The following is a 57,671-nucleotide window of genomic DNA, read 5'->3' as shown; positions in this document are numbered from 1 at the left end:
TTCATGTCCAGGCGCCGGTTTCCGATCCGGAACCAGAGCAGGCCCCGGTGGCCGCCCCCAAGGCTCCGGCCGACCCGCCGCCCGCCATGCGGCGCCTGGCCGCGCTGTGCGGGCTGCGCGAAGTGCGCGCTGTCCTGCTCAGACGCACCAATGAGCTGGTCTCCTCGGTGCAGCGGGGTGAGACGCCCGCCCCTGCGGCGAACGTCGTACTCGCCGGGGAGCAGGGCAGCGGCCGCAGGGCGGTGGCCACGCTGTACGCGAAGTGCCTCGCCGAGACGCGGGTGTTGCGCAACGGCGCCGTGCACCGGGTGGCGTTGTCGCAGGTGCACGGCGGGCGCCCGGAGGAGGCCAGGGCCTTCACTGCCTGGCTGTTCGGCGAGGCGGACGGCGGTGTGCTGGACCTCGAACTCGACGCGGCCTTCGCCGCGCGGTCAGAGGCGGAGCGCGGTGTGGTGTGGGAGGCCCTGGTGGGGTCTGCGGTCCGCAACCCGCAGACCGTGCTGGTACTGCGCGGCAGTCACGCCAGGCTCGGCGAGGCGTTGCGCGGGCGGCCGGATGTGGCACGGTGTTTCTCCGAGTACCTGCGCTTCCCCGACTACACGGCGGATGAACTGGCCGGTCTGATGTGCCGGCGGCTCGCCGCCCGCGGCCACGCGGTCGACGAGGCGACGCACACCGCGCTGAGCGGGCGTATCGCAGGCCAGATGCCCAGCGACGGGGCGCGCGGCGCCCACCGGCTCGCGGATCGCGTCGCGGAAAGGACGCGGACCACGACACGTTCGGTTCCTGAACCGGCCGCGGCTTCGCACAACTAGACAACAGTGCCTGTATCGGAAGGCAACAACCGTCGCCCGCTGTTCCTCGCGGGCGGGGGCCGGGGACAGAATCGACAACGTCACGGTGCCACGGCTGACGGCACGACGGGATCATCCGAGCGAAGGGACAGCCCATGGCTGGCAACGGGCAGCAGAATGTTGATATCGCGGGAATGCGGGCGGCGCAGCCGCACTTCGAGAACGCTGTGAGCGAGACCACGCAGGCCTACAACAACATGCATGACCAGTCCATCACTCTGGAGAGTGGCTGGAAGGGTGACGCGGCGGTTTCGTTCTCCAATGCCCTGAACCAGTGGCTGGAGAACTGCAACATCGTCAGGCAGCAGCTTCAGAACGTCACTGACAAGCTCGCCGCCAACACGGGCAGCTACCAGAACGTGCACAGCAGCACCCACGACGAGGCCACCTCGCTGAACAGCGCGATCGGCGCCGGGCTGCCCGGCTTCTGAGCCACGTACGCGCGGGCACCTCGCTCCGCACACTTCCGTCGATGGTCCGGGCGATGGGCGCCGGGAACCTGCCAAGAGAGGGCGACATGACGACTTACCAGGTAAGCCTCCAGCAGATGGAGTTCGTTGGTGGCGAGATGGCCGCCATCTCCAAGCAGATTCAGCAGACGCTGACCGAGCTGGACGACGGCGCGAAGCAGAACCTCTCCCAGTGGTCCAGTGACGCCCGCGCGGCGTACGACATCGCGAAGGCCAAGTGGGACGCGGCCGCCGCGGCCATGCAGCAGCAGTCGGTGCGTGCCACTCAGTCGCTCGGCAACATCGGCGAGTCCTACACCAGTGGTGAGAAGTACGGCGTCAACCTCTGGGAATAGGCAGCGATGACCGTGAGTAACTCGGCTTACATGATGGGGAGGTGACGCGCGGTGGTCAGTGCCGGTGACACGAACTACGGTATGAACAACGACTCGTCGTCAAGCTCGTCCGATTCGTCCGACTCGTCCTCCGACGGCGACCCGGAGCACTACTCCGGCGGCGAATACACGAACTCCAGCACGGGCACGATTGACACCGGCCAGAAGATGCCGGACATGCCGACGCCCCCGAAGGGCTCCTCAGAGTCGGGCGGCGACGTCTCCGTCGACACCACGGCGCTCAAGAAGTTCGCCGACAACCTGGATACCATTGCGGCGGCGGTCTCAGGGGCCCGGAAGCGTGTGGACGGCCTGCTGCCGATCGCGCCCGGTACCTTCACCGAAGCGGTCGCGCTGAAGGCGAAGATCAGCGGCGGTACCGGCGGTGGGGGGCTGCAGGAAGGCCTGACCGTGTCGATGCACGACCTGAACCAGGCCCTGAGCGACACCGCCGACAAGATCCGGACGATGGCCAACAAGTACGCGACGCTGGAAGAGGTCAACGACAAGGCGGGCACCGAGCTGAGTCAGCTCATGCAGTCGGCGCGGTCCGAACTCCAGAGCTTCCAGCAGCACAGTGCGGCGGTGGGTCAGAGTACCGGGACCGACTCGTCGCCGGCGCCGTCCGGCACCACCGCGTAGGCGACGCGACGTCCGTCATGACGGTCGGCCCGCTTCGGGCACCACCGCCGGAGCGGACGAAAACGCCAAGGCCGCGATGGTCCGGTAACGCCCCGGGCCACGCGGCTTTGGGGTTGGTCGTGGTACCTCACCGGGAACCGGAAGAACGAACGCCCCGAGACGCAACGGGGGCTTGGTAGGAAGAGGAAGGCGCACCGTCCACGGTGGACGGTGCGCCTTGTGGGCATGGGGCGAAGGGTCTACCAGCAATGACCGAGAGCAGCACCTCGTACAACACCGGTGGCGACGGCGGGTACACCTACGAGGCCGTCCCTGGGGGCTACGGGACCGCGGACGGATACCCCCCGCCCGGCACCGAGACCGTTCCGGATAGCTACACCAACGGCTACGACACCGGCTCGTACGGTCTGGACTCCAGCGCCTATGGCGCCACTCCCGGCTCGGACACCTATGGGGTGGATGGCGGTTACGGGTCGACGGTCCCGACCGGTTATGACACGGGTTACGGGTCGACGGTCCCGACCGGTTATGACACGGGTTACGGGACGACGAATCCGACTGGTTATGACACGGGTTACGGGTCGGGTGGTTACGGGACGACGAATCCGACCGGTTATGACACGGGTTACGGGTCGACGGTCCCGACCACTACAACCACCCCGGCCACGACGACCACAACCACTGATCCTGGCTCCGAGACGGACTCCGGATCGACCACTGGCTCGGACTCCGAGACGGACTCCGGATCGACCACTGGGTCGGATTCCGAGACGGACTCCGACTCGACCTCCGGCGCGGACTCGACCACTGGGTCGGACTCCGACTCCAACTTTGACAGCACGGGTGACTACACAGATTGGACCTGGAAACAGGTCATGGCGCACGTCACCGGGTACAACCCCGACGACACCAGCGTGAACGGCAGCCTGACCTCCAGCCCCCAGTCGATGCAGGACGCCGCCGACGTACTTTGGTACACGGGGCAGGTACTGAAGGAGGCCGGAGAGAACCTCGACGCCCAGGTTGAGTCCCTGGCCGGTGAGAACGGTTCGTGGCAGGGGGCTGCGGCCCAGAGCTTCTACAGCCTGATGAAGAACCTGTCCCAGCAGGTCTCGAACCTGACCGGCGTGTTGACCGGCGGCATCACCGGTGACAACAACGTCCCCCAGCAGCTGGCGGACAACGCCCAGCACCTGCGGGACGCGATCAACAAGCTGATAGACATCGACAACTGGTACGGCAAGCAGGCCGTCGCCTACTACAACGATCATCTTGACGAGTTCGACGAAGACATCATCATGGACAACGGCCAGATCGCGGTAAGCCAGGTCAAGGCCATTCCGCCGATGATGGACAGCGACATGCGCGCGGTGCTCGTCACCCTCGCGGGGCACTACAGAGTCACGATCGACCAGGTCCCCAAGGCCACCTTCTCCAATCCGATGACCGGCAGCGGTAACGGCCTTTCCGGGCAGCCGACTACGGGGCAAACCGGTCTGGGCACACCGCTTCAGCCGGTGGAGACGTCGGCCATATCGCCGTACGGCGCGTTGACTCCTGGGGTCACTGGTGGGGCGACGTCGGGGCTCACGTCCTATGCGTCGAATGGCTATCCCCTCGGTTCGACGGTGCCGGTCGACCCTGCGACGGGCCGGCAGTCGCAGATGAGGACGTTGACGCGGGAGGCGCCGGCGGAGGCGACGGGCCGGGAGTCGCAGATGAGGACGTTGACGCGGGAGGCGCCGGCGGAGGAGTCGTTGCCGGAGGGGGTGGAGTCCGCCCAGTACATGCCTGTGGAGCAGGGGACGCCGTCGGTACCTGCGACTCCTACGGAGACTCCGCGGTATCAGATGCGGTCGGAGCAGGTGCCGCAGGTGCCGGCTGTGGGGGATGCCGTGCAGGGGCAGGGGCAGGCGCTGACGAGTTCTGGTGAGGCTTTGCCCGCGGGGGAGACTCCGCAGTATCAGATGCGGTCGGAGCAGGTGCCGCAGGTGCCGGCTGTGGGGGATGCCGTGCAGGGGCAGGGGCAGGCGCTGACGAGTTCTGGTGAGGCTTTGCCCGCGGGGGAGACTCCGCAGTATCAGATGCGGTCGGAGCAGGTGCCGCAGGTGCCGGCTGTGGGGGATGCCGTGCAGGGGCAGGGGCAGGCGCTGACGAGTTCTGGTGAGGCTTTGCCCGCGGGGGAGACTCCGCAGTATCAGATGCGGTCGGAGCAGGTGCCGCAGGTGCCGGCTGTGGGGGATGCCGTGCAGGGGCAGGGGCAGGCGCTGACGAGTTCTGGTGAGGCTTTGCCCGCGGGGGAGACTCCGCAGTATCAGATGCGGTCGGAGCAGGTGCCGCAGGTGCCGGCTGTGGGGGATGCCGTGCAGGGGCAGGGGCAGGCGCTGACGAGTTCTGGTGAGGCTTTGCCCGCGGGGGAGACCCCGCGGTATCAGATGCGGTCGGAGCAGGTGCCGCAGGTGGCGAAGGTGCCGGCGCAGAGCGACGAGCCGGCTTCCGGGCTGCCCGGATTCTGACCCACCGCGGGTGCGGGGTCCCGTTCCGTGTCTTCCCGGCAGAGGCCCGATGAGAGAACCGGGCATCTACGCCGGGGAGGGTCGATATGACAGTTCGGTGGACATGTCGTGAACAGAAGATGATCAGTGTTCAGAACACCCGCCGATGATGGTTGTAAGGGGAACGAGTTTGTCTCAAGGCCGTGACAGTTGCTGGTCACGACGTCATCAGCGCCTAGTCTGGGTGGTCCGGTTCTCCGGGGGAGAATAAGACTGCGGAGGCTGCCTGTTCACCAGGCAGCACCGACTGGGGCCGGGCGCCGCGCAGCCGTGCGCGGACCACGCCCGGCGACACGGAACCGCGTCATCGGCGTTCGGGGGAGGGGAGCAGAGTGGAGGCGGCATGTCCGACGACTGGGATAAGCAGGGGGCCTACTCCGAGTGGGGTTGGAAAGCGGTCGTAAAGGCCGTCACCGGCCAGGACCCGGATCACCCCGAGAACAATGTGAACGCCAAGTCCCTGGTCGACCCACAGACCGTCCAGGACGCGGCCGACACCTTCTGGTACGCGGAGCAGGTGATCCAGCAGAGCGCCCAGGCCATCAAGGAGCAGTCGGACGCGCTGGCCGGCGAGAACGGACCGTGGAAGGGCGCTGCGGCGACGGCGCTCCACGGAGTGATGAGCACTCTGTCGCAGCAGGTGCAGAAACTGAGTGAGACGCTCTCGGGCGGCATCACCGGGGACTACGACATCCCGCAGCAGCTGGCGAACAACGCGGCACATCTGCGTGAGGCCGGCAACAAGATCATGGACATCGACTACTACTACGCCCAGCAGGCGTTGGCGCAGGACCCGAGCCTGATGATGGACAACGGCTCGGTGCACATCGCCGCCAAACCCAAGCTCGTCGCCATGATGTCGTCGGACATGGCGCAGGTCATGACGGTCCTGGGCTCGCACTACAAGATCACCGAGGACAACGTCGCCCAGCCGAAATCGCCCACCAGCCCGGGGGCGGGCGGGCCGGGCGGCAACACGTACGCCAACAACCGCTCGGGCATACCCAACCCGTACAACCCCTACGGTGGGTACTCGCCGAACCTGCCCGGCTACGGGAAGGGGGGGCCGTCGTACAACTCTTACAACCCCACGCCCTACCAACCCACCAACTATTCCGGCACGGGCGACCACACGCCGGACCCGTACAGCAGCGGCAAGCCGGAGGCGATGCCGGATCTGGGCACCGGCGGTGGCTCGGGCGCCGGCAGCGTCCCTGACTACACCGGGTCCCCGAACCTCAGCACCAACGCACCGAATGTCGGCAGTCCCACCGCTTACCCGGACACCGGCCTGGGCGGCATCGACTCCCCCAACGGGTCCGCGAACCCCGCCTCCTACGGGGCCACCTCGCTCGGGGGCGGCGACGGGCAGACCAGTCCCTACACGGCCAAGAGCCTGCTCTCCCCCAACAGTGGCGGCCTCAGCCCCGCCTCCTACCCGGACACCGGCCTGAACAGTCCGGGCAGCACCATGCCCCACTCCGGTGTCGCCGACCCGGCCATGGACGCGGCCCTGAACCCGCCCACGATGATGCCGAATCTGAGCTCCCGACCGGACCTCGGCTTGGGTGGCGCGTCCACGAGGAACTCCGCCCCGAGTTCCAAGACGAACTACACGCCGAAGCCGTACGCGGGCGACCTCGGTCTGAACGACAGCGGGAACCTCGGTGGCGGCACGGGGACGGGCCTCAGCCCGAAGCCGTACGCGGGCGACCTCGGTCTGAACGACAGCGGGAACCTCGGTGGCGGCACGGGGACGGACCTCGGCACCGGCAGCGCCACCCCGCACTCATCGGGGAGCCTGCCCAACCTGAGCACCTCAGGGATCGACGCACCTGGCTCAAGCGGGCTCTCCAGCTACCCGGACACCGGCCTGTCCTCCGGCTCCCCCGACGGGGTTGGCTCCTCTTCCTCTCCGGGCAGCGGCCTGAGTTCCGCCTACCCCGGTGGGGCCTCGATGTCGCCGGAGGCCGGCGGGGCGAACAGCGCGGCCCGAGCAGGCGGTTCCGGTATGCCGATGATGCCGATGGGTGGCATGGGCGGTGCGGGCGCCGGCGGAGGCGGGTCGGAGGGTGCGCCCTCCGATGCCTCCGGTCTCCTGCACGGCGACGCGGCACCGTGGCGCGGTTCGACGGAGCTGGACGACAACGGGCAGTTGGGCGGCGGCGCCGCGCCCGGCGGCGAGGGACTGGACTTCTCGCCGCGCGGGCTGTCCTCCGCCGGCCTGCCCTCCGGCGGTCTGTCCTCCGGGGGTCTGCCGTCCGACGGCCTGTCGTTGGACAGCAATGGAAGTCCCTCTGGCTCCTCCGGCGACGGACTGTCCTCCAGTGCCCCGGGCGGGTCGGAAACGGCGCAGCAGGCCGGCGGTGCCGGTATGCCGATGATGCCGATGGGTGGCATGGGCGGTGCGGGCGCCGGCGGAGGCGGGTCGGAGGGTGCGCCGTCCGATGCCTCCGGTCTGCTGGAGGGCGACTCGGCGCCCTGGCGCAGCACGGGGCTGGACTCCGCTCCGGAGGCGACGGGCGGGGCCGTCTCGGGTGGCGAAGGGCTGAACTTCGCACAGCCCGGACCGTCCGCCGACGGGGCACCCACGGGCACCGCCGGTGAGGCGGCGCAGACGAGCACCTCCGGTGGGACGGCGCAGTCGGGGAGCGGTATGCCGATGATGCCGATGGTGGGTATGGGCGCCGGTGCCGCGGGCAGCGGCACGAGCGGTGAGCCCTCGGAGGCCTCCGGGCTGCTGCACGGTTCCACCGAGGGCTGGTCGGACCCCGCCGCGCAGAGCGAAGCCCCCGTGGGCTCGCCGTCCGGCGTGCCGCAGGGGGGTGGCGGCCTCAGCCTGGGCGGTACCGACCTCTTCGGGCAGCAGGCCACCGGCGCGGCCGACGCCGGCGTGCTGGGCGGCGAGCCGTTCCTGGCGTCGGCGTGGGGCGCCGCCGCGGTCGGAGGCATCGCTGCGGCGGGAGGCGTCGCGGCAGCCGCCGGCTCCTGGGGCGCTGCGCGGCAGTCGGCCCCGCCGGCGGCGCAGACCGGCGTCACGAACGGCACCCACGCCGCCACCGGCCCAGCCGCGACGATGTCCGCGGTACCTCAGGCGGCACAGAGCGGCCCCCCGGGACCGCAGGCCGCGCCCAGCGTTCCTGTGACGGCGGCGACCCCCGCCCCGCAGGCGGCGCCGAGTGTTCCTGCGGCGGCGGTGAACCCCGCCCCGCAGGCCGCGCCGAACCACACCGCGTCGGCGACGCAGAGCCCGGCGGCGCAGGCGATGACGAGTCGCGAGGCACCGGCAGTCGTTCACCAGCCGGTGACGGCTCCGACCGCCCCGCCTGCCCAGGCGGTGTCCGCTCCGACCGTCGCGCCTGCCCAGGCGGTGTCCGCTCCGACCGTCGCGCCTGCCCAGCAGGTGCCGGTCGCCGCGTCCGCTCAGCAAGTGCCGGTGACTCCGGCCCAGGTGCCGGCCGCGTCCCCTGCCGTTCAGCAGGCGGTCCAGTCGGCGTCCGTCCCCTCGCGTGCCCCGGTGGCCGCCACCGCTCCGGCGAAGGCCTCCGCCCCGTCGGCCCCGGCCTCGGCCTCGACGCCTTCGTTCGCGCCAGTGTCGGCACCGGCGTCCACCTCCGCGCCGGCGCCCGTATCGGCACCGGTGTCTGCTTCCGACCCGGCGTCAGCTTCCGCCCCGGCCACGGCGTCCGCCTCTGCCCCGGCCACGGCTTCCGCGTCCGCCAGGGCGGGGCACGCCTCGACGGCCTCGGCGCCGACGAGGGCGCGCCCGGCAGCGCCCACGGCGGAGTCCGGGAGTACGCCCGCCGCCGCGTCCCGGGCAGCGGGTGAGGCCGACGACGCCGACGCGTGGGACGCCTCTCTCCTTCCGCTGTTCGGAAGGAAGGAGAGCCAGCCGGACAGGGCCTCCGGGGCGGACGCCGGGCTCTCCCGCGAGGAGGCGGTGGGTGCTGCTGGTGTGGTCGGCGCCAGTGCGTACATGATCGCCCGTGGCGCCGGCGCGGACCAGGCGTTCGCCGAGCCTGCCCGGCCCGCCTGGCGTCCCAAGCCCGCTGCCGAAGGGGCCCTCCCGCACAGGGATTTCTCCTGCTCGGGGGTCGAGCCGGAGAAGCGCTCCGCCGCCCCCTCGGACACCGACGCGGAGAAGGACGGCGCGGCTCAGGGCAAGGGCAGGTCCAAGAAGCGCGACGAGGACGGCGGGAGCAGCGTCGCCGACCTGCTGCGGCAGAGCGACGACATCTGGGGCGGCGGCTCCAAGTGAGGCAGGCAGGCGCGGGAAAGGGTTTGACCAAGTAGGCAGAACCACCTGTCCGTGCGGTCAAGATCACCTGCGCTTCGGTTGGTTCTTCGCGGCACCCACGGTTGACTGGCGGGACCGGCTGTCTTGGCGCAGTGCACAGCGTTGAAGGGAATGGAATGTCGACTCCGTACGACCAGCAGATCGAAGATCTGCTGGCCGAATACCGCGACGCGCGTGAGCAGGCAGTCGACACGCGCCAGCAGATCAACGAGATCGAGGCCACGGTCACCGCACCCCGGCAGGTGGTGAAGGCGACGGTGGGCGCGCAGGGCCAGGTGATCGCGCTGGACTTTCCCACCGGCGCGTACCGCAACATGGCGCCGAAGGACCTGGCCAGGGTCATTCACACCACCCTCGACCAGGCCAGGGCCAAGGCGCTGTCGCAGGTGATGGAGGTGGCCGTCGCGCGGCTGCCCGAGGGCATGACGCCGGTCGACATGGTGCAGGGCAACTTCGACCCGCGGGACCTGATGCCGAAAGAGGTCCAGCTCCCGGACGCGGTGAAGGAGTACGTCGAGCACGGCTTCGGCCCGAAGCGGGCAGGAGGCCAGTCATGAGCGGATCGAACGAGCCGATGCGGGTCGACACGGAGAAGCTGCGGGCGGCTGAGCGCAAGTTGCAGGAGCTGACCGGCCACGTGCAGTCGGCCGCTGAGAGGTTCCACGCGGACTGCGACGCGTACGGCGACGTGATCGGTGACGACAAGAACGGCAAGAAATTCCACGAACAGTACGACAGCGCGCACAAGGACGCCGCGAGTGCCGGGTTCGACGGGGCCAAGCTCGCGGAACGGACCACCGGCGAGGTGGCGCAGCTGATACACGCGCTGGAGAACGTCGAGCAGGAGTCGGCCGAGACCGGTCAGCGGCTGACCTCCGAGACCGGTCAGCGGCCGACTGAGCAGAAGTACAACGGGTAGGCGATGAGCAGCGCATCCGAGGAGGCGGCGGTCGCACGAACCGCCGCCCCTACGGCCATCCCCATGGTGCCGGTCACGGCGGAGGACAGGGCATCCGCCGCGGGTCCAGGGCGGCGTGCGTCCAGGGACGCGCGCGGCGCGTCCGCCGGTGCGGTGGACGAGGCGCGCGCCGATGACGGGATGCCTCCAGTTCCGGACCACGTGCGGGAGGCCGCCAGGTCGGCCCCGGACCACTGGTTCGGCATGATCGACCCGACCTGGTCGGGCGAGGGCGCCCCGCCGGTGTGGGCGCTGGCCGGCCAGTGGCGTTCGGACGCTCGCGGCGAGGTCGTCGAGTGGCGTGACAACGAGGAGTACCGCCCTTCGCCCGTCGCGCTCGGCTGGACCTCCCCCAAGGACCCGGTGGACGCCGCGCTGCAACTAGCGGCGACCGGTTACGGCCCGGGGGGCGCGGTGACGCGGGAGCTGGCGTCCGCGGAGGTGGCGGTGTTCGTCGCGCCCGGCGGCGGTCTGCTTTCCGCGGTGTCGCCGGACGACGAGTCCGCCATCGTGCCCGTCTTCACCTCTCCCCACCACCTGCACACCGCGGGGCGGCTGTCCTTCCGGACCATGCGGGCCACCGAGCTGCTCGACCGGTTGCCGGAGAACCACGTGATCTACCTCAACGCCTCCGGTCCTGTGAGCATGACGGTGGAGCCGGGGACGCTGCGGGAGGCGGTCGCGGCCGCCGGCGTGGTGCACGACGAGGACGATTGGCTGGGGGCGCTGGACGACATCCTGCCGGTCGCGGAGCCGAAGACCTCGGCAGACGGCGGGACGCCGCAGGGTCCTGCGGAGGAGCTCTCCTAATCATGTTCGGTCCTGTCCTCTTCGGTCCTGTCCTGCTGCCCTCCGGGCCTGTGTCGTCGCATGCCTTGCCGATGGGGGGTGCGTCGGCGTGAGCATCATGATGCCGGATGCGCTGAAGTGGGTCGCCGATCTCGCGGGCGGTGAGTGGCCCGAGGCCGACGAGGACAAGTGCTGGGATCTTTCCCAACGCCACAAGGACTACGCCGCGGACATGCGCGCTGCCGCGGCGGCGACCAGGGAAGTGCTGGCGGACTTCAAGGCCGGTGTCACCGGTGGTACGTCGGAGCAGTTCGAGGCCTATCTCCAGAAGATGGCCGACAACTACGACAAGGTCGCGGACGCGTCGGAGGAACTCGGCAACAACCTGGACGAGTTCGCGCTGAACGTGCAGTACTCCAAGATCATGATCTTGGCGATGCTGGGGTGGATGGCGGCTGAGATCGCCTTCTTCGCCTGGTGGGCCCCGGAGGCCCTGCCGGAGATCTACGCCCAGGGCCGGCTGGCGATCGGCATGATCCTGCGGCGCCTGTTGATGGCGACCGGGGTCAACGCCGCGGTCGGTGCGGGATTGTCGCTGGGAATCCAGGGCATCCAGTTCGCCCTGCACCGGCGTCATTCGCTGGACTGGAAGGAAGTTGGCATCGCCGCCGGGGCCGGCGCGATCAATGGTGCGATCACGGGTGGTCTCTTCGCCGGGGCGGGCCTGAGCAAGATTGGCCAGAAGGTCATCGGCACGCTGCTGGGCAAGATGCTCGTGGGTGGTATCGGCGGCGCGGCCGGCATGGCGGCCACCGATGCGGCGTTCGACATGGAGGGTTCACCCCTGCTGGGTTTCCTGGCGGGTGCGGTGGGTGGTGCGATCGGCCACATCCCGACGGCGAAGGCCAACTTCAACGCCAAGTACGGCGGCGTCCGTTCGTACTTCGGCAACTTCAGGAACCCGCCGTCGCTCGAACTGCCCGATCTGGGGGCCGGGTCGGGCAAGGGTGGCTTCAAGGACATCGGGCTGGTCAACCGCGGTCCGAAGATCCGCAACGGTTACTGGGAGCTGGGCGGCGACGACGGTTCGGTGCGTGGCGGGCCGTCGAAGTCGGCCGGAGGGGACGGTCGTCGGTACAGCTCGTCGGGGTTCTCAGGCGACAGCCGGACGCCCCTGCTGGGCAGGGACGGCGGCGGGAGCGACGGCTTCTCCGTGGACGCGCCCACATCGTCGCGCGGTTCCGGATACAGCCCGTCGGCGTTCTCCGGCGACAGCCGGACGCCGCTGCTGCGGGACACCGGGGACGGCTTGTCCGCGGAAGGGCCCTCCTCGTCGCGCGGTACGGGCTCGGAGTCGTCCTCCGGTACGGCTGTGTCGGGCGGCTACTCGGCCACCAGGGACGGTCTCTCGACATCGAGCGGCTCATCCTCGGGCGGTTCCGGCGGCCAGCGAGGGGCCGGGACGCGCGAGGGCACAGCGAGCGAGTCGGGGGAGTCGAGCGTCCCTTCCCTGCCGGGCAGGAGCGGTGCCGACAACCTTTCCGAGGTATCGAGGCTCAGCAGCGACGAAGGGACGCCGAACGTCCGTGAGGTGCCCGGCATGTCCGGCACCGACGCGCCGTCGGGCAGCGGGCGGGTTTCCGGCGAAGCGTCGTTGACCCCGGACAACCTGGCCGGGGTCCCGGGTCCGCAGAGTGGCCGGCTGGACTCGTGGCTGGAGGGCGCCCAGCACGCCGACGCGCCGCAGGGCGAGCGCGGCCTGAACTTCGAGGAGTCGACACCGCAGTCCGGCCATGAGGGGCTGGCCGGGTTCGACAGGCCCTCGCAGCACCCGTCCGCGCCGGAGCAGAACGCCGTCACGAACGATGGCAGGGGCGCCGAGGCCCCGCAGCCCTCGCACGAGGTGGGCGAGCGGGTCCACGACGGGGCGGGCCAGGGTGTCACGTCCGGGGGCACTGACCGTGGTGGGTCGGACCCGAGCGCCGGGGAACCGGTGCGGCCCTCGCACCAGGACGTACCGGGCGAGGGTGGGGCGCAGGGGCCGGTACGGGATGTGCCGGCCGACGGCGGCTCGCAGAACGCGCGGCCGGTCGATGGGGCGGACCAGGGCGGTCCGCAGGGGGTGCGTGGCGGGTCCGGTGAGGGTGAGGGTGCGCGTCAGGTTCATGACGGGCCGGGCCAGAGTGTGGCGGACCAGTCCTCGCGGTCCGGGGGCCAGGGCACGCATCGGGAGGAAGGCGGCGAGTCCGGCGGGGGCATGGGCGCGCCCGTCGGTACCGGGGGCTCCTCACGTCCCGCCGAGACGGCGCCGAGGGGAACCGGGCCGACCGCCCGGGAGCGTCCCGCGGAGGATGTCACCGAAGCGACTGGTGGACACCAGGTCAAGCGCTACCCCGGCTTCGACGAGTCGGGCGGCCCGTGGCAGCCGGTCGCGTCGCCGGTGACGCGGGGCGGCGGCAGCCCGTCGACCGCCGTACCGGGCGGAATCCGGTCCACGGATGCGCCGGGTGGAGTTCGGTCCACGGATGCGCCGGGCGCGTCCGCGGGCGGCCCGTCCACGAACGGCGCGCGGGAGACCACGACCGGCGCCGGTGGCGTACGGCTCCCCGGGCAGGGCCTGGAGCGGGAGGCGCCCAGTGGCGCGTCCGGGCGTACCGGCATGTCTCGTCCGGTGACCGGGTCCGAAGCTCCCAGGCTGTCTTCGGACCGGCCGCCGGTGAGCGCCGAGGGCCCGGCACAGGGCTCCACGAGGTCCGGTGCGTCCGAGGCGAGCACGGTCGGCTCCACCGGTCAGCGGCCGGAGTCCGGTGGGAGCGAGCGGGCACGGCAGACCCGTTCGGCGACCGGCTCCGGGGTCCGCAGGCCGCAGGACGACGAGCTGTCGGTGAACTCCGAGAGCACCGAGAGCACGGCGCCGAGTTCCCTGGGATCCAGGGCGTCCGACGACGCGGAGTCCGCCGGACGGCGAGCGGACACGCCGGCCAGCTCGGTCGCGGGGGACGAACCGCTTGAGGGGCTCGCGGCCCCTGACGCACCGGCTCATGATCCCAACGCGAGCAATCCGGTGCGGGACGCTCCCGCCGTGCCTAGCACCCCACCGGCCAGGGTGGGGGAGGGGCTGGCTCAGCGGTCGGAGGCTCTGGCCGAGGTGGCCAGGGAGTCCGGGATGTCCCGCGACATGCGTCGCGAATTCACCGACGCCATCGACGAGGCGATCGCCAACAGACAGTGGACCTCGGTGGTCGAGCGCCTGTCCGCGTTCCGGCATACGACCGGCGCGCACGTGCTCAACCAGCGCCTGAAGGCCTTCGACAGCCACGTCGAGCGCGGTTTCGACCGTTTCGAAGAGCTTGGTGTGGACCGTGCGGAGTGGCAGGCGAAGGTCGACGCCGTCCAGGAGGCACGGCGTGGCGAAGACCGGGACCAGACGGACGTAAACCTGCGCGACTACACCAACTTCGTCGAGCAGCAGCTCCCTGCCGAGGTCTTGACCGGCAGGGACGCGGCGCAGCCGTACGACGCCACACTGGAGAACCTGCGGCGTGAGCTGGCGCAGACCTCGGACCCACGTAGGGCACGGGACATCGACTCCGAGCTGAACGAGCTCCTGGACGACGCCGCGATACAGGACAGGTTCGACGGGTTTCGCGGGGCCTCCACCGATGAGGTGGAGACGGCGCTGCTGCGCAGGGTCGAGAACGCCGCCACCCCGGAGCAGGCGGCGCGGGCGATGGAGCAGCTCGAACAGCACCGCACAGAACGGGAGTTGCAGGACCGCCTGGACAGCATCCTCGCTGACGAGGCGGAGGAGGCCGGTCCTGGAAGCGGGCATGCCCTGCCTTCCGAGGACGACCTGCGGGCTCGTCTCGACACGTTCAAGGGCGACCAGGACGATCACGCGAAGGGGCTGCAGAAACGGATAGACGGGGACGACGCGGCGGACGCGGCCCGCGCGCAGGAGGAACTGCACGAGTACCGGATGGACCAGGGCCTCCAGGGGCGGCTGGATCGCTTGCGGCCCGACGGAGAGCGCGAGGCGCCGCCGAGTGGAGAGGAACTGGCCGAGCGTCTGAACGCCCTCGGCGAGGGGACGGGCGACGCGCGCACGGCACAGCTGCATCAGGAGTTGCGTGACGCGCCGGACAGTGCGGAGGCGGTGCGCAGGAATGACGCGCTGGAGGACCACCTGGCCGGCCGCGAGAAGGCCCGCCTGGAGCGCGTCGGGCAACTGCGTGGAGAAATCGACGAGTTGCAGGCCAAGCGGAACGAAGCGCTACTGAAAGACATGATGCGGCCCGGGTCGCGTGACACGGGCGCGGACGCCGAGGGCGTCGGCGCCGGGCGCGACATCGATGCGCCGCCGGCGCGGCGGCCGGACCCCGAGTCCGGGACGGCCGCCGAGATGCGCAGCCGCATCGACGAGCTGCGGGAGCAGCTGGATGCCGCTCTCACCGAACGGGAGCACATCCAGGCGCTCAACGTGGAGTTGAGCCAGCGCGTCGACCGACCGGATGACGGCCGGCTGGACCGCATCGTCGACGAGGGCCTCGGGAACGAGGACCGCGGGGACGGCAGCCCCGATTCCCCCGGCAAAACTGATGTCTCGCAGTTGCTGAGTCTCGACGACCTTCTGAAGGACAAGGACCTCTCGGGCCCGCCCGGCGGACGTTCCGACGACGACGCCCCATCGGATATGCCAGGCGCCCCATCGGATATGCCGGGGGGCGCGGGACCCGCGGGCCCCGCAGGGGGCTCGCACCCGGCGGGCACCCCGACCGGATCAGGCGCCCGCGCGGGCGACGGCGTACCCGCCAGGGGCAGCCGCGAACCGGAGGGCCGGGGGGCGACGAGGGACGAGCCCGGTGACGCCCTTCTCGGCGACCAGCTCATGATGGCCGAGCGGACACCCGAGCCGCCGCCCAGGGAGCTTCCCCAGGAGCCGGTCGCCACCAACAACCGGGCGGCCTACGAGGCGCTCGGCAACGACGCGCGGCAGAAGGCGGAGGCGCTGTCGGGCACCGGCGATGAGGCCCACGCCACGGGCGAGGCGAACGCTACGGGTGAGGCGCACGCCAAGGGTGAGGTACCCGCCACGGGCGAGGCCCACGCCACGGAGGGGGCTTCCGCGTCGGGCGACCGGCAGGGTTACCGGTCGCCGACGGTGGAGGACGCTCCGGAGGGGCACGCGGACCAGGCGGAAGCGCCCACGTCCGCAGGACATGAGTCCGAAGGGGTGCGGGAGCACGCCACGGCCGGGCCGGGGACGAGCGAGCCGGAGGCCGTACCCACCGCCACCCGGACGCACGCCGACGAGACCGAGTCGGACTTCGGGGGAGAGCGGGAACTCGGCGGGGAGCGGGAACTCGGGGGAGAGCGGGAGCGGGAACAGGACCCCTCGCCCGTCCAGACCGAGACCGCGACCGCGCTGGACGACGTGCGTGCGTCCGCCGCCCAGCGGGACGAGGCGTATCGCAGGTTCGACGCGTTCCTGGGGACCCACCCCGACCTCTCCGGCCTGCCCGGTCCGGCGGACAAGGTCCGCGAGTGGTTCGCCGACGCCTCGATGGAGCAGGGGCAGGACACCGGCCTCGACGAGCTGACCGCGCGGATCGAGGACCAGCTCAAGGCAGCGCAGCAGGAACGGCTGGCCCAGGGCGTGGCCCAGCTGGCCTTCGAGGATCACGTCGAGTCTGTGACGTGGTCGAGGCCTTCCTTCCACGGGGGATGGTTCTCGGAGACCCCTCAAGCCAAGCAGCTTGAGGACGATTTCATGGCCGCCGCGGTGCCACGGGCCGCCGAGGCGGCAGGGGCGCGGCAGGCCGCGGAGAACGACGGTCGGCAGGCCACGGAGAACGGCCCGCTGGACGAGGTCGTCGCGGATTTCCGCACGCGCTACGAGCAGGCGTACCAGGACTGGAGTGCCGACCACGCCGCGAAGTCGGCGTTCGAGTCGGCCACCCGCCTGTACGGCAACGACGGCGCCTCGAACATCGCCCTGGGCACGATGCAGGGGGACCGCAAGGCCATCGACTGGTACCGGCACCAAGTGGGCCGGATGGAGCAGGACTTCATCGGGGACTGGAACGCGGCGGGCCAGGACACCGCCGACGCGCGGCAGCCCGCCATCGAGGAGACGGCCCACGACGACGCCCAGGCCCAGACCGAGGCCCCGGCCGAAACCCAGGGGCAGGCCCAGGCCCAGGCATCGGACCGGGCTCCCGAGGATGTCCAGGGACAGGAGCGGGACCAGGCCCCGAACGCCGCCGCGGAAGAGGCCCAGGAGGAGCGGTCCCAGGAGGAGCGGGTCCAAGAGGTGCGGGACCGCCTCGGCCAGGATCTTCGACGCAACGCACTGGACCTCATGGCGCAGGCCCGCACCGGCGGTGAATTCGACCGGAAGCTGAAGCAGATCGCGGACTTCACCTCTCCGGACGACTGGCACCCGGAGGTGATGCTTTGGTACAAGAAGGAGCGCCAAGCCCTCCTTGATGAGTTCACCGAGGGCTTGCGCCAGATGGGGCCGCGCGCCTGGGACGGACTGTCCGCGGACTTCGAGCGGCAGCTCGCCGCCCTGCGCAGGGCCGCACGCACCCGCGGCCTCGTCCACCAGGAATTCTCCGGTCTCACGGCCGATTCGGCGGCGACCGGGACGGTCCCTGAGCTGCCCGAGACGCATGACTGGATGGCGGACAGGAACCGCGAGCTGCGCGACGACTACGTGAAGGCCCGGCTGGCGGAGAAGACCGCGGAGCAGGCGGAGGCGTGGCGGAGCGAGGACACCACAGGACGGCGGCCCGCACTCGTACCGGCCCCCTCGCGTATCGACGCCGGTGACTGGCGGAACGCCGCGTGGCAGGACGAGCAGATCAGGATCTACGGCAAGTACGACGCCGAAATGGAGCAGGCGGCCAAGGGCTTCAGCGACGAGCAGGAGGCCGCCCGGCTGATTGCCACCGAGGACGGGGTGGTCGAGCAGACGGCGCCGCAGGAAGACCCGTTCGAACTCTCCGACGACCAGCAGCTCGCCTTCAACACCGCCTACCTGGCCTGGGCCGCGGGACTCGAAGGGCAGCGGCTGCCCGAGGGCCTCAGGGACCAGGTGCGCCGGAGCACTCTCGACGACCGTGCCAGGGAGGTGTTCACCGGGGCCGACGACACCCAGGACCTGCCGGGGAGGCTGACCGACGCGTTCACCCGTGAGGGGGTGCGGCAGACGGTCCTGGACCGCGCGCGCCAGACCTTCGACGCCATCCTGGGCGACGCGCAGGAGGCTCTCGACAAGACCAGTGGCCCCGATACGCGCGAGAACCTGGCCGACGCGTTCCTCCGCGCGGGCGTGCGGCAGAAGGCGCTGGACCGTGCGCGGGGCGCCGTCGACGCGCTGGCCGCGTCCGGTCACGGCGAGGAGCAGGACCCGGTCTTCGCGGCAGCGGCGGCCCATGTGTGGCCCCTGCTCGAAGAACGTCTCTCCAGCGCCGTGGCGCAGACGCTGCCCGCCGGCCCCGGGCTCCGCGACAACCTGCGGGACTCCCTGGACCTCGGCACGCGGAAGTGGCGCCAGGCACTCGGCTGGGCGAAGCACGCGCTGGCCGCGCGTGTCGCCTACGAACAGACGCGGGAGCGCGTAGACCAAAGCCTGAGGGACATCGCGCAGCGGCCGCAGGAGCACCTCAACGCCTACGCTCACGCCCAGTTCGCCGCGTTCGAGGCCGAGACGCACGAGCGGACGGCGGCCGGCCGCGACGCGGTGGGACCTTCGCGGTTCGACGCGAGCGGCCTGCACCTCGCCCCGGAGAGCTGGGACTTGCTGCGGGCCGAGGCGGGGGCCACGCTGGACGAGGCGTTCCGCGGCATGTACGACGACATCTTCGCCGACGACAGCGGCCGGACGCAGACCAGGCGCCTGGACGCCTGGCACGAGCAGGCCGACACGGTGCTCGGCGGGCTGCCGGAGCGCGTCGCCCACCAGGCGATCCGCGAACACCTCGTGCGCGACGCCAGGGAGCGGTCCGGCGAGGCACTGGACTCCTGGCAGCAGCAGCATGGCGAGAGCGACACATCCTCCTCGCGCCTCGGCGATCTCACCGGCGCTCCCTTGACCGCCGGCGTCCGCGACCGTGTACGGATGGGCCTGGCCCGTGACGCCCTCGACCTGTACGAGGACCACTTCGAGGACAACGAGTTCGGCCCCGCCGGCCGCGGCGGCCGGATGAAGGCCTTCCACGAGGCCCTGCGGGAGCTGACCGGGCAGGAGCAGCTCAGCGCGCGTATCCTCCGCGAGTCCACCTGGCAGGTGGCCAAGGAACAGGGCCAGCGCGTCTTCAACGACACCTTGGCCGACTGGCAGGAGGCTCAGCCGTTCAGCGTCCTCACCCCGGACGCGATCGCGCGGGCTCGCGAGGGGCACGAGGAGCGCGTGGAGACCGCCTTCGCCTCCGTCATCGGCCAGGGGCTCTTCCCGCTGCGCGAACTGTCGGCCAAGACCGGGCCGTGGAGCGCCGCACTGCACGACATGGCCTCTCTCCTTCCCGACCACCTCACCTTCGAGGTCGAGGAGGGCGCCGCGCTGCACGCGGCGGGACAGGGGTTCACGACGCTGCTGGGCGACCGTGCCATGGCGGCGGACCGTCTGAAGGACATCGCCGACAACTTCCCCGACGACTGGCTGGGCGCCCGCAAGCTGTGGGCGCCCCGCACCCTCTCCGACGCGTGGGCGCAGCGGGAGGCGGCCACCACTGACGCCTTCTCAGCCGGCCGGGCCGCCGCCCGGGCGGAAGGCCAGGACCAGGACGAGGCCGTCTCCGAGGCCCCGGCCGAGCAGACCTCGGACTCCATCGAGGACGCCATCGGCGATGTCTTCGACGACCCGTCCGCGCCTGGGGACCAGAGTCTGCCGTCGCCCGGTCGCGTGGTGGTGGAGCGACCGCCGGAAGACGTGATGCTGGACGCGATGAACGCCGAGTTGGCGCGGCTGCACCATGGGGCTGGGCAGGTGGATCTGCCGAGTCCGGAGGAGTTGCGGCAGTGGTATGACGTTCGCCCGTTCGGTACCGCGCACCTTTCGCCCCGTCAGTTGGGGGAAGGCATCGCGCAGGGCCTGGTCCAGCGCGAGATCGAGGCTCGGGGTGGCCGCGAGGCCCGGCCGTGGTTCTCCGGCCTGCTGCGTGGTGGGGCGCCCGGTGAGGTGTGGGGTGCTGGTCTGTTCGGTCCTTCGGATGCGGGTCCGTCAAATGCTGGTCCTTCGGGGCGTCCTGCTTTTTCTCGTTCTCCTTCGGTGGAGAGTGAGTGGTATCCGTCGGATGATGAGAATGAGTCGGGTGCGGAGTTTTTCCGGGAGGAGTATCAGCGGTTTGCTCGGGAGACTTCTTTTGTTCCGCAGCCTGTGGTTGGTTTTGGGGAGAGTGAGTATGGGCCGCGGCCTGAGGATCTTCCTGTTGCGCGGGTAGGGGAGCTTGCGGGTGATCCGGTTACGGGGGCCGGGGCGGTTCGGGTTGCTTATCGTACGGATTTGGAGCCGTTGTTCCGGTGGGATACCCGTGGGCCGGGGATAATTTTTGTTGAGGGTTTCCGGCCGCATAATGGTAAGCGGCCTGTGAGTATTCGGGCTTATCAGGCTGACCATATTCATACGGCGTTGGTGAGTACGACGCGTGATGGTGTGTTCGGTGAGGAGGGTCCTCGTCCTGCGTGGTCGGTGCAGGGTGGTGTCACGTATCGGTATCATATTGATGCGCCGGGTGGGTATGATTTTTTGGCGAGTCTTCCTTTGCATGCGTATCCGGCGCAGCAGGAGGTTGCTTTCTGGAAGGGTATTCGTCCGGAGTTTATTTCCAGGGTGACTCTTTTTGATGGTGATGGGAATGTGCTGGGGATTCAGTGGAATCCGGGTGCGTTTGCTGCGGCTGAGGTTGTGGGGTTGCGTCGGGGTCCTGGTCTTCAGTTGGGTTCTGGTGCGGGTTTTGGTGGTGTGCCGGCGGGTGGGTTGAGCCGGGAGGATCTCGGGTTTTTGCTGCCGGAGGTCCGGCGGGAGTTGGTCCGGTTGCTGCCGGGTGTTCGGTATCAGCCGTCGCCGGATGAGGTGGTGCGGTTGCATGCGGGGCTGGACGGCTGGATTCTCCGTCAGCCGATGCGTGTTCAGGGTGAGGCGATCGCGCAGACCATCGTGGACGGTCAGCCGACCCGTCGGCGTGGTGGGGCGCCCGGTGAGGTGTGGGGTGCTGGTCTGTTCGGTCCTTCGGATGCGGGTCAGTCAAATGCTGGTCCTTCGGGGCGTCCTGCTTTTTCTCGTTCTCCTTCGGTGGAGAGTGAGTGGTATCCGTCGGATGATGAGAATGAGTCGGGTGCGGAGTTTTTCCGGGAGGAGTATCAGCGGTTTGCTCGGGAGACTTCTTTTGTTCCGCAGCCTGTGGTTGGTTTTGGGGAGAGTGAGTATGGGCCGCGGCCTGAGGATCTTCCTGTTGCGCGGGTAGGGGAGCTTGCGGGTGATCCGGTTACGGGGGCCGGGGCGGTTCGGGTTGCTTATCGTACGGATTTGGAGCCGTTGTTCCGGTGGGATACCCGTGGGCCGGGGATAATTTTTGTTGAGGGTTTCCGGCCGCATAATGGTAAGCGGCCTGTGAGTATTCGGGCTTATCAGGCTGACCATATTCATACGGCGTTGGTGAGTACGACGCGTGATGGTGTGTTCGGTGAGGAGGGTCCTCGTCCTGCGTGGTCGGTGCAGGGTGGTGTCACGTATCGGTATCATATTGATGCGCCGGGTGGGTATGATTTTTTGGCGAGTCTTCCTTTGCATGCGTATCCGGCGCAGCAGGAGGTTGCTTTCTGGAAGGGTATTCGTCCGGAGTTTATTTCCAGGGTGACTCTTTTTGATGGTGATGGGAATGTGCTGGGGATTCAGTGGAATCCGGGTGCGTTTGCTGCGGCTGAGGTTGTGGGGTTGCGTCGGGGTCCTGGTCTTCAGTTGGGTTCTGGTGCGGGTTTTGGTGGTGTGCCGGCGGGTGGGTTGAGCCGGGAGGATCTCGGGTTTTTGCTGCCGGAGGTCCGGCGGGAGTTGGTCCGGTTGCTGCCGGGTGTTCGGTATCAGCCGTCGCCGGATGAGGTGGTGCGGTTGCATGCGGGGCTGGACGGCTGGATTCTCCGTCAGCCGATGCGTGCTCGGGGTGAGGCGATCGCGCAGACCATCGTGGACGGTCAGCCGACCCGTCGGCGTGGTGGGGCGCCCGGTGGAAGGCCGCATGGCGGGGTCGTCGAGTTGCCTGTGGGGCTGGTGCCCGAGGTGCGGCAGGGAGTGCCGGCTGGGCCGTTCGTGGTGGAACAGCCGGTGGAGCAGCCGCCGGAGGGGTCGGCGGGGCCGAGTACAGCTCAGCAGCCGGCGCCGGTGCGCTATGAGATAGGTACTGGCGGCGATATCACGCGCCCCGACGGGCGTGTGCTCGGCGCGCACGGATGGAACAGGCAGGGCCTGGACTTCGTGCACGACGGCGGAGCGCGGTTGCGCGCGGATACCGGTGAGATCGACTTCACCGAGGTTCCGATCACGGACGACGTACTGGTGTCGGCCCCCGGAGTTCCGTCGTACGTGCTGCGCCCGGTGCCCCCCAAGTCGGCGGTGGGCGACGAGCCCGCCGAGGCGGGTGGGTTGTTCCTGGTGCCGGTGAAGGCGGATCTGGTCACGCCGGAGCCGTCGGCGTCAGCGGTGTATCTGCCGTGGCCCGGCGTTCTGACGGAGTCCGTGGACAACCTCGGTGGCCTTTCGGACACCATCGACACCGTCTTCTCGGACTCCGACGCCGCCTCCGCCACCTCCCTGGAGGCGCCGCAGGAGGCCGGCACACCGACCGCGGACGCTCTCGCCGACCTCACCCGCACGCTGCCGCCGCTGCCCGGAACCAGAGGGGCGTTCGCCCCCTTGGCGGAACTCACCGGTACGGGTTCCGACCGCGTCGGCGGCGACCAGGACTCTTCCCCGGGCGCCCCCGAGCGGTCACTCGGTTCGATTTCACGGGCGCGGACGGACGTCCCCGAGGCCCTGCAGAATCTTGAGCAGATTCGACCGTACGACGTCGAGCGAGGCGGGCTCGCCCGTCCCTCGGCCGCCGACGTCGAGCGCCTGAGAAAGGTCTTCCCCACCAGGGGCGGTGTCCCCGAGCGATTCCCCGACCCGCGGAGCGGTACCTACGCGGTGGCCGGACCGATCCGGGCTCTGAACCGGGCACGCATCCGCAACACCTTCCTCTCCGACCTCGGTGTGGCGAGCTGGGTTCAGCGGATCAACGGCTCGAACTCCGACCCGGCCAGGCTCTACAACTGCCAGGAGGTCGCGCGTACCTTCCTCGCCAACTGGTACGGACTGCCGACCGTGGCCGCCCCCGTGCAGGCTCCCGGGCCGCAGGGCGGGCTTGCGGTGGAGACGGACGCGCCGCGCCGCACGGCGGAGTTGCTGAAAACCGGCTGGCGGACCGAGAGCGCGGCCACCGCTTGGGAGAACATCGGCGAGCGGCTCCGGAAGGGCGGGCACGGCTCCGTCGCCAACGTCGCCTTCCGGTTCGAACACGGCTCCGTGCACGCCATCAACGGGGTCAACTACCAGGAGACCGTCTACTGGATCGACGCGCAGCACCGGCGGGTCAGCGAGCGCCCCCTGTACGTCGGCAACCAGTTCATGTCCATCACCCTCGACCCCGAGGGGACGCCGATCGACCCGCCGGCCCAGCTCCTGGCCGCGCACCAGCCGAACCGGACACTCATCGCGCCCGCGGGCCTGCGGGCCCGTCTTCGGGACGGGGCACGACAGGGACTGTTCCACACCACCACGACGCCGCATCAGGTCGCCGTCCCCGGCCTTTCCCACGAGGCCTCGCCCCGGGCCGCCGCCACGCTGCCGGGCACCCGCAACACCGCCGCGCCATCCACCGCCGTCCCGCCCCCGGTCAAGACCGCCTCGGACGGCGGGTGGAAGCCGGAGGAGACCACGCGCGCCGCCGAGACGCCCAGCCGGACGGTTCGGCAATCGCGGTTCACGGAGCTGCTGGAGCCTGACGGCCACACGGCCACGACGGAGGTCCCGCAGAACGACGCGGTCAACCGGACCGCGCCGTTCATGGAGCTGTTCGCCCCTGACGAGGACGCGCGCACGAGCGGGGCCCCGCAGGCCGAGACCGTCGTCCCGCCCTCGCGGGAGGAGTCGAGCCTCGACGAGCTGTTCGACGTTGAGCGGGTGACTCAGGACGCACTCGCGGACGAGGCCCCGTCGGAGGAGCCGGGCGGCCTCGGCGACGAGTCCACGACCGCGACCACGACCACGGACGTGCCGCTCGGCAGGAAGGCCCCGCGCGCCTCCAGGTTCACGGAGGACCTCGGCGACGAGCCAACGACCGCGTCCACGCCCACCACAGCGCCTCCCGCGCTGGGTACCGTCGCCCGGATTCGCTCCAGGTGGGGATCGCGGCTGCGGAAACTGGTGCGCTCCACGCGGTCCGCCCGCCACACACCCGCCCTCGCCTACGACGCCACCCCCCAGCGGGTCACCGCCACGCTGCCGGGACCCCGCAACAGCACGGGGAACAGCACCGGGAACAGCACCGGTGTCACCGGCGGCCACGCGCCGGTGAAGACCGCCAGGGACACCGGCTGGAAGTCCGGCCATGTGACCGAGGGGGCCGGCGAGTACGCGGAACCGGCTCCCTTCACCACTGTCGACCTGGACGCCATGCCCGTGCGGCGCCAGTTGGACACGGTCCGTCTGGGGGCGGTGGACACCACATCAAGCGATCCGGAGCAGCGGTTCACCTGGTCCCGGCCGAGCCCCGGGGGAACGGAAGAGCAGTCGTACACCGTGCGCGGCAACGGTGACATCGAGCTGCCTTCCGGGCACGTGCTGTCCGGCTTCTGGCTGCGCCACGGCGACGACTTCTTCCACGGCTCCGGAAACTTCCTGCTGCGGGGCGACACCGGCCAGGTGGGACTGGTGCCCGAACTGGACCGCACGATCGGTGTGCTGGGACTGAGCCCGGCTGAGCTGTCGGCGTACTCACTGGTCACCCGGCCCACCGGCATGTACCTGGTCCCGGAGGACCGGAACACGGACGCGGTGCGCATCCCCTACTCGGCCTCGCAGAACGGCACGCCTGCCCGGCAGGGCTCACTGCTGGCTCCCGCCTCCAGCGCCGACGACTCCGGCTCCGCGACCACAGCGACCTCGAAGAAGACGGTGCGCTTCGCCGCCCTGCCCGGTGAGGAGGACTCGCAGGTGCGGGACACCTCAGGGGCGGTGTACGTGGAGGACAGCTACGACACCGACACCGTCCTGGACGCGGATGGCGACGGGCCGCTCCAGGAGCGGGACCCCGCCGTGGCCGCCCAGGAGCCGAGCACCGGCCTGTCCGAGGACACCGGCCTGTCCCAGGAGGCCGACCAGACCGAGGAGACCGGCCAGTCCCAGGAGACCGGCCAGGAACTGGACCAGAACGACCCTCTCGTGCGGGCCCTCTTCACCGCCATGGACCAGGCTCTGCGAGAGGACGCGGCCCAGGAGATCACCCTCGACGAGAACCAGCTCCGGGGCCTCACCGATGACGCGCCGGACTCGGGGAAGCGGGCCGGCGTCGGCGCGCTCTCGGCACGTGTGCAGGCCCTGGAGGACGCCCGCACACAGAAGCGGCGCGAGCTCGACCGACCGGATCCGGTGCTCCCGGGGACGCGGGCCCAGGGATACCCCGTACTCCCCAGGACCGGCGACCAGGCACCGGAGCAGACCCGGCAACAGACCTCCGACCAGACCGGACAGAAGGCACCCGAGCAGTCTGACCGGACCGGGCAGAAGGCCCCCGAGCAGACCGGACAGAAGGCCGGGGAGCAGGCTCCGAAACAGGCCGAGCCGCAGCCACTGACCGCGCGCGAGCAGCGGAAGTGGGCCTCGCACGTCGGGTGGCTGGCGCAGCAGGCCGCGCTGGAGGGTGCCACGCCCGAGCAGCTCCTGTCGGACAGGTCGACCTTGGACGACGGCCGCGTGCGCAACCAGGCGCTGGACTACCTGCGTGATCTGCACCGCGAGGTTCTGACCGCGCCCCGGGAGGAGGACGGCGCACCCCCGGAGAACGTCGACGGCGGCCAGGTGACGATGCCGATCGTGCGGCTGGCGTCGGACAGTGTCACGGATGTCTACCGCATCACGCCGGGTGGCGAGGAGGACCCCTCCTTCACCGAGGGCGACGTCCAGACCTTCCCCGACAAGAGCAGCCTGGCCAGGCACGCCGTCACGATCGGCGGTACGGAGCCGGCGTTCCAGCAGACCGAGCGGGTGGCCGGCGCCATCGTCGACGCCCTGGACGTGCACCCCGAGAAGGAGGCGGAGTTCCGTGCCACCCTGCTGAGGAAGCTCCAGGGCCTTCCCGCGGACTTCCTCTCCGCCATCCCGGAGCCGGACGCGCTGGAGGACAGCACCGAACCCGGCGCCACCGGCAATGGTGTGGCGCTGAACTACCTCGGCGCCGACGGTGTCTGGCACATGGCGGTCATCCGTGCCCGCAACGCCGGCGACTACTCCCGCTACCAGGACGCCTACGACATCAAGGTCGAGCGGCGGCAACGGTTCATCCTGAAGGAGTCCGGTTCCAACCAGCTCACTTCCAATCGCAAGTTCAGCCTGCCCATCAGCATGTGGCCGGCGAGCGGCTTCACCGGCACCGTCACGCTGCGGCTCTCCGGCAGTTGGAACCAGGTGAACTTCCGGATCTCCCGTACCCGCGGCGGGCTGCGGATCGAGCGGGTGAAGGGGCCCGTCGACAGTCACCTGTACGTCAACAACGCCATCTTCGACGTCAAGTCGTACGTGCAGAGCGAAGAGCACGGCCGGCTGGTCTCCGCGGGCGATTCGCCGCACGTGCTGCGGCTCGGGGTCCGTAACGGCTTCCACTGGCGGGTACCCACGAGCATGACGCGGGAGGTGCCGCCCGGCCCGCTGGGGGTGCCGCGCGATATCCGGTTCCCTGAGTCGGTACGGCCCCAGCAGGTGACGGTCGACGCCTTCGCGCCGCCCCCTGCCCTGATCGACTGGGCGCTGGGCGTGGCCCACAAGTACGCCGGGCTCACTCTGGACAAGGAGGGGACGCGGCAGATTGTTGAGGCGTTCCAGTCCGGCGCCCTGCGCAAGAGCACGACCAACGCGACGCTCAGCGAGATCAAGACGCCCGCGATCTACGTCGGCGGTGGAGTGGTCGGTTACTTCGGCTACGAAGTCCTCTACGACCACGAGGCGACCGCGACCCTCGACCGTCCGTTCTATGACGAGATCATCCGCATCGACAACGAGTTGAGCGACGAGGCGGCCCTGGAACAGGCCGTCAACAAGGGCGCGTCCGTCGCGGTGTCCGGTGGTTGGGTGGCCAACCTCACGGCTCTCCGTGCGAGCTTGGTCGCGGAAGTGGGCCTGCACACCGCCCGGAACGACAGCACGACCCAGTCCAGTTTCTCGACCCTCATCAACTCACGGATGGACACCGCCCCGGCGAACGGGTCCCGTCGGCTTCCGAGGCCGCACGGGTCCTACCGCGTCCCGGTGAAGCTGCGGGTCGTCTTCCACTCGCCGGACGACATCACCGGCTTCGAGCCCCCGCCCCACCTGAAGCGGCGTGGCATCGACAAGGCCGAGCAGCACGCCACGTTCGACGCCAACGCCATGATGCGCGTCACCAATGGTGACGCGCGGAAGTGGGGTGGCTGGGACACCGGCCGCAAGCAGCAGCGCGGCATGGGGGTCCCCGACCCGCTGCTTCCCTCGCTGGGAGGCCAGAACCCCTTCGCGGCCATGGAGAGCAGCCAGTTCCGCGGGTTCGAGCGGCTCAGCGGCCCGCTGCGGCTGCCCGAGCAGGGAAGCCGCTCCCGGCTCTTCGGAGTCCGCAAGAGTCCGCGTACGACCGGCCTCGGGCGCCTGCCGTCTCCGACGGTGCGCGAGACGGCGCGGGCGCAGCAGTCCCAGGCGTCGGGCCGGGTGTCGCCCTCCCGCCCCGCCCACAGCAGAAGCCGCTCCGCGGGGAGTACGAAGGGGTCCCCGCTGGACTGGCTTCGGCGTACCGCCTCCCGCGGGTCGGGGTCGCGGAGCGGTGGCGGCGGGTCCAACGAGCTGTCACGGGTGGGCGATTTCGCTTCGGGTGTCCTTACGCCCATGCCCGACGAGCGCCCGTTGGGTGCCGGGCTGGAGCCCGAGGTGAGCAGCGCGCTGCGGCGTAACCCGATGACGCGCACGTTCGTCCAGGCCAACCCGTCGAAGCCGCGGAAGATCGCCAACCGGGCCCACCACGCGGTCGCGCCCCCCGCACGACGGGCGCGGGTCGCGGTGCGCAACACCCGAAGGTCCGCCTGGGCCAGGCTGCGCGGCCGCCCCCTGCCGGCGCGTGAGAAGCCGCAGTTGCTCTGGAATTCCATGTGGTCCGGGTCCGGCAGCTCGATGCGCAACAACTACCGGCTGCCGGGCGGAGTCAGCCCGGTGGTCCTCAACCCGCGGATACCGGATCTGCGGGCCGGCCAGGTCCACCACGTCGTCCTCACCAAGACCGGCCGGACGCGGCGGCACGGCCTGGCCCTGCGGGTCCGCGGCGTGTACTGGGGACCGGCCCGCTGGCAGGGGCTGCGGCCGGAGCAGGAACTCGGGGTGGGGCTGAACAACATCACCGGGTTCGGCCAGAGTTCGGAGACCTCGCAGGGGAAGAGTGTGAGCGGTTCCGCGGACGCGGGGCCGAAGGACCCCGGCACGGGCGACCGTGCCCTGTGGGGCCTCACCCTCAGCCGCAGCAGGACCAAGTCCCGGAAGGCGAAGTCCGGCAGCGAGGGCGGCAGCGAGTACGTGCTGTGGGCCACGCCGCGTGTGCATGCGTGGGACCAGGACGTGGTGCTCCTCGTTGACGCGTGGGGGGTGCGGGTCCCCCGGTCGCTCCTGCGGCTGGCCACCCGCTCGGCGTTCCGCCGTGGACCCGTGCGCGCCGAACTGGGCGGCCCTCTTGAGGTGCTGGCCCCTGTCCCGCTGGGCCCGGAGGACGACGGCGCGCTGGTCCTGAAGACCCAGGCGCGAACCTACTTCCCCGACATCCTCATGCCGGAGAACCTGCGCGGGCTGTGGAAGGAGCGCGGCCAGGCTTCCCAGCGGGGCCACGCTTCCCCCACGGGCCCAAAGCCCCTCCACCTGTCCGACGGCGAGACGCGGGAACTGGTCAGGGACCTGCGCGACCGGCCGATCCAGCACGCGGAGCACGGCAACCACACGCACCTGCGCAGCGGCCACGCCAAGCCGCTCGCAGCGGTCATCTCGGGCGCCCTGCGGAAGGCGGCCCCCGATGTACTGAAGTGGTACTTCACCGATCAGGAGGGGGAGCCGAACTACGGGACCGTCGAGAACCAGACCATCGAGTACCTCGTGGCGGACGGCGCCCTGGACACCAAGGTCGACGCCATGCTGGGCGCCGGCTGGAGCCTCTCGCGTGGGGTCTACGCCTACGGGTGGGGGCTCCGCCACACGTTCGCGATCAAGGTGCGCGCGCTGCCGGGCAGCCACAGCGCGCGCAGCGTCGTGGACAGGGGGCTCTCCAACGAACACGCCCCCATGCACTACATACGGCCCGGCGGCGGCACCGGCAAGCAGGACACCCTGGACCTGTCGTTGCGCCTGTCCGGCGCCAAGACCTGGAACTCCTCGATCCCCGACGCGGAGCCCGGTGTCCTGGTGTCCGGCGGCTCTGTGACGCTTTACAACAAGACCAGGACTTCGACCGAAGGGGCGAATCTGGCCTTCGGGCGGGTGGCGGGTGAGCAACGCTCGGGCCGTCAGGTGCTGATCACGCACGAGAACACCACCTACCTCGTGGAGGTGACCCGCAAGTCCCGCGCGATCGGGGCCGCCGAGCACCATGAGGCCGTCGCTGTGGAGCTGGGGGACCGGCAGGAGCTGGCAAGCTGGCAGGAGGCCGAGGAGCGCGGCCTGATCACCAACGGCCTGGAGAAGATCCGCCCGAGCATCCGTATGCGTCCGCTGCTGGACGTCCCTGTCGGGTACAACGTGCAGGGAACGATCGACCCGCGCCCGGCGCTGCTTGAGTTCCAGCGGGCACTGCGCGCCCGCGGCATGGGACGCGTCCTCCCGGAGTCCACAGTCGGGGACCTCGGCGGGCTGCGTGAGGCGTTGGAGAACCTCTTCAACCCCGACGCCTTCCGGGGTGCCGTCGACGAGCTGACCTTCCCGGGAGTCTGGTCCTTCCGCCACTTCGACAACCAGACCGCCGGCAGCCACGGGTTCGGCCCGTTGACCGGAGAGGTCTTGGTCAGTCTGGTGCGCCGCGGTCCGCTCAGGGACCGCGGTAGGCCGGTCTTCGCCACGGACCTTTTCAACCAGTTCTCGAAGTCCGAACAGAACGAGAGTTCGGCCGGCCTCACCCGGGTCACCACCGTGGGCACCACAGCGCTGGGGCTCCCCGGCACCGAGCAGAACGCCGCCGACGGCTCCTCGCAGGGGGAGAGCCTCGCCGTCAGCACCGCGGCGGGGGCCTCGATGCCCTCCTCGCTGGCGAGTGCGCGGGTGAAGGAGTCCTACAAGTACCCGATGCTTTTCTCCTCGGGCCGCCACGACGAGTTCGACGGTGAGTACGACCTGGAGCTGAGCTACATCCGGGACGACGGGACGACCGTCACGACGCGGGTGCCCGCTGGCAGCCTGCGCCGGACGGTGGGAGAGTGGCTGCTCGTCCCTGACCTCTCGGATCCGACGTCCGCCCATGGCCGGTCGGAGGACGGCGCGACTGAGCCCGCCGCCGGCTCCGGGGTGCGGCGGAGCGCGCCGGGGGAGCGGACCGCCGACGACCCGGTCGTCGTCGTGCCGGTCGGCCCCGGTCAGCAGTGGGGGCCGGGGAAGCACGAGCGGCTCGGCGAGATGCTCACGCACGACGATGTGATGCTCCTCAACGCTCCCGACACCCAGCGACTGTTCGAGCGGGCGGTCGCGGTGCTCGACCACGCCGCCGCGTGGGTGGAGCCCGAGGCCGTGTCCACGCCGGACGCCCCCGCCTCCGCCTCCGGGATCTCCGAGTCCGGCACCGCTTCAAGCCCTGCCGAGACCGGCAGTGGCTCCCAAGCCCGTTCGGCGCGAACGATGTTCGCGGATCTGTTCCGCCACGGGCCGGTACGCGCGCACACCTCGCTCACCCGCCCGGGTCAGACCGCGCGCCAGAAGCTCCGCCAGTCCATCGGGCAGCGGGCCATGATCCTCTCGGGCAAGGAGGCCCTGGGGAAGAAGGGCTACACGCCGGGTGACATGTACGACGGCGCCGCCGTCGGCCGCTCCGCCGGCCGGGTCACCGTGCTCCTGCGACCGGCCGAGAGCGCGTCGGCACGGGTGATCGGCGTGACGGACAACGCCAAGCTCTTCGGCGACAAGCGCGTCATCGACCAGACGTCGTTCATCACGGGCCGCTCGGGCATGACCATGAACCTCACGGCCGCGCCCTACCCCGCCTTCAACACCGGTGGTGGCCTGTCCACGGTGACCGGGGACAACCTCCCGGCGTTCAACGCCGGGGAGTCCGACGCCAACCAGTACTCGGTGTATCAGGCCGACCAGGTGCGCCTCGTGCCGCAGGACCGTCTGCTGATCTTCGAGGTGTCCCTCGAAGGACGGGTGGAGGGCCTGGTCACCAAGAGCCGGTCGGCGCGGGTCCTCAGCGCAGTGCGCCGGTTCTTCGGGGGGCGTTCGAAGCCCGTCGACGAGACGGACGGTAAGGCGTTCGGGGCGGGGCAGGTCTTCGCGTCCACCTTCGTCGCCGACGAGAAGCTGTACGGCCTGGTGCAGAAGGACGTGGCACGCGAGTACGGGCTGATCGACGACGACAACTTCCCGGCCGCGGTGGACACCGCCTTCGACCAGGTCAAGGAGTTGAACGCGAAGGTCCAGGCGAACAGGCTGGCGCTGTCGGACACCGAGATCCGGGTGGAGGAGGACTACGAGCACCTGTACTCGCTGCTGACCGAGGCGGACGGGATCGGCGACGAGATGGAGGCGGCCGCCCGGCTGCCCGAGCTCGCCGAGCGCTACGAGCAGGCCGTCGGACGGCTGGCCGGGCACCTCGTGGAGCACGCGGCGCAGCGGGACGCGGACCAGCAGTTGTCCAAGCAGTACGCGCAGGCCAAGCAGAACGCCCAGGACCTGCTCGCATGGCACCAGCAGACCCCGGCCGAGCGCGGTGACACCCCTGAGCCCGAGCTGTACAAGCCGGACGAGGTGGAGTCCTCGCTGAAGACGACCCGGCACCCGGTCGCCGACATCGGCGATGGCCTGCTGACGCCCACACCGGACGAGGCCGGGCCCGCCCTCCCCCGCTATCTGGATGCGGACCTGCGGAGGCTGGCCGTCAACGCCGCTTCTCCCGGCGGCGGCTGGGCCGGCGGGCGCGTCCCGCCGCAGCACCAGTTGCTGCGGGAGCTGTTCAAGGCCGATGCCCTGCGGGAGTCGCTGTCCGGCAGGCGGCAGGAGTGGGAGGCCGCCCAGCGGTCCGGTGACGCGGATCTGGCGGCCCTGCGAGGCGGTCAGATCGCCTATCTCCAGAAGGCGCTTGAGCGCACCATCACGTCGGCCGGTGAGACGCTCAGGGAGTTCGACCGGCGCATCGACGCGCTGCGGGAGATGGCAGACAACCCCGCGCCCCAGGACCACGACGCGGCAGGGATGGCCAGGGACACCGTGCGGCACCTGCTCGACGGCGGTGACCTGAGTGTCCTGCCCGGCGAGGTCGCCGACCGCCGCCAGGCGCACGAGCGGGCCCGGAACAACCCGCCGGCCAACGACGGCTCCGAGGGCGCGCGCCTCCTTCAGGACCGTGCGGACCGCATCACCCTCGACCTGCGCCCGGCTCGGGTGCGGGATTCCGCGATGCGGGTTGCCGAGCAGTTGCCTGAGCCCTCCGTCCTGCCACCGACCCGTTCGACCGCCGAGCTGACCGAGGCCCAGCGGCGCGGTGCGGGCCGGACGGAGAACTCGCCCAAGGGCACACTCCACCGCGACGAGCAGACCGAGGCACCTACCCATTACGCGGACGCCGACGGGGCTCTTTACGACGTCCGCGACCCGCACGACACGGAGAACCCCGACCTGACCAAGGGCGAGGGCCTGCCGCTCTCCCTGGCCGTTGGGCTCGACGCCCTGCACGCCTCGGGCGACTGGCAAGGACGGCGGTACGCGGGCGGCACCGCGCGAGAGGTCGCCGCACACGTACGTGCGGCGATGTCCGATCAGGCCCTTCGGGAGCCGGAGCTGGCCGCGACCTGGTTCGGGCCGGAGCTCGGCGACACATTCGTACCCGAGGACCTGGACGCCGCCGGGCTGACGGGCCGGCTGGACGACCGTCACCAGCGTGAGTTCGCGCAGGACGGCGTCCTGCACGGCAACCTGAGGCTCGCCCCCCGCGAGGGCGGCGAAGCGGCGCCGCTCGCGCCCAACCGGCGCGGCCACAAGGTGCCGCTCGCACTGGACGAGAAGGCCACGCTGCTCTCCCGGCAGCTGCTCCGCGGCGGCGACGCCGAGGTCGGCGGGCTCGCCGAGGCCGGCTACGACAACGCCGCCTCCGACTACGTGCCGCAGCTCTTCGCCAACCGCCACGGTGTCAACGTGCGCGTGATCATCCCGGAACAGGGCGAAGCGGTCTACCGGCCGGGGCGCCCGGACGCCGCACGCGACGCTCTGTCCGGCCGCCCGACCGTGCACCTGCTCCTGGCGGACGGCACCTTCACGGCCCTCATCCCGCGTCCCCCCCGGGAGCTGTCGGGAGAGGTCGATCTGTGGCATTCGCTGAACGCGCTTCTTGAGAAGGAGAACGCCGGGCTCGTGGCCAGAGGCCTCGACCCCGTGGAGATGCCGTCCCAGGCGGAGGCGGCGGACTACCTGGCGAAGTACCGGGCCGGCCTGGTGCCGCGCGGTTCGAAGCACGACACGGTGAAGACGATCGCGGGCAACCGCGTCACGGAGCTGCTGGAGGAGGCCGGGGCCCGCCGCGAAGGCGGCACTCCGAGGCCACTGGGGCTCAAGGGCGGAAGGCTCAACCGTGACCAGCCCCCGAACTGGGAGGAGCAGGCCGGTCCTTCGGACCTGCTGCCCGAGGAGGAAGAGGCCCCGGGGACTCTGCCGCAGAGGCCCTTCGCCAACGAGCGGGACCGTATCGCCTTCCACGCCATCGGACGGCGCCAGACCCCCGCGGCCAACCTCCGACCGCAGCCGGTCGACCCGCGGCAGGAGGCGGAAGACGCCCGCGAGGAGGCGCGCGCCGCCGCCAGGGAGGCGATAGCGCGCGCGGAGGAGTGGGACAGCGACGAGCTGCCTGAGGCACAGGCCCCTGCCCCGACGCGGCGCAGGCGGCCCCTCCTCGGCCGTCGCCAGGCCGATCAGTCCGTGGCGCAGGCGATGCCTCCGAGGATGCCCACCCTGCGTAGGGGGGGAGCCACGATGGGGACGCTCGGCGGTGACCCGGGGCTGATCTCGCAGGTCGGCGAGGACCTCGGCCAGGACGGCGCGGACCGGATCCTGCTGGACGGCCGGTCGGTCGACGACGGGGTCGAGGGCCCCGACGGGCGGCTGACGTATCCGGACGAGGAGCGGTGGGGCGACCGGGTCACTCAGACCACCGGCCTGGTGGTCGGCCGCACCTTCTTCAACGACATGGACCGCTCCCTGCGTGCCTTCTACTCGTCCTTCCGGGCGATCACCAGGGGCGTCCAGTGGCAGGGCCTGCCCGGCATGCGGCGGGGCGCCTGGTTCGACGCGCCCATCGGCGACCGGGGCCGGGCCTTCCTGCTCGGCGGCCACGGCTACGACCTGAACATGAGGCCGGACCTCACCGCGGACGTACTGCGGCACTTCTCCGCCAGGGCGGAGGCCGAGGGTGTCGTGGCGGTGTGCGACTTCCCGCCCCAGCAGGCGCGGCGGGTGGCCGACGAGCACGGCATCACGCTGCACACCGGCATGGTGCTCGGCGACGACCCGAGCGCCTACCACGTACTGGAGGACGCCCAGGGGCGGCCACGGGACTGGCAGGTGTTCCGCCCGAACCAGCCGACGGAGAACCACCCGCAGGGGCCGCGGGCCTGGGACGTGGACGAGTCGGCGTACCCGGAAAGCCGCCTGCACAACACGGGGCGGCGCGGCCTCTTCCGCCGTACGAGGGACGTCGAGCCGCAGGCCGGGCCGAGCGCCGCAGCCACTCGCCGCGGCGGCGCGGCAGGAGAGGTGGCCCCACCCTCGTACGCGGAGTCTCGCGGCGCCGTGCGGCAGGACCCGCTCCGGGTCGGTGACGATCCTGTCGGCGAGGCGATCCAGCACCCGCAGTGGGCGCAGCGGGCCGCCGTCTACGAGGAGGGCGTGATCCGTGCCTTCCGACAGGACCAGGAGGTGCGCGCCGCAGCCGATGGCGTCCGCGCGGCCCTCCAGAAGTACGCGGAGAACGAGGTGGACTCGGCCGTCCGCACGGGGGTGCGGCGCGCGATCGGCCTGCGGCCCGATGGCGGCCTGACGCGCGAGCTGGCGCAGACGATGGACGCCGAGGCCAAGCTCGACTACGTCTTCCGCCCGTCCCGGTCCGTGCCCAAGGGGCTCGACCTCACGGCCCTGAGCCGGGAGGAGGCCACGGAGAAGGGCTATCTCCTCGGTACCGGTGACATCGACCTGATGGCACGGCAGATGCACGCGTTCGCGCAGTGGGCCCGTAGCCACAAGGCGGACCAGGTGGACCCCCTGGCGCTCGTCAAGGCGTTCCTCGCGGACATGGTGTCGCCCCGGGGCGGCACCACGGCGCCCCCGACGATGAGGGAGGTGCTTGAGGCCGCGGTCCGTGCGGGCCTGGTGGGGAAGGAATGGCGGGCCGGGGCGTTCGACTCCGCTCCCGAGATGTACGAGGCGTTCGACCGTACGTACGCCCCCGCCGCTTCGCTGACGGGCGGCTCGCAGATCCGGCACCCCGAGGAGGGGGACGTCCAGGCCCTGGCCGAGGCGATCACCCTGCCGCATCTGGCCATGCGCTACGACGCCGTCAGTCCGCCCCTCCTGGTCGCCGACGACAGCCACGAGGCCGCGCGTGACCTGGGCCTGGACAGCCGGAGTGCGGACGCGATCCGCCAGGTGCTGCACAGGGCCTCCGCGCATATCGACAGCGCGGTGGCCCGGTTGGCAGCCGGCACGCTGTTGCACGATCTCCCGCCGATCGACCGGGACGTCTCCCTGGAATTCGAGGGGTACGGCAGCGTCGGGGCCGGCAGCGAGATCGTCCTCAAGGGCTTCTCCCAGGGCCGTCTCTCCGCCTGGGAAGCCGACATCCTGGCCCGGGACGAGCCTTCCCAGACGCAGTTGCTGATCAGGCGTTCCAGCGCGCGTGACGTCACCGGCCTGACCCAGGACGGGCACACCCTGACCCTCTATCCCCCCGACGCGGTGCGAGTCCGCGTCGCGGAGGACTCGCTCATCCAACTCCCTCACGGGGCAGGCACAGTACGCCGGTTGGTGGCCGACGAGATCACCCCGCTCCCCAAGCCGCGCGTGCGGTGGGGCGGGCAGAGTGTCCGACGCCACGACGTCGTCTCCGAGGACACCGGAGAGTGGGTCTCCACCGGGTACTACGACGACCAGGCCATGGCGAGGAGGATGGCGCCGCTGCGCCGGGCCCACCTCGCGGGCCGGGTGCGTATCTGGCGTCAGGAGAACGGCGAGCCGGTCGCCGAGCAGTACGACCTGGCTCTGCCCATGCCCGTTCCCGGCGACTCCCGCCCCAAGGTGTTCACCCTTTCCTGGCACTCGGGCTCGCTCTACGACTGGGCCGGCCTCGGGCAGCGGTTCGCCCGCACGCTCAAGAAGGATCGCCGTCAGGTCCTGATCGTCGGCGCGTGCCGGGCCGGCAGCAGCGTCCAGCACCCCGACTTCCGGCTGGTGTCGGCCACCAGGAACGGCGACCTGAAGATCATCATGTTCGTCGGGGACACGGCCCTGCGCACGGTGCCCGGGTCCTCGGCCCCCGTCTGGGACGCGATGTGGGACGAGGCGGGGAACCCGACGAACCTCGTCATCTACGAGAACGGGGCACACCGGACCTTCCCCGGCCCCGAGGACCACGGTTCGCCCGTCACCGGCGTCGGGCCCCCCGCACCGGAGCTCCTCAACTCCCCTGCGGGACAAGGCCACGCCTCCGATGCGCGTGGGCTGACGCGTCGACCGCGAGGGACGCGGGTGGACCAGGAGCCGCAGGCCGAGCCGGGCTCCGTCGCCGATCCCGGCCCGTCCCCGACTCCTCCGCCCGGGTATCAGGAGCGCCCCGAGGCCCGGACTTCGGGCCCCGTCGACGTAGTCAGGAACCCGGACTGGTGGCCGCGGGCCGAGCGCTACGAGAACGCGGTGATCGGTGCGTTCCGGCAGGACGAGAGGGTGCTCGAAGCCGGCCGCCGCATCACCAAGGCCGTCAGGGACCACGTGGAGAGCGAGGTGGACAAGGCCGTCCACCAGGGGCTGCGGAGCAGGATCGGCCTGCGGCCGGGGAGTTCGGTGACGGCCGGGCTGAAGTCGGCCCCCTTCGAGCACAAGCTGGCGCACGTCCTCGCCAGGGAGCCGTTCCCCGAGGGGGTCGACCTGGCACGCCTGGACCCGGACAGGGCCAGGCTGGACGGTCACCTCCTCAGCAACGGCGAGATCGAGTTCACCGCCCGGCTGATGCACCTGTTCGCGAGGCTCGCCCGCGGCGACGAAACGATCCGGGTGGCTCTGCCGCAGACCCTCCAGGCGTTCATCGCCGACCTGGTGCGGGTCAGGCCGCCGAGCACGAGCACGCCCCCGGCGACGGTGACCGAGGTGCTCACCGCGGCGGACCGCCTCGGGGGGGAGTACGCGCGGGAGCTGCTCGCCGGTGCGCTCGGCAACGGCGCCCCCAGGATGTACGAGGCGCTCGACCGCGAGCTGACCCCCGCCCGCTCCCTCTCGGGCGGCCAGGAGGAACGGCAGCCGTGGGTGCCGGTGGACGGGGAGGGCCTGAGCCCTTCGGACGCGCTCACCCTGCCGCACCTGGCGCTGAGCTATGACGCTCTCTACGCCTCGCAGGACAGTGATCCGGACAGCGTCGCCGCGGCCCGTTCCTGGGCAAAGGAACGGGGGCTGGACGACCGGCGGGCCGCCGCCTTGCAGCGGCTGTTGGGGCAAAACCGCGGGGAGGCTTCGGCGCACGCCTTCGTGAACGAGTTGGCGGCCGACACGTTCCACCAGTACCTGCCGCCGGTACGCCGGAACGTCTTCGTCGCTTTGCCCGCCTCCGGCCGCCTCCGCGTCGGCTCGACGGCTCGTATCGACGACTGGCAGCGGGGCCGTCTCGCCCCCTCGGACGCGGTGAACCTGGACGGCGGCAACCCCACCACGTTGCTCCAGCTCGTGGATTCGACCGCGCGTGACGTCACCGGCCTGGGCCAGGACCAGGGCCCCTTGGTCCTGCTGCCCCCGGGGACGGACGTCCGTATCGAGAAGGAGCGCTTCTGGTACGACTCCTCCCGCGACGTCCACGTGCGGGTACTGGAGGGCCGCGAGGTCAACCAGCTCGGCCGGCCCGACCAGCTCGACGAGCCGGGTGTGCGGTGGGCCCCCCAGGGCGCGCGCCGCCACGACGTCATCGCCGAGAACAGCGATCACTGGCTCGCCACGGGATACTTCGACGACTTCCACATGTCGCTGCGGGCGAAGCCCTACCGGCGCATCGACCTGGCGACCACGCTGTACCGGTGGAGTGGGAAGAACGGCCGGAGTGTGGCCGTGCAATACAGCATGCCCCGCCCGAGCGGGAGCGGGCCTGGCGTGAAGGTGTTCGGCCTGGGGGGCCACCAGAGCTCGATGGACGAAGCGGTCCGCTCGACCGAGGGGTTCGCCCCCACACTCGTGGCGGCCAAACGCAGCCACCTGTACCTCGCCCAGTGCGCCGACACCAGCGTCCAGCACCCGGACCCCCGGCTGGAGACGCTCACCCGGGAGAAGCCCCTGACGGTCGTCGGCTTCCTGGGGAAGATGTCGCTCAGCCTGCAGGACGGGAACTACGCCCCCGACTGGCACGCGATCGAGGACGACAACGGGAACCCCACGGACCTGTTCATCTACGAGAACGGGACCTTCAGGACCTTCCCCGGCCCCAGCGACGAAGGGTGGCCGGCCTTCGGCGTGGAGCCTCCGCTGGAGGCCCTCATCAACAGCCCCGCCGAGCACGGCGGCCTCACCCACCGCCCGCGACGGCCGCAGGCCGAGTCGAGCTCCGCGGCCGGCAGCCGCGCCGGGGCGAGGTCCTCCGGCGACCGTCGCGCCGAGTGGGACGACGAGCGATGGGACCAAGCGCCTCCTCCCGGATACACCCCGCACGACACGTCCTGGGACCCGGCGCCTCCTTCCGGGGAACCGGTGTCGAATCTCGCCAATTCCATGGTCGCGGACCCGGGCTGGGCCGATGCGGCCAGGCGGTACGAGAAGGGCCTCAAGGAGGTCTTCAGGGCCGACGCGAAGGTGAGCAGGACCGGTGCGGCCATCGACGAGGCCTTCCGCCGGTTCGTCACGGATTCCCTCAAGAAAAAGGGCAGCTCGCTGAGCCGCTTGCGGGGCAGGGGGGCAACCGGCCCGTTCGACCCTCAGCAGCTTGTCGAGTTGCTGGAGAGCCGTGACTCAAGGACCGCGCCCGCGGAGCGGATCGGCCGGAACGAGACGGCCTCGCTGCGGGGCCAGGGCTATCTCCTCAGCGGCCGGCGGACCGACGCCACCCTCCGCCTGCTGCGTGAGTTCGAGACGCTGGGTCTGCACGAGCTGGGGAGTGCGGCCCTCCTCAGGGCGCTCATCGCGGGCCGGGTGACCGTCCTGCCGGACGAGGTGAGCCCGAGCCACCTGACGGCGTACGAGATCCTCGACCTGGCGGACAGGACGGGCGTCGGCAGGAGGGTGCTGCAGTCGGGCTTCCTCCGCAAGGGGGCCGGCCGCATGTACGAGGGTCTTGGCAGCCACCTCACGGCCGGCTGGGCCGCGGCGGTACGCGACCCGGAATGGGCGGAGATGCTCACCCCGCCCCGCCTCGCCCTGAGCTACGACAACGCTTTCCGTTCCTGGCGGCTCCCCGAGTTCGCCCGGGAGGCGGCCGACCGGTTGGACCTGGACGACCGGCGGGCCCACGCGGTCCTCCAACTGCTGGGACCGGACCGGGCGCGGGTAAGGACCGAGGCCGCGCTGGCCGAATTGGCGAGCGACACGGTCCAGAACTTCCTGCCCCCCCTGGACCAGGACGTCTTCGTCAACCTCCCCTACTCCGGGCCCGCGGTACCCGGTCAGGCAATAAGGATCGACGGGTGGAGCCGGGGCCGTCTCGCTCTCTCGGACGCCATGAGCCTGGGCCGTGAGCGACCCACGACGCTGCTCAGGATCAAGAACTCCACGGCGCGTGACGCGACCGGTCTGTCCGAGGACGGACAGCCTCTGGCCATCCTGCCCCCCATGGACTTCGTGATCGGCGAGGTCCACGACTCGTACTCCGTTTCCTCCGGGGGCAGGGTGCGGGTGCTGGTGGTTCACGAGGCCGAACCGCTCCGCAGGCCGCTGGGCCGCTGGGGTGACGAGGAAGTGCGCCTGCGTCACGTCGTCACCACGGATGGCCGGCACCGGGTCGGTGAGACGTACTACAACACCAAGGACCACAACGATCGCATCGGGGCTTTCCGCCGCGTGGGCGAGTTGCGGAACCTGCACCAGTGGCGTCCGGTGCCCGGCGCGGGTTTCGACAGCGCGGAGAGCTTCCGCCTGCCCATCCAGGCGTCCGATTCCGAGGGCCCCCTGATCCACGGCCTGTGGGGGCACAACGGCTCGCTGGGGGACTGGACCGCGAACGCAGAGCGGCTTGCCCCCTGGCTCGAAGCGCAGGAGCGCAGGTACCTGGTCATCGGGCAGTGCGGAGACGGTCCGGGCGCCCACCCCAGCCCCCGGCTGAAGGAGCTCACCCGCCGCTGGCCGTCACTGACGGTGCTCGGCTCCATGGGGAGGAGTGGCTTCGTCGAACGCGGTCGCGAAGTCAACTGGGGGACGATCTGGAACGACCTCCTGCACCCCACGGACCTCTTCGTCTACGAGGGTGGAGTGTTCCGGCGCTTCCCCACGCCGGACACCCCTCGGACGGAGGTCCGAGGGCAGCGGCGCCCGCGCTACCTCAACTCCCCGCCCGAGTCCGCCGCTTCCGAGTCCGGCGCCTCCGCGACCCGTACCCAGCGGTACGCCTCCGACGAGGAGGACACGCGGGACGACACCTCCACGGCGTACGACAGCTCCGAGGAGAGCCACGCCGAAGAGCTGAGCCTCGTCGACGAGCTGGAGCGCCTCGGCCTGACGGACGCGTTCCCCCGCGACACCTCCGTGGCCGGGCCGCCCGCCGACGCACCCGGCGAGCCGGCGGGGCCGTCCGAGGCGCGGTACGCGGAGAGCCTCGCCGACCTGCTGGCCGGCGATCCGGTCGATCCCCTGACCGTGACGCGGGCGCTTCGCCTGCGCGCCTCCTTGGGCGACGGGCGGACTCTGACCTCGCTGGACGCCGCGTTCACGGCACACACCGGCGGGATGTCGCTGGCTGAGGCCCTGAACGACGCCGTCGCCGAGGGCCGCGCGGACGACATGCTGGTCGAGGACGTCCTGCGAGGTGCGGGAGCCATCACGGTGTTCCCGCTCGACACCCCGGCGCCCGGCCCGGTCGCCGTCCCCGCCGGGGACAGCCCGGCGGCCCTGCCGGAGGTGCGGGACTTCGCCGAGTCGCTGCACATCGCCCTCCAGGCGGGCGACGCCGAAGGGGTCTTCGACCGGCTGCGACTGCTGGACGGAGACCTCCAGCGGGCCTGGGCCGTGCAGGAGGCGTACCAGGCGGAGTTCGGGCACGCGCTGGACCACGCGGTCGACACGGTCTGGCGCCACCAGTACGGCGGTTCGCCCGACCACCGCTGGGACGAGGTGTTCCCGCTGCGTGCGGGCGAGGACCTCTTCACGGGCACCGAGCCGGAGCGCGTCTCCCACCAGCAGGTGGCGCACTGGTTCGACCGGCTGACCGAACTGCGCTTCGACCACCACACGTTCGGCAGCCTCCCCGTGCCGATCGACTACGCGGCTACCGGGTGCTGGCTGCGGGCCCACCTGGCCGCGCTGCAGCTTCTGCGCTGGGGAGCGCCCGTGGGGAAGATCACCGCCACGGGCTCCGCTCCCGGGATCTCGGCCTTGACCGACTACGCGAAGGGGGAACTCGGGTCCGCGGCCGTGGAGTGGGCCTACCACATCGCGCCTGTCGTGCGGGCGCACGACGCGGAGGGGCGCCCGGAGTGGATGGTCCTGGACACCACGCTGCGAGGCCCCGGCGGCGAGCGGCGCGCGCTCACCGCAGGCGAATGGCTGACCGCGATCGGGGTGGATCCGGAGCAGGAGGAGAACCTCTTCTTCGCCGGCCCTCTGAATGACGTCCAGGCCGCTGTGCGGGCGGACTTCGATCGTGCTCCTTCCCGGTGGAGGTGGGAGACGGGCTACAACGCCCCACGGGGGCGGGCGATCGCGTCGATCACCCAGGCCCATGCCGTCAGCCACGCCTTCAACGACCAGCGGTCCTTGGCAGAGGTCGACGCGTCGGTCCGCGACCACGATGAGATCAACAGCAGCCTTCTCGACCACCTGCTGGAACTCCATGAGCAGCGCCATGCCCGACGTGCCGCCGCCCTCCTGGACGAGCTGCGCGACTCAGGCACCCCGCGGGAACAGGTGGTTCAGCGGCTGCGCGAGCTGGGTGTCAGCCCTCGGCGCGGAACGCTGACCACCTACCCCGAGCTCGACAGGCTGCTCGACGAGGTGCTGGGCGACGACGACGAGGCCCGCGAGGCCGTGGCGGACGAGATCTACCCGCCGGGCCCGGCCGGGACGAGCAACTGGGAGGAGCTGTCCGGCGCGCTGGAGGCCATCTCCTACGGGGACGCGACGGGCGACGTCGCACCACGCGCCCCGCAGGACGGGCAGCCGGCGCCGGAGGCCACGCGCCCCGCCCCGCCGCAGGGGTGGCCGGCCTGGGAGCCCGCCCCCCACGCCGCCCCGCCCGTCGTCCAGAACCCCACCCGCCGCACGGAGGCACCCGAAGACGTCGAACTGACCAAGAAGCCGACCCGTACCGACGTTCTCTACGACCACGGCTGGGAGGCCGCGCGCGAGGAGTACGTCACCGCGCTCCGGGACGCCCTGGCCGAGGTCCCCGCGGTGGACCGGGCAGCCCGTCACGCTGTCCGCAGCCTCTACACGACCCTCGCCCGCAGTGTGGGCCCGCGGGACGCCGCGCGCGCGTTCCACGACAAGGTGGAGGGCGTCAGGCGCCCGACGCCGCAGGAGTTCGAGCGGCTGATCGATGAGGGCGAGTGGGGCCCGCGGGAGCTGATGGGCTCCTTCTTCCGCGCCACCCACGCCCGGCAGAAGGCCCTGAGGGACCTTTGGGGGCACATTCCCCAAGAGAGGGAGGCCAGGAGCAGTGACTGGCTCAGGGAGATGGACAGCCGCCGCGGCCATGACGTGAACGACTTCCCGCCGGACGAGCTGGAGTGGACATTCCGGGCCTACCGGAAACTCGGCCTGCCGGCAGAGGAGGAGACCGCCTTCCTCCAGGCCGCTGTCGCGTGGAGTGGGGTCAGGGGCGAGACGCTGTACGACGTGCTCCGCGCCTGGGAGTGGGCCGGACTCGGCGGCGAGCAGGATCGCGCCGAGCTCGCCGCTGTCCTCGACGGTGAGGGCGCCGACCTGGACGAGTGGGTCGCCCGCCGGCTCACCCCCGGCGGTGACACCCGCCTCGTACCGCCTCACATCGGTCTCTACGCTCGCGTGACCGGCGCAGCGAAGCCCGACGCCGCCACGCTGAGGACGGCGGCGCGGCACGGCCTGACGCCCGCCCACGTCGATGCCCTGCGCCATGTGGACGAGCTGGAAGGGGCCGAGGTCCTCAACGCCGTCGACGACCTGCGCGATTGGATGGCGGACAAGGCGCTGCTCCGTCTCCCCCCGGTGAACCGGAGGACCAGGTTCATGCGCTGGGTGCCGGGCTCGCCCGACCGCCCGTCCGAGGTCGCCGCCGGACAGTCCGTGTCCACCCCGCCGCTGCTGCGGGTGTGGGACTCGACGGACGAGGCATGGGCCAACAGGCGCCGCTCGGAGGGTCCTGGCCAGTGGGAAGGCGTCGTGCTGCCGTCCTCCCAGGCCCGCGACGCCGGCGCCGTGGTGCCCGGCCTCGGTCTGCGGTACCCCTCCGGCGTCCACTTCACCATCACCGGTGTGCGCCCCCTGGCCCGGGTGGAGCCGGTCCTGCCCGCGAGCCACTCACGCGCCTTCCCCGTGGCCACCTGGGACGACTCCGCCCTCACCGCCTCCCGCGTGAACTGGCCTTCGGCCGCGCCGCGCATGCGCGCGTCCACCGGCACGTCCGGGGTGCACCACGGCACGTTCTTCTTCACGGAGCCGCAGTGGAAGCTCCGCGAGGAGCCGTACCGACACCTGCCGGAAGGTGAGGAGATCGTCTGGTGGAAGAAGCAGGAGGGCGCTGACGGAGGTTCGCGCTGGGTGAGCAACCGCGGACGGGCACCGTTCGACCCGGGGGCGGCGTTCTTCACCGGTGGCCTCGGTGCCGAGCTGGGTGACCACGTCTCGCTGGTCTCGGCCGGCGCGCGGGAGGTGGCCGGCTTCGAGGGCGCCAGTGTGGTGCTCACGGCGTGCGGCCAGGGCGTCAAGGTGGACCGGACGAAGCTGCGGCGCGAGGCGGAGAAGAGCGGTATCACGATCGTCCGCTTCCCCACGCGCGAGGCTTTCGGCGAGGACACCCGCTACGGGAGCGGATACGTCCACCACGTCAGGCCCGAAGCCAAGGACCCCCAGAAGCCAGGAGCTGTGGAGGTCTACCGTCCCGACGGGCGGCTTGAGTACGTCGTCCCCGGTGCGTCGGGCTGGGAGTCTGACGTCGACCGGCTGCTGCCGCGGGAGTTCTTCAACGACTCCACCGCGACGCTCCAGGCCCGGGAAGAGGCGTGGAAGCAGGCCACCCACATCAGCGACGAGGTGTTCGAGGCCGCCCTGAACGAAGCCGTGATGGCAGCCGAGGCCGGGACCGACTCGGAGACCGACTCGGAGACCGGCTCCGTGGCGGGCTGGGAAGCGCCGGATGAGGGAAGGGCCGCGCGGCGGGCCCTGGCCATGGCCGGCCAGGACTATGAGATGCGACTGTCGCTCGCGCTTGAGGACCTCCGCGACGCCGAAGCGCTCGCCGCGGACGCGGACGCGGGCAGGGACTCGGACTCGGAGGAGGACGCGGAGTCGGACACCTCCGATCCGGAGGTGATGGCTCAGGCAGCGGAGCGGAACGCGGTGGACGCCCTGCGGAAGCTCCTGGAGGAGAACGCCGGGCGTGAGCTGTCGGCGTCGGAGTTCTGGGGCCTGACGGGCGAGCCCAGGACAGGCCGCTTCGCGGCTGCCGTGGACAACAACTTCGACCGGATCGACCAGCTCTTCCCGTTCACCTCGACGGCGATCTCGCCGCAGGACGCGGTGTCATTGGAGGAACAGGGGTTCTTCCTCAACGACGAGCCCGCGCCATCCGCACCGGGCGAGCTGCGCGCGACCCGTCTCTTCCACACCTACAGCAAGCTCTCCCTCCCCACCGATGAGCACGAGGGCTTCCTTCGCGCCGTGCTGCCGGACGTGCTGGGCTACGAGCCGGGACAGTCGAGCCTCAAGCAGGCCGTGCTGTACGCGGCCCGGTACGGGATGGGCGACAGTGACCTGAGGCGTGCGGCGACGGGCAGCCCGGCGAATCTGTACGACTGGGCGGAGAGCACGTTCGATCTGGGGGCGGAACGGCCCCACCACACCTTCTACCGGGATCAGGTGAGTGGCCCGTGGGAGATGGACGCGGCTGACAGTGCGTTCGCCAGGTTGTACCTGGACTCGCTGGATGAGCCGGTTCACCTCGTGCACGCGCTGCGCGAGATCGGAAACCCCGTCGCCATGCTGGACGGCGAAGACCGAAGGGGCCCGGCCGATGTGGCGTCCGAGGTGCGCCGCGCGGTGACCACCGAGGCGCTGAGGCTCGTCGACCCCTTCAGCGAAGAGGTGTGGCTGCCGATCGAGGCGTCCGGGTTCGGAGCGGGTCAGCACGTGCGGTTCACCGGATTTCCGCAGGCGTGGAGTTCGCGGGAGGACGCTCTGGACGCGCTGCGGCGCACCGGGTCCCAGGACGAGTGGTTCCTCGCGCGCGCCCCGGGTCTCTTGGCCAGGGACCTCAGGCCCCTGGATCCGCGCCTCGGACTGCGCTTCGGCGGGGACACCGACCTCCGGGTCACCGGGGTCGGCCCTGTCGTGATCGACGGGTCGCGGGTGCCCGTGGTGACGCTCACGCACGCCGCGCCGCAGCTGGAGGAGAGCCCCGGCGACTGGGCCCAGGACCGGGTGCGCGGGTGGGAGTCCTACGGGACGGACGGCCGCCGCCACGGCCGGTTCTTCTCAGGGGACGACGACAGGGCGGTCCGCGAGCCGAACTACCGGCACTTGGGGGAGAGCTCCGACCTCTTGAGGCTCAGGTGGGAGGAGAAGCCGGGGGGTGGCCGGCACTGGTTCGCCGCGCGCTCCGAGACGCCGTGGGGCCGGGGGACCGCGTACTTCACCGGTGGTCTCGGTGACCTGATCGGTAGCCACGAGGCGGTGGCCGAGGCCGGTGCCGTGGAGGCGCGCGAGGGCGGGTTCTCCGCCGTGGTGCTGGAGGCGTGCGGTGACGCGGTCTCCGTCGACGGGGACAGGATGGCGCGGCTCTCCGCGGCGAACGAGCTGTCGTTCTTCCGCTACACGGGCAAGGCGGGCTTCGTGAGCGACGCCCAGAAGCCCGGCGGGTACGCGCATGTGCTGATGCCGGACGAGCGGGGCAGGCCGACGAGCGTGGAGGCCTTCCGCCCTGACGGCCGCCGCGAGCTGCTCACCGGCGACGAGCACGGTGACGAGGGCCGCTGGGAGGCGTGGACCGGGCCTCTTCCGGCCGCGCGGGAACTCAACGACAGTGTTCCGGACCCGTTGTGGACCTCGGAGGAGCGGTCCAGGTGGGCGCTGGCGTTCACGCGGGAGGAGCAGGAAGAGGGGCGGCCGGGAGATCCTCCCGCTTTCCTGACCGCGCTGCGGCCGGACGCCGACGACGCGCTGCGCCGGATCCTCGACCCTCGTGCGCGGGTACGGGAGGAGTGGTATCAGGAACGGTCGCGTCACGCCGAGGACGAGCGTGCGGAACGGCTGGAGCAGCAGCGGGCGGAGGCCGAGCGTGCGGGGCGGCTGGCCGAGCTGCGCGGTGAGAGGGTGCTGCCCGAGCTGGCGGAACTCACCCTGGGGCCGGTGTACGCCGACGAGCAGTACGAGGAGTTGGCGCGCTCCTTCGAGGGAGCTCTGGCACGGGCGGCGCGTGCCGTTCCCGCGGCCCACGAGGTGATGTCCTGGGCGAGGGAGGCGTTGTTGGACTGGGCGGGGGCCCAGCTCGGACGTGACCTGACAGCGGAGCAGCTCTTCGGACACGACGCGAACGGGTTCGGTCCGCAGTCCGTCTTCGACGAGTTCCCCATCGCCGTGTCGCGTCTCGCGCCCGTCCTGCTGCTCGGCGCCGGACACGCCGGCCTCATGCGGCTGGACTCGGCCGAGGGCGGGGAGAGGGAGGCTGCGGCGCGTGTGCCGGGGAGGTTCTGGGAGACGCTGGGCACTCATGGCCAGGTGGGCCGGACGCTCCGGGACCGGGGCTTCCTGCCCGGAGGCGACGACGTCCTCTGGAACACCGTCTTCCGGGTCTTCGAGGACCTCGACCCGACGGCACGGCAGTGGGCCGACTTCCGTACGGCGATGATGACCCTGATGGGTCCTGGGGCGGACAGGCCCACCTTCTTCCAGCTCATGCGGTATTCGGGATGGGTCGGCTACGACCCCGTGACGCGGCTCGGCGCGGACGTACCGTCCGACCGGGGTGTGCCGACGGGCGAGGCGGCCGACCTGTACCAGTGGGCGCTGAGGCAGTTGGACGAGGCCGGTCTCACAGGCGTGATCTCGGAGTCGGGGCTTGACGGAGTCCCGCCGCACCTGCGGCTGTTGGGCATGCGGACGCCGCGACTGGACGAGGAGGCCGAGTGGACGGCCGCCAGCAGTGAGCTGTCGACGTCGCAGGTGGCGGCGCTGACCAGCCCCGACATGCTGGCGGGCGAGCTGGACGAGGAAGACCCCGTCGACCAGCTCCGGTACGAGCTGGCCATCGACGCGGTGGACCGCCTGCCGGTCCATGACAAGCCCGTGTGGCGCGCGGTGCGTCTGTCGCCGCGCCAGGTCTTCCGCCTGGCGGCAAGTCAGGAGTGGCAGGAGGACGGCTTCCTTGACGTGTACGGCTCCCAGCGGGAGGCGCTGGACAACGTCACGGGCCCGGCGGGCGGCAGGACCGTGCTTGTCCGTATCCCGCAGGGGCCCGGCGTCCGGGACGGGCGCGGCCTGGGTATCGGGCTGCGCACCCAGCCCGATACGACCTTCTACCTCACCGACGTCCGCGAGGGCGGTGAGCCCGGCGCCCCCGTGATGGTGACGCTGAAGCAGCCAGGAGACCTGGCGATAAGGGGCTGGGGCGTACCCAGCGGCTGGACCGGGACGTATGTCCTGAACGACGGCCGGGGACGTCCCTACCACGTGGCGATGTACTCGGCGGAGGACTACGAGCTGCGCAGGTCGCTTCTCGATTCCCGGCCCTCGCAGTGGAACGTCCGGCAGTGGAGGAGGCGGACGGAGAACGGCACGACCCACTTCTCCAGCTTCGACTTCACCGTCACGCCGGACCACCCGGACGACGTGCTCTCGATCAGCGGCCACGGCAGCCGGCTGGGCAACAGGCGCGCCCTGGTGCGGAACATGGCCCGGCTCGTGGCAGAGCACGGCGTCAGGGAGGTCGCCCTCTTCGAATGCGCTCCCGACCCGGGCTTCCAGGAAGTCGCCAACCGGGAAAACCTGGTGATCCACGCCATGCAGGGCGGCGAGGCGACAGTCCCCGACGGGGCCGGCGTCCGGCATGACCTGCTGGAGGACGAGGACGGGCAGCCGACCTCCTGGCACACCTACCGCCCCGGCGAGCCCGTGCGGGTGTCCCCACCCGCGGGAGCGCGGGACTGGGTCCCGCGTCGCGAGGACGAGTATCCCGACGAGCGGTATCTGAACGACGGTGGCGCCTCGTCGCCCTGGTCGCTTGAATCCGCCTTGGCGGGGCGTCAGGCGCAGTGGCTGGAGTCCTTGGCGACCCATGAGGGTGCGGTCGCTCTGCGGCCGGACGCCGACGTGGAGTTGCGCCGGAGGTTCCGCCGGGCGCAGCGGGAGATGACGCGTGAGGCCGTGCGCGACAACTGGAACGCGGAGCGGGCGCGTCTCGCCGAGGCCGAGCTCACGGAGATGTACGCGAGGCGGCGTGCCGACCTTCAGCGTGCGACGCGACTGTCGGAAAGGATCGACGACCCCGCGGTATTCGTGTTCGAGGAGCGGGAGCCCAGGCTCCTGGCGGTGTACGCCGACGATCGGTACGAGGAGTTGGCGGGGGCGTTCGAGGGCGCTCTGGCTCGGGCGGCACGGACGGTTCCCGCGGCTCGCGAGACGATGCTCTGGGCGAACGAGGCGCTCCTGGAGCGTATGAACGTCAGCCTGGCCGGCGGCATGACGACGCGGGAGCTCTTCGGGGCCGAGGAGCGTGAGCTGGTCACGGCCGACCCCTTCGAGGCGTTCCCCGCCGCTGTCGCGCGCCATGGCCGGACGCTGATGGACATGGTGTGGTCCGTGCCGGGCCGGCTCACCGCTCAGGTGGGCCAGTCGTTGCGCCAGCGGGGGTTCCGGCTCGGAAGCAGCGAGTTCCTGTGGAACCTGGTGTTCAGGGTCTTCGAGGAGCTCGATCCGACCGCGGAGCAGTGGGACGCGTTCCGGGTGGCGATGATGGGCCTGATGGGCAGTGCGCCGCACCGGCCCACGCTGTTGCAGGTGGCGCGTTTCTCGGGGTGGGCCGGGTTCGGGCCGGTGACCGGCCTCGGCGCGGGACTTTCGGCCGACAAGGGCGTGCCGGCCGGGCACGCGGGCGAGCTGTACGAGTGGGCTCCGTCATTGTTGCCCGGTGTCGATCTCGGGCGCTTCGTCTCGGAGGTGGGTCTTGACATCGTGCCGCCGCATCTGCGGTTGCTGGGTATGGAGACGCCCCGCTTCGACGAGGAGGTGGTGGCGGCTGCCGCTGAGTACGGGCTGTCGCCCGCGCACCTGGCGGCGTTGACCAGTGCCGAGGTGCTGGGGGACGAGCTGGATGAGGACGATGCGCTGGATGATCTGCGGCTGGAACTGGCCGCGGAGGCGCTGAATCGCCTTCCTGTCTTCGAGAGGCCCACGTTCAGTGTGGAGCGTTTCTCGCCGCGTGAGATCCGGCGCTGGTACGCCGGAAGCACGTGGACCTATGAGGGCTTCCCCGCGGTGTACGACTCGCTGGAGGCGGCGGCGGCCCACCCGCTGGGCCGTGCGGATCACGTGTTGACCACCCTTCGCCACGCGCCAGGACCGGCGATCCGGGACGGCCGCAGGCTGGGGATCGGACTGCGGGCCGGGCGGGAAGCCCGTTTCCTGATAACCGAGGTCGAGCAGACCCGGAGCGGCTACACGGTGACGTTGGGGCAACAGGGCAGCCGGGCGGAGCACGGCTGGGCGGCGCTCAGCGACGCGACCCGCGCGCACATCCGGCGCCATGACAACGGCCGTCCGTTCCTGGTGGCGTTCTACAACGAGCGCGACTGGAGGGTGCGTGAGAAGCCCTACGAGTTCCTGCCCAGTTCGCGGGGGGGCCGGCAGTGGAAGACAGCGGTGGTGGACGGGAGGAAGCGCTTCTACAGCGCGGACTCCCAGGTGCCGTGGGAGAACGCGGACGAGACGCTCTTCGTCGGAGGGCACGGTGGCCGGCTGGGCAACAGGCGCGCCCTTGCCAGGACCTGGGCGTCGAAGCCGGCGGATGTGCGTCCCAAGGAGATCGTCTTCCTGGACTGTGGCGACGACCTCGGATTCCAGGCCGTCGCCGACGAGACGCTCACGACCATCCACGTGTCCCAGCAGCGGCACGCCCCGGTCCCCCGCGGTGAGTTCGCGGTCCGGCACGACCTGCTGGAGGACGAGGACGGACAGCCGACCTACTGGCGCACCTACAGCCCCGCCTGGCCGGTGGAGGAGACCCCGGCGCCCGGGTCGCAGACGTGGGTCGAGCGTGGCGAGGACGAGTACCCCCACGAGCGGTATGTGAACGCGGACAACCCGTGGTCGCTCGACCACTTCATGCGGGGCGAAGAGGGAGCGTGGCAGGCGGAGGCCGGAGCGGCTGATAACTGGGAGGCCGGCACTCTTACGTCCCTCGACCAGGGCGCCCGGCAGGTCTCGGCGTTCGTGGTGAGTCAGCCCCGCGCCGTCGAAGCCGAGGACTTCGTACCGACCTACGTGACGGACCCGGCGGACGGCGAGCCGACCGCGCCGACGCCCCCCACGTCGGAGCGCCCGCAGTACGACGAGGCAGCACCCCCCTTCGGGGAGCTCATCGAGGCGGCGCCCGAGAGCGCGCCCCTCCCCGCCTACGACGAGCACGGCCAGGAGAGCGCCCCGGCTCCGCTGAGCGCGCAGGCGACGCGCGCCGCGGCGTACGACGCCCTCCTCAAGGTCCGGCAGCCTTCGTTGTTCTCGGGGGCGAGGGCGAAGGAGAGTCTGGCCTCCTTCCGGTGGCGCGCCGACGCGTACGAGCAGGCTGCCGTCGGCGTCTGGCGCACCGACCCCGAAGGGGACGCGGTCGTCGAGAGGTTCACCCAGCTGCTGAACGCGTGGGCGTCGTCCCATGTGAGCGACCGGCGGCGTGACCGCCTGGTGGGGCGTGGCACCGATCCCCGTACGCGCCTGAAGAACGCCCTGTCAGGACTGCGGGACTTCGGGGAGCCGGTGCGCACGTTCGACAGCGAATGGCGCAGCCGTCTGACGCTGCTCGGCCACCACCTCTCGTCCGGGAACCTGGACTCGGGGACGCGGCTCCTGCATGTCGCACGCGGTCTGCAGCAGCGGGAGCAGGGCGACCCCCTGCGTCTGCCGCCCCAGCTCGTCGTGCCCCTGCTCAAGAGCTGGCTGGCCGGCGCGCTCGATCACCTCGCTGAGATCCGGTCGGCCCAGCCCCTGTCGATGTTCGACCGCCTGTGGAGCGCGCGGCTGGCCGGATTCGGTGGCAAGTGGCTGGCCGGCGCGCTGAGCGCCGGCGCGGACCACATGTACGCATGGGTCGACCAAGAGCTGAAGCCGTGGACTTCCGGCGTCAGTTCAAGCCAGGCCGGCGCCCTGATTCCCCCAGGTCTGGCGACGCGTTACGCCAATGTGCCGTTGAACGGGTCGACCTCCTTCTTCACTCCCGCGATAGAAAGCGCGGGGCTGGGCACGACGCACGCCGAAGCCCTGCAGTGGGTGCGGGGGTTCGCTGCGGACGACGAGAGCGAGGCATCCAAGGTGGTGCGGGAGCTCGCCGCGCGGGCCTACGCGCTGCTCCCGCCCGTGAACAGGACGGTGATGTGGGTCGCGCCGGCCGGTGAGATGGGTGGCAGGCGCTTCGCCCAGCAGCGGAGCCAACGGGTGTTCTACACCGCCCAGGACGCGCTGGCGCACCACCGGGCGACCCAGGACCGGCACGGTTCTCCGGCGTCCGTACCGCTCCTGTACCGGGTGGACCGCGCTTCGGCGCGCGACATCACCGGCCTGTTCGACGAAGGCCTGCCCCAGGCGATGTACCTGCCGGGGCAGGAGCTCGCGACCGGTGAGGCGGCGTCGGAGGTGGTGTCCGGGGCCCGGCAGAGGTTCCTGACCACCTACGAGCGCGGCGCGGGAGTGGCGCGCACGAAGGCGTGGGACAACGACCGTACTGTCCGGCGGGACGTGGTCTCGCGCGATGGCGGGACGCGGCTCGGTGAGGGCTGGCACAACGGGCGCGACCGCGCGCTGCACGAGCCGATGACGCGGTATCTGGAAGAGCGCTTGCGTCTCCGCTTCTGGTACAGGGCCCTGGACGGGCGACACTTCAGCCAGAGCGTTTCGATGCCGGCGGGCACGGTCTACCACCTGCTCGGACACAACGACCCGGCCCTGGCGTGGCGCATGGACCTCGCGGCCTCACACGGCGCGAGGCTGCCGCGGAAGGCCGACATCCTCCTGGTCCACGCGTGCGGGGTGGAGAGCCGCGTGGCACCGCGGGAGCTCGCCGCGGTCGGACGCGGGCATCGCATGAAGGTGCTGATGCTGGCGGGAGGGTCCGCGACCACGGACAGGGGCTTCCACGTCCTGGAGCACACCGGCACCGGCGCCCCGCTGTCCATGTGGATGTACGACCCGGACACCGACAGGACGGAGCTGTACCCGCGCGAATTCCCCGCCGACCGTTGGCAGGAGGACGTCTACTATCCGGCACCGGAGCTCTGGAACTCCACCCCCGTACAGGAGACCACCGGCCTTGAGACCACCGGCCTTGAGCAGGACCTGGCCGCCGCCCCGGCCGACCAGGCCGAGTCGGTCGTCCCGGTCACGCAAAGCGCCCCGGCCACGTCGGGCGACGCCAACCCGCCGCTCTATCCGGATCTCTACACCGACCCCGAGTTCGCGGAGTTCGCCCAGAAGTACGAGGACGCCCTGGGCGAGCTGCTGGCCAAGACCCGGACGGCCGCCAGAGGAGCGTGGCATCTGGTCAGTCTCCTTTTCCCGTACCTGAGCGAGCACCTCGGTTCGAAGGAGAACGCGGCCAGTGCCTTCGGCATCCGGGCCGAGGGCGGCAAGCCGCCCCACGAGGTGCTGGAGGAGCTGCTCAGGACGAGCCTCGCCGACGACACGGTCCAGCGGCTGGTGCGCGCCTTCGAGGACGCCGCCTACGCCAACACCGACTCGCCGTACACCCTGGCCAGGCTCTGGCAGGACAGGCCGGAGCTGAACGAGCACGCCATCCCGGCCCGGCCGCCGCTGGAGCGGTCGTGGACGCGCGAGGAGCGCGCGGAACTCAACGGGCGGCGTGGCCTGCCACTCACCCACGGCCCGGACGTGCACACCGAGCGGCAGTTGCGGATCGCACGGGCGCTGGGGGCCACCGAGCGCGAGCTGCGACTCTCCCGTGACGCGATGCTGGCCCGCAACCTCAAGGACAGGGCCGCGGCGGACAGCCAGGACGAGAACGGGGGCCGCAAGCTCAACTCGGCCTACGAGACCATGCGGGTGGCGCAGGACGAGGGGCTCAGCGACGACATCGACAAGGACCTGTCGGTCGTCGACGTGGCCGGGTTCCACTCCTGGCTGGACGCGGTCTACGGACCCGGTCAGCAGGAGGCGTTCGCGACGCTCCCTCTGCACACGCGGTACGCCCTCGACCCGACCCACCGTCTGGTGTACGCGTGGAACGCGTGGCGGGACAAGCCCGAGGATCTTCTGGCGGACCATGCGTACGCGCGGGAACACCGTGAGTCGTACGTGCGGTGGCTCGCGCTCCACGGCGCCCAGGACATCCTGCGGGAGAACCTCCAGGACGCGCATTATCTTTCGCTGCGCACCCGTCGTGACAACAGCCCGCTGCTCGACCCGCGGTTCACGCGGGACGATCCCCAGTCGCTGGAGCTGCTGGGGCAGCGGCTCGACGGGCTGGTGCGTGCGGCGCACGCCGCGCCCGAGCTCCGCCCCTACCCGCCACTTCTGCGCAACGACGAGGAGTTCGCCGGGCTCGCCGACTCCGGCGCGAGCCTGGAGGAGCTGCTGCGCCGTGCGGCCGAGCTGGCGCCGGTGCTGGGCCGGCAGATCCGCTCGCACCTGTCGATGCTGGACGAGACCCTGGCGATGCTGCCGCTCAGCCCGATGGAGTTCGGCGTCCTCGACATCCAGGGGCCGTTGCGCGGTGCGGGGACCGCGACCGTGGGAAGCCCGCTCACCATCGCGGCAAGGGAACCGGGAACGCAGCGCAGGGACTCGGCGTTCGAGTCCATGCGCCCGACCGCGCTGACGCACCCGCGGCTGGTCGAGGTGGTGAACACCACCGGGCGGGACACCTCGCCGTTCGAGGCGAGCCCCGCGGACGGGACGGTGCTCAGTGGCGAGCAGCGCGACCTGACCGTGCGCGACGTCCGCTTCGGGGTGCACCTGCGGGGCGGCCGTGGGTATGAGCACGTGGTCGCGACGGAGGACCTCAGGCCGTTGCCCGACGCGGTGTGGGAGCGGGAGGTCACCTTCCGCGCCATCACGGACCCCGACAGTGCCGACGTGGTCGGGTACGCCAGCGACGACACCCACGACTGGTGGTCGAAGAACTGGCGCCGCACGGACGGGCTGTTCCGGCACGCCACGCACCACTGGCTGATCGACGGACGGGCCAACTCCGCCGGCCTGCGCGTCCGTACGCGGTGGAACCTGGAAGAGACGCTGGCGTACAACGGCCACAGCAACGGGCGCTTCTTCCGCGCCAGGGGGCGCCATGGCTCCCTGGCCAAGGACGGGCGAGGACTCGGGCACCACCTCCTTCAGGAGATGGCGTACGCGAAGACGACCCCGAAGTGGGGCGAGCTGGCGGTCATCTCGTGTGCCGCGGCGGCCGAGCGCCCGGACGGTCGTGCGTCACTGACGCAGACGCTCGCGGATCGCGTGCTCCTCGAAAGCCACGCTCCCAATGTCTCGGCGGCTTTCTTCCGGGACGCGAACCCTCTGGGACTCGTCGTCGACCCCGGCGGTCCGCCGCCGGCCATGAGGAACGCACGGCCCAGGGGCCGGGCCACCGTCGCGGCCGAACTGCGTCGCGCGCTGGGTGACACCGCCCAGTGGGCCCCGTTGCTGCGGGGGCTGTACGGCACCCCTGAGTTCCAGGCGGCGGCCGAGGACTACGAGCGTGCGCTCGGGGAGGCGTTGGCGCAGCGGCCCGCGGTGCGGGGCACCGCGGGCCAGGCGCTACTGGCGGCGGTCGCCGGGCCGGCCGACGACGCAGCGTGGCGGGACGCCGTCGCCGGGGCGCTCGGGCTGAAGGAGACGAGCGCGGAGGCGATCCGGAGCGAGGCCGCGCGCTGGGCTGAGCCGGTTTCCGGCGTCGGCGTGCGGGACCTCCTGAGGGTCTTCGCTGTCGCCGTCACGCACCCCGAGCCGCTGCCCGAGTTCACCACGCCGTCGGCCGACACGCCGGAACACCGGACGTGGCTGCGCGAGCGTGGCATTCCCGGCGGCGCCGGGGTGGCGCCGCTGCTCGGCACCCTGCTGCGGAAGTACCGCGAGTTGACGGACGCCACCGTGGCGGATCTGGGGCGGTTCCTTGAGGCCGCTGTCGCCGGCCTGCCGGACTCCCTCTATGCGAAGCTGCGCGGCGCGCAGGACGAGTTGGGCGACACGTCGGGCTACCACGACGTGCGGTACAGGACCGCGACCTCCGGTGACGCCGCCGAGCTGTACCTGGGTGCGAACGAGCTGTTCAGGCCGCTGGCGTCAGCGGTCGGCGCAGGGCTCAGGAAACGGCTGCGGCTGCCGCACGAGGTGGCGTACGAGGCGGCCCACGCGGTGGCGGACGAGGCCAAGGGCCTCGACGCGCGGCGGCGCGGCGGGCTGGGCGCGGGCCACGCGGTGGCCCTGCACCGGGTCGACGCGCTGGACGACGTGGAGTCGGCCACGCCGCTGGATCGCGGAATGAGCGCGGAGGCGCTGAGCCTGCTGCCCCCGGTGGACGCGACGGTCTGGATTCCGACGCTGCTGCCCGGCAGGCCCGGGGACGAGTGGCACGAGATCGCGGTGCCGGAGTACCAGCCGGCGACGCTGGACCGCGCGGCGGCGGTCGAGACCCTGCGCGGACTGTGGGGGAAGGGACAGGACGGGCGCCACCCGGTGCTCCTGGCCGTGTCGGATTCCACCGCTCCCCAGGTGCCGGGCACCACGCGGGTCCGCTACCCGGTGGAGACCATCCTGCCGGTGGCGGGGCGCGGCGAGGGCGACTGGTTCACCGAGTTGACGCTGACCGAGTCCGAGCCGGTGGAGCCCGCGCCGCGCGCGGTGGGCCCCACCACCGTCCCGCACGGCCTTGACCGGCGGGCCGGCGCGATCCCGCGGGACACCTGGGACTCCAAGGGCAACTGGAGTGGCACGTCCTACTTCAGCGAGCCCGAACTGCCCGGGCAGGCCGGCACGCTGGGCCGGCTGAGGCAGATCGCGAGCTATGTCGGTTATGAGGAGCAGGGTGATGGTCTGCTCGCCGTCTCCGAGTGGGAGATGCCGGCGAGTGACGGGACATTCTGGGTCGGCCACGGTGCGCCGCCCAGGAAGGCCCTGGAGAACCATGCCGCGAAGACGGTCGCCGCCAACTTCAAAGAGGTGACGATCCTCGCCTGCGTCAGGCTCGATCAGGCGACAGCGACGATGGCATGGCTGCAGCGGCTCGCCGACGACACCGGCCTGGTGTTCCACCAGCTCGTCGGCAAGATCTCGACACGGGACGGCGTCAAAACGCACGAGCACGCGGAGTGGTGGACCTACCGTCCCGGCGAGCCGGGGCCGAAGGTCACGCCGACCGCGCGGCTTCCCTGGTCCGGTACCCAGTCGGCGGAGTACCCCGACTCCGGGGACTGGAACGGCCTGGAGGACGAAAGGGCCGCC

10 protein-coding genes (2 of these 10 running past the window's edge) are annotated in these 57,671 nt (G+C 71.1%); all 10 read left to right on the top strand.

Annotation, left to right across the window (positions count from 1 at the left end):
- On the top strand, nucleotides 1-815 hold the 3' portion of the coding sequence (locus OG285_RS09555) for a right-handed parallel beta-helix repeat-containing protein (protein ID WP_371790734.1). The gene continues 2,509 nt to the left of window position 1, outside the view; the window shows 815 of its 3,324 coding nt (coding positions 2,510-3,324); its start codon lies beyond the left edge, outside the window; its stop codon occupies nucleotides 813-815.
- A 134-nt stretch (nucleotides 816-949) separates the two neighbouring features.
- Complete coding sequence (locus tag OG285_RS09550) at nucleotides 950-1,285, top strand: WXG100 family type VII secretion target (RefSeq protein WP_356827135.1); 336 nt, start codon at nucleotides 950-952, stop codon at nucleotides 1,283-1,285.
- A gap of 86 nt (nucleotides 1,286-1,371) precedes the next feature.
- Nucleotides 1,372-1,659: a WXG100 family type VII secretion target gene (locus tag OG285_RS09545; RefSeq protein ID WP_356827134.1), complete on the top strand. Its 288-nt coding sequence runs from the start codon at nucleotides 1,372-1,374 to the stop codon at nucleotides 1,657-1,659.
- Nucleotides 1,660-1,740: 81 nt separating this feature from the next.
- A complete protein-coding gene (locus OG285_RS09540; RefSeq protein WP_371790733.1) occupies nucleotides 1,741-2,340 on the top strand; it encodes a hypothetical protein in 600 nt (199 codons plus the stop codon).
- Nucleotides 2,341-3,215: 875 nt separating this feature from the next.
- On the top strand, nucleotides 3,216-4,856 hold the full coding sequence (locus OG285_RS09535) for a hypothetical protein (protein ID WP_371790732.1): 1,641 nt from the start codon (nucleotides 3,216-3,218) through the stop codon (nucleotides 4,854-4,856).
- A gap of 382 nt (nucleotides 4,857-5,238) precedes the next feature.
- Nucleotides 5,239-9,153 (top strand): hypothetical protein, encoded by a 3,915-nt coding sequence (locus tag OG285_RS09530; RefSeq protein ID WP_371790731.1) that lies wholly within the window; start codon nucleotides 5,239-5,241, stop codon nucleotides 9,151-9,153.
- Between the two features lie 155 nt (nucleotides 9,154-9,308).
- A complete protein-coding gene (locus OG285_RS09525; protein WP_356827129.1) occupies nucleotides 9,309-9,749 on the top strand; it encodes a YbaB/EbfC family nucleoid-associated protein in 441 nt (146 codons plus the stop codon).
- A complete protein-coding gene (locus OG285_RS09520) occupies nucleotides 9,746-10,111 on the top strand; it encodes a hypothetical protein (protein ID WP_356827128.1) in 366 nt (121 codons plus the stop codon). The genes OG285_RS09525 and OG285_RS09520 overlap by 4 nt, the downstream gene beginning before the upstream one ends.
- Nucleotides 10,112-10,114: 3 nt before the next feature.
- On the top strand, nucleotides 10,115-10,960 hold the full coding sequence (locus tag OG285_RS09515; protein ID WP_371790730.1) for a type VII secretion system-associated protein: 846 nt from the start codon (nucleotides 10,115-10,117) through the stop codon (nucleotides 10,958-10,960).
- 97 nt (nucleotides 10,961-11,057) lie between these two features.
- Nucleotides 11,058-57,671 carry the 5' portion of a toxin glutamine deamidase domain-containing protein gene (locus OG285_RS09510; protein WP_371793490.1) on the top strand. It continues 8,421 nt past the right edge of the window, so 46,614 of the gene's 55,035 nt are visible here — the first part of the coding sequence; it begins with the start codon at nucleotides 11,058-11,060; its stop codon lies off the right edge, out of view.

The sequence above is a fragment of the Streptomyces sp. NBC_01471 genome (genome assembly GCF_041438865.1).
In the GTDB taxonomy this organism is placed as follows: Bacteria; Actinomycetota; Actinomycetes; order Streptomycetales; family Streptomycetaceae; genus Streptomyces.
The sequence above is the reverse complement of the archived record's forward strand: the minus strand, read 5'-3'. Positions and strand labels throughout refer to the sequence as shown.

Coding starts and splice junctions, on each gene's coding strand:
- OG285_RS09535 (WP_371790732.1), top strand. CDS start 3,216: ATGGCGCACGTCACCGGGTACAACCCCGACGACACCAGCGTGAACGGC.
- OG285_RS09520 (WP_356827128.1), top strand. CDS start 9,746: ATGAGCGGATCGAACGAGCCGATGCGGGTCGACACGGAGAAGCTGCGG.
- OG285_RS09550 (WP_356827135.1), top strand. CDS start 950: ATGGCTGGCAACGGGCAGCAGAATGTTGATATCGCGGGAATGCGGGCG.
- OG285_RS09545 (WP_356827134.1), top strand. CDS start 1,372: ATGACGACTTACCAGGTAAGCCTCCAGCAGATGGAGTTCGTTGGTGGC.
- OG285_RS09540 (WP_371790733.1), top strand. CDS start 1,741: ATGAACAACGACTCGTCGTCAAGCTCGTCCGATTCGTCCGACTCGTCC.
- OG285_RS09525 (WP_356827129.1), top strand. CDS start 9,309: ATGTCGACTCCGTACGACCAGCAGATCGAAGATCTGCTGGCCGAATAC.
- OG285_RS09530 (WP_371790731.1), top strand. CDS start 5,239: ATGTCCGACGACTGGGATAAGCAGGGGGCCTACTCCGAGTGGGGTTGG.
- OG285_RS09515 (WP_371790730.1), top strand. CDS start 10,115: ATGAGCAGCGCATCCGAGGAGGCGGCGGTCGCACGAACCGCCGCCCCT.